The organism is Oceanibaculum sp., assembly GCF_022449305.1.
In the GTDB taxonomy this organism is placed as follows: Bacteria; Pseudomonadota; Alphaproteobacteria; order Oceanibaculales; family Oceanibaculaceae; genus Oceanibaculum; species Oceanibaculum indicum.
On sequence record NZ_JAKUSO010000003.1, the window covers coordinates 1 to 56956 of the forward strand.

Genomic DNA, 56956 nt, shown 5'->3' on the forward strand with positions numbered 1-56956 from the left:
GCCTTGGTCTTCAGATAGGCCTCGTTGTGGCTGTTTGACGGGAAGGCATGGGCAACGCGCTCCGTCACCTCGATGCCATGCCGCGACAGGCCCTCGACCTTCTCGGGATTGTTGGTCATCAGCCGCACCCGGGTTGCCCCCAGCTGATGCAGCATCTCCGCCGCCGGCGCGAAGGCGCGCTCATCAGCATCGAAGCCCAGATGCTCGTTCGCATCGACCGTATCCAGCCCGAGATCCTGCAGCTGATAGGCGCGCAGCTTGTTCACCAGGCCGATATCGCGGCCTTCCTGCGCCAGATAGAGCAGGATGCCCGCACCCTGTTCCGCGATCGCACGAATGGCGCCACGCAACTGATCGCCGCAATCGCAGCGCAGGCTGCCCAGCAGATCGCCAGTGAAGCATTGCGAATGCAGCCGGATCAGCACAGGCCGGCCGGCGGCAATCTCCGCCTCCGGTTGGCCGATCAGGATGGCGATATGCTCGACACCGCCATCCGGCGGCCGGAAGGCAACCAGCCGCGCATCCTCAATATCGGCCAGCGGCACCCGTGCCTCCGCGGCCAGTGTCAGCCGCGCGGCGGCAATCGCCGGATAGGCGGCGATTTCCTCTGCCTCGATCAGCACCAGGTCCGCGTCCCTTGCGACAGCGGCAACGCCTTCCGAATCGGTATGGGCCAGCCGCGCCAGCAGGGCGGCGGGGATAAGGCGCGCCTGTTTCACAAGCGCCAGCGCCGAGGCGGCGAGCCCATCCTCCGGTTCCGGCAGGATTGCCACCGCTTTCGACAGGGCTGGCGCCGCGCCGGCGGTCGGGTCGGCGAGCCGGCGCACGAAATCAGGGTCCGCCTTGGCCGGCAGCGCCAGCGATTCGACACTGCCGACAGGTTGGCCCGTTTTCAGGGCCGCCGCGCGGCGGGCGGTCAGCACCAGCGTGGGCCGGGACCCGGCGGCGCGGGTCAGGCCCGGCAGGCTGGCCGGCGTCACCATTTCGGCGGCCATCAGGATGCCGGCGCTTTCCCGCTCCCGGTTGCGGACCAGAACCTGGCCGCCGCGCCGCAGTTCCGCGATGGCGCGCTCGACACGTTTGACCGTGGCGGCGCGCAGGGCTGCCGGCGAGGCGGAATCGCTTTTGGCGGGCGGGGCGGCGGAAGACATGGACAGGCGCCTTGCGGATCGGGACATTGCAACTCTAGATACTCTGGCCAATCTAGGCACTGTGCCGGCCCATGAAAAGGCCGGCGGCCATATTGCCCGATAGGGGGCAGGGAGAGGGGGCTCTTGCGGTACCGCGATTACGATCAGGCCGGGCTGGACGCCCAGTACAACAACCGGGCGCTGGTGCCGGACCATCCGGCCTTCATCGAGGCCTGGGAAAAGCGCAGTATCGAGGCGCGTCGGCATCTCTCCGTCGATCTCGACCTCGCCTATGGTGACGATCCGCGGCAGCGGCTCGACTTCTTTCCGGCTCCGCAACGGGATGCACCGGTGCTTGCCTTTATCCATGGCGGCTACTGGCAGGCGCTGGACAAGGCGCATTTCAGCCATATCGCCCCGCTCTTCATTGCCGCAGGCATTGCGGTCGCGGTGCTGGGCTATCGGCTGGCGCCGGCGCAGCGGATGACAAGCATCGCGGCGGACGTCCGGGCGGGACTCGCCTGGCTGTATCGTGAATTGCCGGCGCTGGGCGGCGACCGGTCGCGGATTCATCTGGCCGGCCATTCGGCGGGCGGGCATCTGGTATCGTTGGCGGCAACGACCGACTGGCCCAGCATTGCCCCGGAGCTGCCGCCGGGTCTGGTGCGCGGCGTCTGTTCGATCAGCGGGCTATACGATCTGGAGCCGATCCGCCTTAGCTATCTGAACGCGGCGCTGGCGCTGGACGAACCGGAAGCTGCGGCACTCAGCCCAATGGCGACTCTCCCGGCCAAACCCAGCGGGCCGCAGCTTCTGGCCGTAGGCGGGCTGGAAAGCGCGGAATATCACCGCCAGCAGGCGGATTATGCTGCCCGGCTGCGCGCGGCGAGGCATCCGGTGCAGGCAATCGTTCTGGAAGGCCGCCATCATTTCAGCGCGGTCGATGCGCTGGCCGAACCGGATTCGTCCCTGTTCGAAGGGGTATTGCGGCAGATCCTGGCGCCGCGATTCTGACAATTTTCTGTGATCAACCGGCTTCGGCTTACCCGGTTCCGATGTTCTGCGATATGGTTACGTCACTGATGCAAAGCCGTGGAGAGGCGATGAGCAACGGCAAGAAGATTCTCCTGGTCGAGGACGAGGAATTGCTGCGCCAGTCCCTGGCCGAGCAACTCCAGCTCCACGAGGAGTTCACCACGGTGGAGGCGGCCGACGGGGCCGAGGCGCTGATCAAGGCGAAGGCCGAGCAGTTCGACCTCGTCCTGCTCGATGTCGGCCTGCCGGACATGGATGGGCGGGAAGTCTGCCGGCTGTTGCGGCGCGGCGGGCTGAAATCGCCGATCATCATGCTGACCGGCGCGGTATCGGATGCCGATACCATCCTCGGCCTCGATTCCGGCGCCAATGACTATGTGACCAAGCCGTTCCGGCTGAATGTGCTGCTGGCCCGAATCCGTGCGCAGCTGCGCCAGCACGAGCAGAGCGACGATGCGCTGTTCACCATCGGACCCTACAGCTTCACGCCCAGCCTGAAGCTGCTGGTCGATGGCGCGAAGAACCGCAAGATCCGCCTGACCGAGAAGGAAACGGCGATCCTGAAATATCTCTACCGCACCGGCAACCGCACGGTCAGCCGCGATGTGTTGCTGAACGAGGTCTGGGGTTATAACGCTGGCGTAACGACCCACACGCTGGAAACCCATGTCTATCGGCTGCGGCAGAAAATCGAGACCGATCCGGCCAATGCCGCGATCCTGGTGACGGAGCCGGGCGGCTATCGCCTGGTGCCCTGACCCTTGGCCGGGGCGGTGGCGGGCGCCGGCCTGACCGTCCGATTCTGGGGGGTGCGCGGCAGCATCGCCTGTGCCGATCCGGCAATGATGCGCTATGGCGGCAATACATCCTGCGTGGAGGTCCGCTGTGGCGGCCGGCTCATCATCCTTGATGCCGGTACCGGGCTGAAGCCGCTGGGCGAGGCGCTGACCGCCACGGGTGCGGCCTCCGGCAGGCCGGTCGAGGCCGATCTGCTGCTGAGCCATACCCATCACGACCATGTCACCGGCCTGCCCTTCTTCCGTCCGGCCTTCGATCCCGGCAACCGCCTCCGGCTGTGGGCCGGCCATCTCTATCCGACGCGGCGGCTGCGCGAGGTGCTGGCCGGGCTGATGGCGCCGCCTTTGTTCCCGGTGCCGCTGGATATCTTCCGCGCCATCATCGCCTATGAGGACTTTCGCGCCGGCGAGGAGGTGCCGCTGGGCGATGGGATTTCGGTGCGGACCACGCCGCTGAACCATCCGAACGGGGCTACCGGCTACCGTATCGCCTATGGCGGCCGGTCCGTCTGCTACATCACCGACACCGAGCATCGGGAAGGCCAGCGAGATCCCGCCATTCTGGGACTGGCGGCGGGTGCCGCTCTGATGATCTATGACAGCACCTATCCCGACGCGGAATATCCCCGTTATCGCGGCTGGGGCCATTCCACCTGGGAGGAAGGGGTGCGTCTGGCGGAGGCCGCGGGGGTCGGGCGGCTGGCGATCTTTCACCACGACCCGAATCACAATGATTATTTCATGGACGGCATCGCGGTGGCGGCGGAACAAGCGCGGCCGGGCACCATCGTGGCACGGGAAGGGCTGGAACTGGCGTTTTGACGCCGGCTTCACGATCTCCTGAATGCATGTGAGGGGCCGGCTGTGCCATGCTGCGCGTACCGCCATCTGGAGAGGTGAAGGGGCATGCGCGACCAGAAGGCTGACCTTATCACCCCGTTGCGCTGCTGGCTGACAGGGCTGCCGCGGCACCTGCCGGCCCTTCCGGCATCTGGGTCCAAGAGGCTTTTGCTGCCGGCGCGGCTGCGCGAGGCCATCGCGCGGCAGCAGGAAAACAGCGAGATCCTGATCGGCTGGATCCAGCTGGGCGTGGTGACCACCTTTGCCGTGCTCTATACGCTGGCGCCCAAGACCTTCCACCCGGACGTGATGTTCGAGCCGGTGCCGCTGGTACTGGCCGCCTATGCGGTCTTCACCCTGCTGCGGCTGGTGCTGGCGTACCGCAGGGCACTACCGGAATGGCTGCTCTACGTCTCCATCGTCGCCGACATGGCACTGCTGATGGTGGCAATCTGGAGCTTTCACCTGCAGTACCAGCAGCCGCCTTCCTTCTATCTGAAGGCGCCGACCCTGCTCTATGTGTTCATCTTCATCGCCCTTCGGGCGCTGCGCTTCGAGGCGCGCTTCGTGCTGCTGGCAGGCGCGACGGCGGCGCTGGGCTGGCTCGGCCTGGTCGGCTACGCCACCCTGTCCCGGCCGGACGACACCATGATCACCCGGAACTATGTCGAATATCTGACCTCCAACAGCGTGCTGCTGGGCGCGGAGTTCGACAAGATCATCTCCATCATTATGGTCACGGTGATTCTGGGGCTTGCCATCCTGCGGGCGCGGGGATTGCTGGTCCGTGCCGTGGTGGAGGGGCAGGCGGCGCGCGATCTGTCGCGCTTCTTCGCGCCGGAAGTCGCGGCGAAGATCACACGCACCGACCGCCAGATCCGCGCCGGCGAAGGGGAGGTGCGCCAGGCCGCCATCCTGACGCTGGATCTCCGTGGTTTCACCGCTTTGTCGATGGCGCTGCCGGCACCGCAGGTCCTGGCCTTGCTGGCGGAGTATCAGGCGCGGGTCGTGCCGGTAATCCAGGCGCATGGCGGCTCCATCGACAAGTTCCTGGGCGACGGCATCATGGCGACCTTCGGAGCCGCGCTGCCCAATGGCCGCCATGCCGCCGACGCCCTGCGCGCCGTGGCCGCGATTGCCGAGACGGTTGATGCCTGGAATGCCGAGCGTGCGGCGGCGGGTCAGTCGCCGATTCGTGTCGGCGCAGCGGTCAGCGCCGGGCCAGTGCTGTTCGGTGCGGTGGGTGACGAGACGCGGCTGGAATATACGGTGATCGGCGAGGCGGTGAATCTGGCCGCGAAGCTGGAGAAACACACCAAGGCGGAAGGGGTGCGGGCGCTTTCCACCCGGATGGCGCTGGAACTGGCCGAACAGCAGGGCTATCGCGCAGCGCAGCCACACCGACCGTTGGCCGGCTGCACCGTCGAGGGTGTCAGCGGTCCGCTCGATCTCGTTGTGCTGGTGGAATAGCCCGCCAGGGCCGCTCAGAAGCTGGCTGGGGCGCCAGGATTCGAACCTGGGATCACGAGACCAAAACCCGTTGCCTTACCGCTTGGCCACGCCCCAATGCCGCCTGCCCTGACCGGGCGGCGCGCAAGATAGGCGCAAATCCGGCGCCGCGCAACCTGTGGCGAGTCGCGGCGGCTTAACAGAACCGGCATTCTTTGTTATGGGTTGGTAGTGCCGCTTGTCGCGGCGCCCTCCAGTCGGGAGATCGGCTTGGCACAGGCAAAGCCCAAAGCGAAGACCGCCGAGAAGAAAGCCACATCCAGGCGCAACATGCCCTGGAGCATCAAGGGCGTTTCGCCGGAAGCGCGCGAGGCGGCCCGCAAGGCTGTCGAATCCGGCGACATGACGATGGGCGAATGGCTGAGCGAGGCGATCCGGGCCGTGGCGGCCGAGGAACGCGGCGTCGCTTCGGCACCGGAACCAGCTGCCGCACAGACTGAGGTCACCGAGGACAGGCTGGAACCGCTGGCCGAGCGCATCGCCGCCGCCGAGCGCCGCACTGCGCTTATGGTAGCGCCGCTGCACGAATTGCTGGAAACCATCGCGCGGCGGCTGGAGGGGCTGGAAAACCGCCTGCCTTCTGCGCCGGCACCGACCAGCGCTCCGCAGCCTGAGAGTCCCCCCGCCGCTGATATGGCTGACACAGGTAACACCGAGCCCACGCCGCCCGAGGGTCGGCCCTGACCGCCATCGCCGGGCGGGTTGGTATTCCGCTGTTTTTTCGGACATACTAACATACGTACGGTTTCTATTCGGGGGCAGGCATGGCGCAGATATCGCCCTGGAGTGTAAAGGGGGTTTCCCCCGAAGACCGCGAGGCGGCAAAGCGGGCCGCGCGCCAGGCCGGGCTGCCGGTGGGTGCCTGGCTCAGCCAAGCCATCCGCCATGCCGGCCAGGAGCCGCCCAGCAGAACGACTGGTGGGCCTGTGAGCGGAACATCCTCGTCTGACCCTGATCAGGCGGCGGAGATCATCGCATTGCACGGCGACGTCGCGATCCTGACCGCCCGGCTGGATGCGTTGAGTGATACCGTGGCCCGGCTGAAGGGCGATCTGGTGGCGCTGGCCGACGAAAGCAGCGCGCAGGCAGCGGCACAGAACAGCGCACCCGGCACGGAACCAGGAGAGATACCGCTGGATGTCCAGGCCGCGCAGGCGGCGCTGGAGCGGGCGGTTCTGCGCCTGTCCGACCGGCTGCGGGTGCTGGAGGAAGAAACCGAGCAGGTGCGGAGCCGAAAGTCAGCGGGGCTTCTGAGGCGGCTTTTCGGCGGTCGCTGACAGCATCGGTACTACCAGACTTAACAGGCAGCCCCTTCACGGTATAGGATGGTAGGGTCAGGACTACCAAGCGCCGACATGCCGGCCCGGAAAAGGCTATAGGATGCGAAAGGCTGGTTCCAAAGCCACCCCCTGGAGTGTGAAGGGCATTGATGACGCGACGCGGGACGTTGCGCGCGAAGCCGCGCAGGAAGCCGGCCTGACCCTTGGCGCCTGGATCGACCGGGCTATCCTGCGCCATGCCGGCATCACCCCGATTCCTGCCAATGACGCGTCTGACGGCGGTGCCGGCACCGAAGCCGACGCGGACCAACTGGAGACCGAGGTCGCTGCTGCCGAAGGGCGGATCGAAGGGCAGCTCCGCCCGGTCGGGCTGGCGGTAGCGCGTATCGCGCAGCGCATGGTGCAACTGGAGCGCGGCCTGAAATCCCTGCCGCCCGACTGGCCGTCCACCCTTACGGTCGCCCCGCCGGCAAGTGATTCCGTCACCGGCGAAGTTCCTACAGGTGAGGACCATGTTCCCGGCGGCATGGCTGAGGATGAGCCGGAAGACGAAATCGTCTTTCCGGCAACGGCAGACGAAGCGAAACCCGATCCGGCTGAGGAAGATTGGGATGCGCGCTGGAACCAGTTCAAGACGGAGCTGGCCGCCGAAACCACGGACGACGCACCATCGGCTGCAGACCCGACAGAGGAAAAGAAACCCGCGCCGACCCCGGCACCAACAGCTTCAGCACTGCCTCAGAGGCCCGTGCGCCGCCATGTCCAGGGAAAGTTGATCGTCGGTGGCATCGTCCTGGTCATTGGCGTGGGCAGCGGCATCGCCCTGATGAGCCAGAGCGAGCGGCTTGGCGTGAAGCCGGCCTTGCAACGCACGGCGGATGCGGTCATTGGGCTTGGCGAGGATATTCAGGCGGCGTTGCGGGACGGCACGCGCTGGGTTGAGGATCGCGCGTGGCAGCTGCGGGGTGGCCGCGAGGAAACCGACAGCAGCAGCGCGGCGCCGGCATCCCCGGAAGGGCCGACAGCATCCGCGCCGGCTGCGCTCGAAGCCGCTCCACCCGCTACGCCGCAACCTCCGATTCAGGGAATACCGCAGGAAGCAGCTAAGCCAAGCCCTTCATCTGCCGGCAGCCCCTCACCCGCAACGCCCGCTCCGAAGGCCCCCCTGCCCGTACCGCCGAAGGCGGCGCCGGAACCCACAGCGTCTGGCGATACCAGTGCGGCTGCGGGCCCATCAATTGCCGCCCTGCCGGACAGCAGCACCAAACCTGTTGAGACGAAACCAGCCGCCAGCGCGCCGAAGGCTGCTGCGCCGGGCTTCGCCGGCCTTGTGGAGCAGCGCGCGCGGCAGGGCGATCCGGAGGCACAGCACGATCTGGCGGTGCTCTATGCGACCGGCGATGGCCGTCCACAGGACATGCGGGAGGCTGCCTACTGGTTCCGTGAGGCGGCGATTCAGGGCGTGCCTGGGGCGCAGTACAATCTCGGTGTGCTCTACGAAAAGGGCACCGGCGTTCAGCAGGATGATGTCCGCGCCCTGCTCTGGTACCACAGCGCGGCCGAGCGCAATCACCCGCGGGCGCAATATAATCTGGGGCTGTTCTATGCGCAGGGGCGCGGCATACCGGTGAATTATGCCGAAGCCCGCAAATGGTTGCGCCGCGCCGGCGATCAGGGGATGACGCCGGCGCTGTTCGAGCTGGGACAGATGGAAGAACGCGGGCTGGGCGACGCACCGGACCGGAGCAAGGCCCGCGCGCTCTATGCCCAGGCGGCCGCGCTGGGCGATCAGGCGGCGGCGGAACGGCTTGTCGCCATGCCGCTCGACAACAGCCCGCCACCGGCCGCCAGCGCCGGTAGTGCCAGCAAGGGCGAGGCTGTTGCGGCGACGTCATCGCCGCTCTCGCCGGAGGCCGAGCGCGAGACGATCCGCGCGATCCAGCACATCCTGATCCGCCTTGGTTATGAAATCGGCGCCGCCGACGGGCTGCTGGGCGACCGCACGCGCGAGGGCATCCGCGATTATCAGCGGCGTCACGACCTGCCGGTGAATGGCACGCCTTCGGCGCTGCTGCTGCAGCATATGTTGCAGGTCATGAGCAAGGACCCTGCCGCCGGTGCCCCTCCGGCAAGTCCGACAGCCGCAAGGTCGAGCGTTCGCTAAGTCGGCGTCCGCTAGGCCGGGCGCAGCCTTGTCGCGCAGACCCACCAACCGGGTTCCGCCGCCCGCAGGATGCCGGCGCCGGCCTTTGCCGATTCTACGTCGCGCATAAGGGCAAAGCAGGTAGGACCGCTGCCCGACAGCCGTGCTAGCAAACAGCCTGGCAAGGCCTGAAGCCGGTCCAGCACCCTCCCGATCTGCGGCACGAGGGTGCGGGCTGCCTCCGTCAGATCGTTGCGTTGGGCACGCAGCACGTCCAGCAGCGCGGCTGGGTCCTCGGGGAGTATGACCGGTGCCGCCGCGCCAAAATCACCGGTCCGGGCGCGGAAGACATCCGGGGTGGAGAGTGGCACGCCGGGATTGACCAGCAGGACAGGTAGTGCCGGCAGCGCGGGCAGAGGATCGAGCTGTTCGCCGATACCCTTCAGCCGGCAGGGCCGGCCCAGCAGACAGGCCGGTACGTCAGCCCCCAATCTCAACCCCAGATCGGCCAGCCGGTCGGCTGGCATTTCCAGTCCCCACAGGCGGATGAGGGCGCGCAGCGTCGCGGCGGCGTCCGCCGATCCGCCGCCAATGCCGGCGGCGACCGGCAGGTTCTTCTCCAGCGTCAGGGCAACATCCGGCGCCCGGCCAGCTTCCTCGCTCAGCAGCCGGGCGGCGCGCAACACCAGATTATCGGCTTCGCCGCTCAGGGCTCCGGCAAAGGGGCCGGTGACTGAAAGGCGCAGGGAATCGGCGGGCTCCGCGATAATCCGGTCGCCGGTTTCGGTGAACGCGACCAGGCTGTCCAGCAGATGGTAGCCATCCGGGCGGCGACCCGTGACATGCAGGAACAGGTTCAGCTTGGCGGGGGCATCCGCCGAAACGGCGGCGGCGGTCATCCGTCGCGTTTCGCGGGGTCGGAAAGCCCGTCCTTCAGCTTCTTCTCGACCGACTCGATCAGGCTCTTGTCCTCGGGCTTCAGCGTCAGCACGCGCTGCCACTGGAACTGGGCCTCAAGCTTCCGGCCGACCTGCCAGTAGGCATCGCCCAGATGATCATTGATGACGGGATCGTTCGGCTGCAGCTCGATGGCGCGTTCCAGCTGGCGCACCGCATCCTCGAAACGCCCCTTGCGGTAGAGGATCCAGCCCAGGCTGTCGACAATGTAGCCATCCGTCGGCCGCTGCGCGACGGCGCGCTCGATCATCTCATGCGCCTCGTCCAGCCTTATGCCCTGGTCGGTCCAGGAATAGGCCAAGTAGTTCAGTACCAGCGGCTGTTCCGGCTGCAATTCCAGCGCCTTCTGGAAATCCTGTTCGGCCTTGTCCCACTGCTTGGCACGTTCATGGGCGATGCCCCGGACATAGTAGAGCGTCCAGTTCGCCCCTTCCGGGCTATCGATGCGCGCCATCGCCGCATCATAGGCCTCCGCCGCCTCTATATATTTCTCCGCGCCCCGCAGCAGGTCGCCGACCCGGACCAGCGCCTCGTGCCGGTCCTTGTTCTGGTCCGACAGGCTGCGGAAATGCGCGATGGCCTCGTCGCGCCGCTTCATCGCGTTCAGCGATTCGCCGATCGCCATGGCGGCATTCCAGCTATAGGGCGAGTCTTGCGGAACTTTCCAGAAGGCGGCGATGGCCTCGTCCCAGCGGCGCTGGTCCTGCAGCAGATCGCCGATCAGCAGAGCTTTGCTGGGATGGCCGGGGTCGAGATGGAACGCCAGCCGGGCATGGATGAGCGCGGCCTCAGTGGCGCGGTCGTTGCGCAGGCCCGTGGCAATGTCGTACAGCGCCTCGGCGAGGCCGTGCAGCACATCGGACGCCACCGGCTTCGGCGCCTGCCCCTGGTTCAGCCGGTCGATCCAGCGGTCGATGATCCGCCCGTCCGCCTGGTCGCCGCGCGCCGATGCGTACAGCGCCCGCGCCTTGTCCGCCTGGCCCTGGCTCTCATAGATCCAGCCCAGCGCCATGACCAGCCGCAGCGGCGGTGTCTCCAGGCCGTTCATCAGGGTTTCCAGGGTCGCGGCCGCTTCCTGCGGCTGACCGGCCACCATCTGCAGCAGGCCGCGATGGAAGTTGGCCAGCAGCGACAGCCCGTCTTCCTGCCGGATGTCGCCGAGCAGCTTCAGCGCGGCCTCGGTATCGCCCTTGCCCTGCAGCATCCAGGCCAGCAGCAGCGGCCGGGTCAGCTGCATCAGCCCGCGCGGCGGCTGGGCCTGCAACTGTGCGACGGCGCTCTGGAAATCACCCTTGCGGGCCATCTCCAGGGAAAGATAGAGGGCGGCAACCGGATCACCGGGCGCCAGATCGGCCACCCGCCGGGCCAGAGAGTCCAGCGAATCGAGCCGTCCCTCGGCAATCTGCAGCACCAGCACGCGGCGCAGCAGCGTCGGATTGTCGGGATCGGCGGCCAGGGCCTGGATCATATAGTCGGCGGCGGCGGCAAGGTCCGCCTCGCGATAGGCGTGCTGCCCCGCCAGATAGCTGCCATAGGCCGCGGACATGCTGTCGCCGGTCCGCGCGAGGGCCGGGTTCCCCAGAACGGTACCGCCGAGGAGCAGGACGCAGGCCAGACGCGCAAGACGAGCGGGCAGCAGCAGGCGTGTCATGATCTGTTCTCCACCCATCAGCAGGACCATTGGCCGGGCGGGAGTACCGCGCCGGCACGGCGTCCTGGGCAGGCTTCTACATGTTGGGATAATTGGGGCCGCCGCCACCTTCCGGAACGACCCAGTTGATATTCTGCGACGGGTCCTTGATGTCGCAGGTCTTGCAGTGCACGCAGTTCTGCGCGTTGATCTGCAGCCTGGGGTTCGATCCGTCGTCGTCGCGCACGATTTCGTAGACACCGGCCGGGCAGTAGCGCTGCTCCGGCGCGTCGTACAGCGCCAGATTCACCTCGATGGGCACGCTCTTGTCGCGCAGCGTCAGGTGGGCCGGCTGGTTCTCCTCGTGATTGGTGTTCGAGATGAACACCGAGGACAGCTTGTCGAAGGTGATCTTGCCGTCGGGCTTGGGATAGTCGATCGGCGTGCACTCGGACGCTTTCTTCAGCTGCGGATGGTCGGCATGGTTGCGGAAGGTCCACGGCGCCTTGCCACGAAACAGGTAAGTATCGAGCGCCGAATAGGCAAGGCCCGACCACATGCCGTAATGGAAGGCCGGCCTGATGTTGCGCACACCATGCAGCTCGCTCCAGACCCAGCTTGCCTTCAGCGCTTCCGGATAGGCGGTCAGCTCGATTCCGTTGCCCGCGCCTTCCTGGGTGAGAGCCTCGAAGGCGGCTTCGGCAGCCAGCATGCCGGACTTCATCGCGGTGTGCGTGCCCTTGATCTTCGGCACGTTCAGGAAGCCGGCCGTGCAGCCGATCAGCGCGCCGCCCGGGAAGGTCAGTTTCGGGATCGACTGGAAGCCGCCCTCGTTCAGCGCCCGTGCCCCGTAGGAGATGCGCCGCGCGCCCTCGAAGAAGGGCTTCACGGCAGGGTGCAGCTTGAAGCGCTGGAATTCGTCGAACGGGCTGAGATAGGGGTTCTGGTAGTCCAGCCCGATGACGAAGCCGACCGCCATCTGGTTGCCTTCCAGATGGTACAGGAAGGAGCCGCCATAGGTGTTGGTATCCATCGGCCAGCCGATGGAATGCCAGACCAGCCCCGGCTTGTGTTTCTCCGGGTCGATCTCCCACAGTTCCTTGATGCCGATGCCGAAGGTCTGCGGATCGCAGTCCTTGCGCAGCTCGAACTTCTGGAACAGGCCCTTGCTGAGCGAACCGCGGCAGCCCTCGGCGAACAGGGTGATCTTCGCATGCAGCTCGACGCCTGGCGTGTAGTTCGCGGTCTGCTCGCCATCCTTGCCGATGCCCATGTCGCCTGTGGCAACCCCGCGCACCGCGCCATTCTCGTCATACAGCACCTCGGCCGCGGCGAAGCCGGGATAGATCTCCACCCCCAGCGCCTCGGCCTGCTCGCCCAGCCAGCGGCAGACATTGCCCAGGCTGACGATGTAATTGCCATGATTGTTCATCTGCGGCGGGGTCGGCAGCTTGAAGGCCTTGGATTCCGTCAGGAACATGAAGCGATCGTCAGCTGCTGGCGTGTTCAGCGGCGCGCCCTTCTCCTTCCAGTCGGGAATCAGCTCGTTGAGCGCGCGCGGCTCCAGCACTGCACCGGACAGGATGTGCGCCCCGACCTCGGACCCCTTCTCGACGATGCAGACGCTGACATCCTTGCCGGTTTCGGCGCAGATCTGCTTCAGCCGTATCGCCGCGCTCAGGCCCGACGGGCCGGCGCCGACGATGACGACGTCATATTCCATGCTTTCGCGTTCCATTTACCCTGTCCTGCTGCGCTAGATCATGTCGTGGCGGACCGGAAATGCGGCTGGCGGTCGAACTTTCGCCCTCACGGCCCGCCGCTTCCTATATAGTTCGTCAAATCTGAGACCGCCTATCCCTTAGCGCAACGCGATGGCGATTGCCATGCCTGAACCGCAATTCTCCAACCCGATCCGGCTGTTGCAATGGTACGCCGAGGCCGGAATCGACGAGGCAATCGAGGATCAGCCGATTGACCGCTATGCGGTTGCGGCGCGTCAGCAGTCTGCCGCTGCCATGCCCGCACCGATGGCTGCGCGGACGCCGCCGATACCGCCCTCCCCCTCGCGACCGATTGCCGCGCCGGCTGCAGCGTCAGGTGCCGCTTTTACGGGTGCCGACGATGCGCGGCGCCAGGCCGCCGCTGCCGGGTCGCTGGAGGCGCTGCGTGATGCCCTTGCCGCGTTCGAGGGGTGTGCCCTGAAGCAGACGGCAATGAATCTGGTCTTTGCCGATGGCAATCCGTCAGCACCTGTCATGTTCATCGGCGAGGCGCCGGGCCGCGACGAGGACCGCAAGGGCCTGCCTTTCGTCGGCCGCTCCGGCCAGCTGCTGGACCGCATGCTGGCGGCCATCGGGCTGGACCGACATGCGGAAAGCGCCGACAAAGCCGCCTATATCGCCAATATCCTGCCTTGGCGACCGCCCGGCGACCGTACGCCGACCGCCGCTGAGATCGCCGCCTGCCTGCCCTTCATCGAGCGCCACATCGCCTTGGTGAAGCCGCGCTATGTCGTCCTGCTGGGCGGCACGGCGGCAAAATCCCTGCTGAATCGCAGTGAGGGCATAATGCGTCTGCGCGGGCGCTGGTATGAGCATCCCGTCGAGGGGCTGGATCAGCCGGTGTCGTGCCTCGCCACCTATCATCCGGCCTTCCTTCTGCGCAGCCCGAAGGAGAAGCGAAGCGCCTGGCGCGATTTTCTTGAGCTAAAGTCGAAATTAGGAACTTCTGTATAACTTATTGAGTTCACACCCGAAGCCAAATTTCCAGAAAGTCGACGTTGAATAACTGCAACACGCTGACACGATTCAACGTCTTGCCAGAGCGCTCCTCTTCTGTTTTACCTAACGCTATGAATGCGCGTGATACTAGAAAAATCATAGCGATTTCAAAGGCATCAATGCTCGCGGCAGTTTTTGCGGTCGGGTTGTCGATGCCGGCGAAGGCCCTGGATGGGCTGCCGATCGAAACCGCGCTGCTGTCGCCGGGCACTCTCGAGAAAGCTCTCGAGGGTCAGGCCTCCGGTCTGCCTGCCGTGCTGCGCCCTTCGGACGCCCAGCTCTACAAGCGTATCTTCTCGCTGCAGACGCTCGGGCGGTGGGAAGCCGCCGACCGGGAAATCGCCAAGCTGGGTGACCGCTCACTGATGGGGCATGTGCTCTATCAGCGCTATATGCATCCGACGGCCTACCGCTCTTCCTATGAGGAGCTGCGAAGCTGGCTGGAGAAGTATGCCGACCATCCGGAAGCCAGCCGGGTCCATAGCCTGGCCCGGAAGCGCAAGCCGGCCGGTGCCAAGGCGCCGCCGGGCCCGGTGCAGGGCTATCTGTACGGTAATGGCACCGAAGGCTCCGGCATGCCGGAGCGGATCAGCATCCGCAACCGGGCTGGCAAGCTGGTGCGGGATGCCGGCGCTGACCAGGTTCTGCGTCAGATCACGGCGCTGTCGCGCGACGGGTCGCCGAGCGCGGCGCTGAAACTTCTCGAAGGGCGGCTGAAGGGCCAGATCGACACCCTGCCGCTCGCCCTTGCCCGGGGCGAGATCGCCGCCGGCTACTATCTCGCCAATCGGGACGACTTGGCGCTGGAACAGGCCGCTCTGGCGGTGCGCCAGTCCGGCGACAGCGACAAGATGGCGGCCTGGGTCGCCGGCCTCGCTGCCTGGCGGCTTGGCAAGTTCGATACCGCCGGCCGCTATTTCGAGCTGGTGGCGCTGGATGATGATGTGTCCGGCTGGACTGCCGCTGCCGGCGCCTATTGGGCGTCGCGCGTGCACCTGAAGTTGCGCCGCCCGGCTGAGGCCACGCGCTGGCTGGCCCGCGCGGCAACCTTCCCGGCGAGCTTCTATGGCCTGCTGGCGCGCCGCGCGCTTGGCGTCGAGACGCCGGCGAACTGGAGCGAGCCGGCATTGGGCGAAGCCGATTTCCGCTATCTCATGGAACAGCCGGGTGGCAAGCGCAGCCTGGCGCTGATCCAGCTGGAGATGGTCGAGCTGGCGGAGATGGAGCTGCGCAAGCTCTACCCGCGGATCGAGCCGGAGCGTGCCACGGCCGTGCTTGCCGTCGCCAACCGCGCCAATATGGCCGGTCTGGCGCTGCGACTGGCCAGCCGGCTGCAGGTCGCGACCGGCGAGCGCTACAAGGTGGGCCTGTTCCCGATGCCGCAATGGGAGCCGCCGGGCGGCTTCATTGTCGACAAGGCGCTGCTGTTCAGCATTATCCGTCAGGAATCCGCCTTTGACGTCCGCGCCCAGAGCGGCAGCGGCGCACGCGGCCTGATGCAGCTGATGCCCAGCACTGCGCGTCTGATGGCGACCGACGAGGAATATGCCGGTAACCGGTCCGAGTTGTTCGATCCCGACCTGAATCTGACGCTGGGCCAGCGCTATCTGCAGCATCTGATCGGCCTGGAGCAGCTGGACGGAAACCTGTTCTGGGTGGTTGCCTCCTACAATGCAGGGCCGGGCAATCTCGGGCGCTGGCTGAAGCAGGTCGATTACCGCGATGATCCGCTGCTGTTCATCGAATCGATTCCGTCGCGAGAGACCCGGAATTTCGTGGAGCGGGTGGTGGCGAATTTCTGGACCTACCGGATGCGCATGGGCCAGCCCTCGCCATCGCTGGATCAGGTTGCGGCCGGCCAGTGGCCGAAATATGAATCGCTGGACGAGCAGGCCCGCGCTGCGGTTGCGCAGACCATTTCGGTGGGGCCCTAGTACCGGATCATGGTTGCCGATCATGGCGATTGACGAGCGTATTTCCTTCGTTGCGATCAACATCGCCGTTTTGACGGTGTCCGATACGCGTGGACTGGCGGAGGATCGCTCCGGCGACACGCTGGTTCAGCGCATCGAGGCTGCGGGCCACAAGGTGGCTGCCCGCGATATCGTGAAGGACGAGATTGCGGATATCGTCGCCCAGCTAAAGCGCTGGATTGACGATCCGGCAGTGGATTGCGTGATTTCCACCGGCGGGACCGGTGTGACCGGGCGCGATGTGACGCCGGAGGCCTTCGCCCAGGTCTTCGAAAAAGAAATACCCGGCTTCGGCGAGCTGTTCCGCTGGCAGAGCTACCAGAAGATCGGCAGCTCCACCATCCAGTCGCGCGCCGTCGCCGGAGTGGCCAAGGGGACCTACCTGTTTGCCCTGCCTGGCTCTACCGGGGCGGTGAAGGATGCCTGGGACGGAATCCTGCAGCAGCAGCTCGATATCCGCCATCAGCCCTGCAATTTCGTCGAGCTGATGCCGCGCCTGCGCGAGCATGAAGGCTGGGGCCGCAAATCCTGAGCTAGCGGGCCTTTCTCTGGCGTTCCCGCCAGCGCGCAATGTCGGCGCCGGTGTCGATATCCTCCAGCTCTGCGGCAAGCCCGACGGAAAGCCCGCCCATGGCGCTAATTGTATCGGCCAGCGCGTGCGGGCCGGACCAGCGGACCCTTGTGAGATCAAGGCGCTGGGGTTGCGCGTCCCGCCTCAGGCCGATCAGCCAGTAGCCGCCATCGCCCGCCGGGCCCAGCACCGCATCATGCCGTTGCAGCAGGCGGAAGCCATCGGCGATATGGCGGCAGGATATCTCCGGAATGTCGCTGCCGATCAGCAATGTCGGGTCCATCGGCATCCTGTCGAAGGCCCGCAGCATGCGTGTCCCCAGATCGCCCTGCCCTTGCGGTAATACCCGCCAACCAAGCGGCCAGCGGTGGCGGCGCACGGCGGCATCCGGCGTGACGGCCAGCCAGCAGCGCCAGCGCGGGTCCCGGCCCAGTCGGCGCAGCAGGCCGGACAGCTGGGCGCGGTAGAAGCGCCAGGCTGCGACGCGGCCGATATCGCGGGCCAGCCGGCTCTTCACCCGGCCGATTCGAGGTTGTTTGGCGAAGACAATCAGATTTCGCCGCGCCCTCACCGGTAGAACCTCGCAATCCGTTCGGGCGAGACACCGAGAAAGTAGGCGCCGAGGCAAATCCAGTTGCGGACTACCCGTCGCATCGTGCCGTTATAGCGGTAGCGCTCTGCCGAGGTGAGGGCAGTTACATCGGGCAGCTGTTGCAGATTGCGGCGGCCGATTCGGCGGACAAGCGCCACATCCTCCATCAGCGGCAGCGCCGGGTACTCCCCGATTGTGCGATAGTAGTCCCGGTGGATCAGCAGCGCCTGGTCGCCATAGGGCAGGCCGAACAGCCGGCTGCGCAGATTGGCCGCTGCCGCGATCAGCCGGTGGGCCGGCCGGTCATCGTCGAAGCCGAGGCGGCAATAGGCAGCGCGATAGCGATTTGCCGGCTCGGCGGCCAAGCGGGCGAAGGCACCCGGCCAGTCGCCGGCGAGAATCGTATCGGCGTGCAGAAACAGCAGCCAGTCGCCATTCGCCGCCTGCCCGCCTGCGCGAAGCTGAGTGCCCCGCCCTCGTTCTGCATCGACCTGCCTTGCCCCGGCCTGCCTGGCCAACGCCGCTGTGGCGTCACCGGACCCGCCATCCACGATGATGATCTCGTGCGTCAATCCCGTCCGTTCTGCCGGCCGCAGGGCTGCCAGGCAGGACGGCAGAGTGTCCGCTGCGTTCAGCGTCGGTATCACGATGGACAGGATCGGCTTTTCGGTCACGTTCTGGCGAGCGCTCGTTGCGGGAGATTGCGTGTGCCTCGTTCCTACCATAGACCGGAGGGTGAGGCTGTTAACGATGTGGTGAGGGAAGCGATGGGGCGTCTGGTCGATCTGCCAGCACTGCATCGGGCGCTGGTGCGCCTGCCGGGCTATGAGGATGTGCCCTTGTCCGCTCTGGCTCCCCTGCCCGAGAAGGGGCTGGCCCATGATCATGTGCGGATCGGCGGGAAGGGCGCGCTGCTGCGGGTGCCAAGGCAGAGCCAGTTCGGTTTCTCCGCGCGGGACAATCTGGCCTACCAGAAGGCTTGCTTCGAACGGTGCCAGCCCAGCGGTCATACCCCGGCACTGCTGGGCATTCTGGAGTCGTCACGGGATCTCCCGATGGGGGCTCTTCTGGTGGAGCGCATCGATGGCGTAGTGCTCTCCCTGCCGGATGATATGGCCGGTATTGCCGCCTGCCTCGCTGCCATTCACACCCTGCCCGTGCCGCCACCGGGGGGGAGCGCGCCGCTGCAGGAGCACCGGGAGGCCGTGGCTGGCGCACTGGCCATCGTCGGGCGCCAGGTACAGGGGCTGGGCGTGGCGGGTCTCGACAGGGAGGCGCAGGCGCAGATCGAGGCGGAACTGGCCTGGGCGCGGGGATTCGCGGCCGAGGCGGCCTCCCGGCCGCAGCCGCTGGCACTGGTGCTGAGTGACACCCACCCCGGCAATTACCTTCGCGAAGCATCGGGCCGGGTGGTCTGCGTCGATCTGGAAAAAGTGGTCTATGGCGCGCCGGCCATAGACCTCGCCCATGCCAGCCTGCACACATCCACCACCTGGGATATGGAAGCCGCCGCCAGCCTGCCGCGCGCCGCAATCGAAGCGTTCTACGCCGCCTATCTCGGCCTGCTGCAAGCTCCGAGCCGCGCGGCGCTGATGCCCTGGCTGCTGCCGTTGCGGCGGCTGACCTGGCTGCGCTCCGTCACCTGGTGCGTGCATTACCGGGTTGAATCGGCGAAGGCACGGCAGCGCGACAAGCATCTGGCGGCAGCGACCGAGGACTGGTCCAGCAAGGATGTCGATGCCGCGCTCACCGCTCATGTCGAAGGCCGCGTGGCGGATTATCTCGACCCCGCCACCATTGCCGCCATCCGCGCCGAATGGCTTGGCCCGGACCGGCTTTCCTTCTAGGATTCCCGTATGGGAGAGATCATCAATCTGCGGCAGGCCCGCAAGGAGCGCGACCGGCGCGAGAAGGAACGGAAGGCGGCGGAGAACCGCGCAGCCTTTGGCCGCACCAAGGCGGAGAAGCGCGGCACCGAAGCCGGGAAGAAGCTGGAAGACAGCAGGCTGGATGGCCACAAGCGCGATCCTGGGGAAGACTGATCTCGATTCTTGTTCTTGATTTGTTCCGTTTTCACGATCATGTTTTCAGGCATGGTCGAGGAAGCCCCCATTCTGGCCCGGAAGGGCCGTGGCGCCATCCGCAACGAGAGTGGCCGCTACGAGAAATTCACCCGTATCGCCGTCTCTGACGGCTGGGACCGCGTACCTGAGGATGAGTTCCCCGACGAGAACCGGCCGCGCACGGAGATCCGCACCGACAGCAGCCGCAGCATCGTCAGTCATAATGACTCGCCGGATATCCCCTTCAGCAGCTCGATCAACCCCTATAAGGGCTGCGAACATGGCTGCATCTACTGCTTCGCGCGGCCGACCCATGCCTATCTGGGCCTGTCGCCGGGGCTGGATTTCGAGACCAAGATCTTCGCCAAGCCGGATGCAGCATCGCTGCTCGACAAGACGTTCCGGGGCCGGAATTACAAACCCACCGTCATCGCCATGGGGGCGAATACCGACCCCTATCAGCCGGCGGAGCGGTCCTTGCGGATCACCCGCGCCGTGCTGGAGGTGCTGGAACGGTTCGGCCATCCGGTCGGCATCGTCACCAAATCGGCGCTGGTGACGCGCGACATCGATATTCTGGCGCGGCTGGCGAAACGCCGGCTGGTCGCCGTCAGCCTGTCGGTCACCACGCTGGACCGTGACCTCGCCCGGGTGATGGAGCCGCGCGCCTCTACCCCGCCGCTGCGGCTGGAGGCGATCCGCAAGCTGAGCGAGGCCGGCATCCCGACTGGGGTGATGGCGGCGCCGATGATCCCTGCACTCAACGATCACGAGCTGGAGGCGATCCTGCAGGCGGCGGCGGAGGCCGGCGCCAAATCCGCCGGCTATGTGCTGCTGCGTCTGCCGCTGGAGATCAAGGATTTGTTCGCCGACTGGCTGGAGGCGCACCGGCCCGACCGTGCCAGGCATGTGCTGTCGCTGGTGCGCGACACGCGTGGCGGGGCTCTCTATACGGCGGAATTCGGCAAGCGCATGCGCGGCGACGGCCCCTATGCCCAGCTGATTGCCCAGCGTTTCCGCGCCGCCGTAGCCCGGCTGGAGCTGAACCGCGACCGTTGGGCGCTGGACCTCAGCCAGTTCAAGGTGCCGCCGCCCGAGACCGGGCAACTCAGCCTGTTCTGATTGTCCGGGCCTTTGCCCTAGCCGCTGCTTTCGCTATGCTGGACATATCGTAACGAAGGCGGAATCAATGCCCGATCTGACGCTCGAACAGGCGCATGGCGGCCTTGTCGCCGGCATTGACGAGGCCGGGCGCGGCCCCTGGGCCGGGCCGGTGGTGGCCGCGGCGGTGATCTTCGATACCGCGCGCCTGCCGGTGGAACTGCTGTCCCTGATCGACGATTCCAAGAAGCTGAAGAAGGAACGGCGCGAGGCGCTGCTGCCGATGATCCGCGCCTGTGCCTGGATCGGTGTCGGGGCGGCCAGCGCCGCAGAGATCGACCGGCTGAACATCCTGCAGGCAACCTATCTTGCCATGCGCCGTGCGGTAGGCCGGCTGCCGGTACCGCTCGACCTTGCGCTGGTCGATGGCAACAGGCTGCCGCCCCTGCCCTGCCCGGCGCGCGCGCTGGTCGGCGGCGACGGGCTGTCGCTCTCCATCGCGGCGGCCTCCATCGTCGCCAAGGTGACGCGGGACCGGGCGATGGCGCGGCTGGATGCGCGCTATGGCCCCTATGGCTGGGCCAGCAATGCCGGCTATGGCACGGCGGCGCACCAGGCGGCGCTGCGCGACCTCGGCCCGACCCGGCACCACCGGCATTCCTTCCGCCCGATTCAGGCGCTTCTGCAGCAGCCCGAAGGAATCGGTTGAGGAGTCGTTTGTAGACTCCTGACTCTGAACCCTTTTTTGCTTGACGGCGAGTCGGGCCCGACTCACATTGGCCGGATGGTGCCTGACAAGACCCTCCCGCTCGACCAGATTTTGCTGGGCGACTGTATCGAGACGATGAACCGCCTGCCCGCGCGGTCGGTCGATCTCGTCTTTGCCGATCCGCCCTACAATCTGCAGCTGGGCGGCGACTTGCTGCGACCGAACAACAGCCGGGTCGATGGGGTGGATGATGACTGGGACCGGTTCGAGGATTTCTCGGCCTATGACGAGTTCACGCACGGCTGGCTGAAGGCGGCGCGGCGCATCCTGAAGGATGATGGCGCGCTCTGGGTCATCGGCAGTTATCACAATATCTTCCGGGTGGGCTCGATCCTGCAGGATCTGGGCTTCTGGATCATGAATGACGTGATCTGGCGCAAGACCAACCCGATGCCGAATTTCCGCGGCCGGCGCTTCACCAACGCGCATGAGACGCTGATCTGGTGCACCAAGGGCAAGGACCAGAAGAGCTACAGCTTCAATTACGACGCGCTGAAGAGCCTGAACGACGACCAGCAGATGCGCAGCGACTGGCTGCTGCCGCTGTGCACCGGGCCGGAGCGGCTGAAGGATGCGGAGGGCCGCAAGCTACATCCGACGCAGAAGCCGGAGGCCCTGCTCTACCGCGTGCTGATGGCAACCACCCAGCCGGGCGGCGTGGTGCTGGACCCGTTCTTCGGAAGCGGCACCACCGGCGCCGTCGCCCGCGCGCTGGGCCGGCACTATATCGGGCTGGAGCGCGACCCCGCTTATGCGGCGGCAGCCGAGGCGCGGATCGCCAAGGTTGCCCCGATGCGCGAACCCGATATCGTCGCTATCCGCTCCAAGCGCAGCGAGCCGCGTGTGCCGTTTGGCGCCATTGTGGAGCGCGGCATGCTGCGGCCGGGCGAGGTGCTGTTCGACGAGCGCAAGCGCTGGTCGGCGAAGATCCGCGCCGACGGCACGCTGATCGCCCCCAGCCGCGATGGCGGCATCCAGGGCTCCATCCACTCCGTGGGGGCCGCGGTCCAGGGCGCGCCGGCCTGCAATGGCTGGACCTTCTGGCATTGCACGCGCGATGGCATGGCGCTGCCCATCGACATCTTCCGCCAGCAGGTTCGCGCCGAACTGGCGGCCGGCTAGGCTAGTCCCGCCGCGCCGGCGGTTCCTTCAGCGGTAGCAGGATCAGCAGCCCCACGACAAAGAAGGCCAGGATGGTCGCCATGCCGGCGCGCTGGCTGTCGAAGGCGAAGGTCGCCCAGCCCAGCAGCATCGGTCCCGCCCAGGCGGTTGCCTTACCGGACAGGGCGAACAGGCCGAACATCTCCGCCTCCTTTCCCACCGGCGCCAGCCGCGCCATCAGGCTGCGCCCGGCAGCCTGCGCAGGCCCGACGAACAGGCCCAGCGTCAGCGCCAGAATCCAGAACCACAGCACGCTCTCGACCAGCAGCACGGCAAAGCCGAAGCCGATCAGGAAGACCAGGGTGATCAGGATGGTACGCTTCGGGCCGATCCAGTCATCCACCCAGGCGAAGAGGAAAGCCCCCAGCCCGGCGGTCACATTCATGGCGATGCCGAACTGGATGATTTCGGCGAAGCTCATGCCGAAAGTGCCGGCGGCATAGATGCCGCCAAAGGCGAACAGGGTCACCAGCCCATCGGTGTAGAACATGCGCGCCAGCAGGAAGCGCACGACCGTGCCGTACTGGCGGATATCGCGCAGCAGCCGGCGCAACTCTGCCAGCCCCTCGTGCGCCGCCTGCGCCATCGGCACCCCCGTGCGCGGCCGATCCGGCGTCCACAGGAAGAACGGCACCATGAAGACGAGGTACCATAAGGCGACCAGCAGCGCGGTGGCGCGCACCGGCTCGGCCTGCTCGGGGTCGAGGCCGAAGGGCGGCGGATCGGCCTGCACCAGCGCAAACAGCGCCACGACGAGGCACAGCAGCCCGCCACCATAGCCGGCAGCCCAGCCCCAGCCGGAAAGCCGTCCGGTGCGTCCGTTGCCGGCAAGGTCCGGCAGCATCGCATTGTAGAAGATGCCGGCATATTCGTAGCCCAGCGCCGCAATGGCGACCAGCAGCAGGGCGCGCGGGATATGGTCGCTGGTAGGCTCCACGAACCACAGCGCGGCGCTGGCCGCGATGCAGACCAGGCTGAACCAGAAAATCCAGGGCTTGCGGGCGCCGGCGCGGTCGGCGATGGCGCCCAGCACCGGCCCGGTCAGGGCGACGGCCAGCCCGGCCAGTCCGGTCGCCTGCCCCCACAGGAAGGTGCCCTGTTCCGGCGTCTCGGCGACGGCGCGGGTGAAATAGGCGGCGAAGACGAAGGTGGTGATAACCGTCGGGTAGCTGTTGTTCGCCCAGTCGAACAGGCACCAGGAGAAGACCGCCCGGCGGTCCGGCCGCCGGACGGGGGATGCGGTTTCGCTCATCCCCGGCGCGTCAGGCGGGTAGCAGCGCGCGCAGCTGCGCGTTCGCCACTGTCAGCATGGCGAGATCGACGCCGCCCGGCGTGTTGCGGAAGTCGGCCAGCAACTGGGCCGCCTTGTCCGCCGCTGCACGGTTTTCGGAGACCCAGCTTTCGATCTTGCCCTCTCCTTTGCCCTTAGCGGCTTTCCCGGTGGTGGCCAGCACGCTCTGGGTCAGCAGGGCCTGGTGGCTGTAGAGATCGCCGACAGCGCTGTCCACGGCGATCTTCTGCCAGTGATTGTCCAGCGTCAGCCCGTCGGCGGCATTGCGCAGCCAGTCGAGGCCAAAGCGGGTGCCGACGGCGAAATAGATGCGCGCGACATCGACAATGTCGGTCTTGCCGCCGGCCATTTCGGCGATCTTCACGATGTCCGGGGCGCTCAGCAGATAGTCGATGGCGACGATCTCGGAGGCCAGGGACGCCGAGACGCCGTGTTTTTGCAGTTCGGCCTTACGCAGTTTCAGACTGCCCATATCGGCTTCCGGTATCACCGTGTCGAGCGCCTTGCACAGCGTGGCGATGCCCGGGCCGAAACGGCCGATCTCGGCGGAGATGTCGAGCGGCCGGGTGGCGTTCGCCAGGAACCACAATGTGGCCCGCTCGACCAGCCTTCCATATTCCAGCAGCATCCCGACCTGCACATCCGCCGGGGCCTTGCCGTCCAGCGCCTCGATCTCGGCCCAGCGGTCGCGCAGGCTGAACGCCTCGCGGCTGATCGTATAGGCCCGCGCGATATCGACAGCGGACTGGCCGGTCTTCTCACGGATCGAATCGACAAAGGCGCTGCCGACCCGGTTCACCATGGAATTGGTGGTGACGGTGGTGACGATCTCCCGGCGCAGCCGGTGCCCGGTGATATAGTCCTTGAACGGCACGCGCAGCCGTTCCGGGAAATAGCGCTGTAGATCCTCGACCAGCAGCGGGTCGTCCGGCAAGTCGGAGGCCAGAAGATCGTTGTACAGCGCGATCTTGGAATAGGAGAGCAGAATCGCCAGTTCCGGCCGGGTCAGACCCGCATTGGCCGAAGCGCGGTCGGCGATGGTGTCGTCGTCGGGCAGGAATTCGATGGCCCGGTCCAGCTTGCCGGCGCGCTCCAGATGCCGCATCAGTCTGGCGTGCAGATCCAGCAGCTCGCCGCCGCGCGCCTCCTCCATGCTGATGGCCTGGGTCTGCAGGTAATTGTGCCGCAGCACATGCTCGCCCACATCGTCGGTCATCTGCTCCAGCAGCTTGTTGCGCTGCTTTTCGGTCATGTCGCCGGCCTGCACAACGCCGCCCAGCAGCACCTTGATATTGACCTCATGGTCGGAGCAATCGACACCGGCTGAATTGTCGATGAAGTCGGTGTTCAGCCGCCCGCCGGACAGGGCATATTCGATGCGCCCGCGCTGCGTCATGCCGAGATTGGCGCCCTCGCCCACCACCCGGGCGCGGATATCGTGTCCGTTGATGCGGATCGCGTCGTTGGCCCGGTCGCCAGCATCGGCATGGCTTTCGCTGCGCGCCTTCACATAGCTGCCGATGCCGCCGAACCACAGCAGATCGATCTCGGCCTTCAGGATCGCCGTCATCAGCGCGGTGGGGGTCAGCGTCTCCTCCGCGATGCCCAGCGCCTTGCGCGCCTCGGGCGATAGCTTCAGCGACTTCGCCTTGCGGTCGAATATCGCCCCGCCCTTCGACAGAACCTTGGTGTCGTAATCCGCCCAGCTGGAGCGCGGCAGATCGAACAGCCGCTTGCGTTCGGCAAAGCTGGTGGCCGGGTCGGGGTCCGGATCGATGAAGATGTGCAGATGGTTGAAGGCGGCGATCAGCCTTATATGCCTAGAGAGCAACATGCCGTTGCCGAACACGTCGCCCGACATGTCGCCGACACCGGCCACGGTGAAATTCTCGCTCTGAATATCATGGCCCAGCTCGCGGAAATGCCGTTTCACCCCTTCCCAGGCGCCGCGCGCGGTGATGCCCATCTTCTTATGGTCATAGCCGGCGGAACCACCCGAGGCGAAGGCATCGCCCAGCCAGAAGCCATAGTCGATGGAGACCGAGTTGGCGATGTCGGAGAAGGTGGCCGTGCCCTTGTCGGCGGCGACGACAAGGTAGGGATCATCCTCGTCATGCCGGACCACATCCGGCGGCGGTACGATGTCGGCGCCCGACACATTGTCGGTGATGTCTAGCATGCCGCACATGAACAGCTTGTAGCAGGTGATGACCTCTTCCATCAGCGCCTCGCGGCCGCCCTCGGCGGGCGGACGCTTCACCACGAAGCCGCCCTTTGAGCCGACCGGCACGATGACGGCGTTCTTCACCATCTGCGCCTTCATCAACCCCAGCACCTCGGTGCGGAAATCCTCCTTGCGGTCGGACCAGCGGATACCGCCGCGCGCCACCTTGCCACCGCGCAGATGCACCGCCTCGACACGCGGCGAATAGACCCAGATCTCGACCATCGGCCGGGGCAGCGGCAGCTCGTCGATGCGCTGGCTGTTCAGCTTGAAGGAGATATAGGGCTTGGGGCGCCCGTCCGGGCCTTTCTGGAAGGCGTTGGTGCGCAGGGTCGCCTGCACCAGATTCACGAAACGCCGCAGGATGCGGTCCTCGTCCAGGCTGGAAACCGCGTCCAGCGCATGTTCGATCTCGACCAGGATACCGCCCTCGCGGACATCGGCGTCCTTGCGGTTTGTCGGATCGAACCGGGCGGTGAACAGCGCTACCACCAGCCGCGCGATGTCGGCGTATTTCGCCAGCGTCTGCTCGATATAGTCCTGGCTGAAGGTAAAGCCGGTCTGGCGCAGATATTTCGCATAGGCGCGGATGATCGCCGCCTCGCGCGCGCTCAAGCCCCCGCGCAGCACCAACCGGTTGAAGGCATCATCCTCGGTCTCGCCGTCCCAGACAGCGGCGAAGGCATCCTGGAACTTCTGCTTGGCGCGGGCCAGGTCGATGGGCCCTGCATCGGCAGCATGCAGGCTGAAATCATGCACCCAGACGGAGGCGCCGAGGCCGGCCGGCTCGACCTCGAACGGCACCTCGCTGATGGCCCGCAGCCCCATATTCTCCAGCATCGGCAGGATGTCGGACAGCGGCACCGGCTGGCCCATCCGGTAGACCTTGAAATGCACCTCATGTTCCGCCGCCCCGATGGGCCGGTAGAGATTCATGACGAGCGGGCGGTTGGCGCTGAGCGCCTCAATCCGGTCGATGTCGAGCAGCGCGGACTGGGCGTTGAAATATTCCGTGTAGCTGACCGGGAAGGCGCGCCCGTAGGTCTTGAACAGCGCCATGCCGCGCTCTTCGCCCTTCGCCTCGATCAGCGCCTCGGACAGCCGGTCGGTCCAGGAGCGCCCGGCCTCGACGATGCGCGCCTCCAGCTCCTTCACATCATAGGGCGGGATCTCGCCCCGGGTCGTTTTGATAATGTAATGAACACGGGCCAGCACGGAATCGGAGAGCTGCGTGTAGAAGGCGGCGAGCGTGCCGTTGAAGCTCTTCTCCAGCAGCGCCTGGATCTTCAGCCTGAGGTCGGTGTTGAAATTGTCGCGCGGCACATAGACCAGGCAGGAGATGTGGCGCTCGAACGCGTCACGCCGGACGAACAGCGCGGTGCGCTGGCGTTCCTGCAGATGCAGGATGCCCAGCGCCATCTCGAACAGCTCGTCATCGTTGATCTGGAACAGCTCGTCGCGCGGGAAGGTCTCCAGGATATTGACCATCGCCTTGCCGTCATGGCTGGCTGGCGGGAACCCGGCGCGCGTCAGGATGCGGGCGACCTTCAGGCGCAGCAGCGGAATGCTGGTCGGCGACTGGTTATAGGCGACCGAGGTGAACAGGCCGACAAAACGCCGCTCCCCGATCACCGTGCCGGCATCGTCGAACCGCTTCACGGCGATCGAATCCATGTGCACGGGGCGGTGCACGGTGGCCAGCCGGTTGGTCTTCACCACATCCAGGATGGTGGGGGTCAGCAGATAGTCGCGCACATCGTCGGGCAGCTGGCCCAGTTCGCGCATGCCATCGAACACCTGCACCTCGGGATCGCGCAGAATGCCGAGGCCGGTGCCCGGCACGACCTCGCGCTTGGCCTGCTTGCCGCGGCCGGTATAGGCATATTCGCGGTATCCCAGGAAGGTGAAGTGATCCGCCTCCATCCAGCGCAGGAAGGCGCAGGCTTCTGCCAGCTCATCGGCGGCCAGATTGGCCGGCGGCGCCTTCTCGATGCTTTCGACTTCTCCCAGTACGGCGGCGCGCATCTTGCACCAGTCCTCGACCGCGGCGCGGACGTCCGACAGCACCTGGCCAAGCCGTTCCTGAATATGTTCGAGGGCCGCGAGGTCCGACTGCTCGGAGGCCTCGATGTGCATGATCGATTCCAGCTGCCCGTCTTTTGCCTCGGCCTCCGGCGGCAACAGCTCGATCAGCTTGCCCGTCTGGTCGCGGCGCACGCGGGCAATCGGATGGATGACGAGATGCACGGTCATGCCATGCCGGGCCAGTTCCGCCGTGACCGAATCGACGAGGAACGGCATGTCGTCATTCACGATCTCGATGGCGCTGTGCAGCGAATGCCAGCCATGGGCCTCGAAGGTGGGTGAAAAGGCGCGGACTTTCGGCGTGTTGGCGGGGCGCTGCGCGACGAAGCTCCAGGTCGAGAGGGCGGCGCCCAGCAAATCCTCGGTCTCGCGTTCCAGAATGTCGTCGGGGGGGACATGCCCATAGAACAGGCGGACGAACGGCTCCAGCGCCCGGCAATGATCCGGCGTCAGGCGCTGCCGGGCCAGATCGATAACGGCGTCGATCGCCTCCTGCTTACGGGTTTCGAGCTTGCCGAGCATGACCTTCTCCCCTTTAGCCCTGGATCACAGAGATGGCCCAGTGCGGTTTCAGGCCCTGCGCAATCCTTAGCCAGAAGCTAGCGCAATCCGTGGGCACAAAGAAGGGGCAGGGTAGAAAACGGAAACGGCCGGCGCTTCGCAGCGCCGGCCATTCCCTCCGCATGTAGGGGGATGCGGATCAGAAAGTGAGGAAAGTCCCGAAATAAACAGCAAAGGCCTTGTCGTCGGCGCCGCTTGCCGGGGCGGGGTCGAAGTCGCCCAGGATCACGCCGCTGGCGAGCTTGATGCCATCATTGACGGTGTAGGAGGCGGCAATGTCGAACAGCTTCGCCTCGGCGTTGCTGCCCTCATTCTCGCCGTTGAAGTAGGTCAGGCCGAAGCCCCAGGGGCCGGTTTCGTAGATGACGCCCAGATCCCAGGCCTTGCTGTCATTGTCGCCGGACAGGCCGTTGTTGAACTTGGCGTAGGAGCCGCCGACAGTGAAGCCGGCAAAGCCGACATTGGCGCCGAAGGAATAGCCCTTGAAGTCGTCGAAAGTGCCAGCACCATCGTTTCCGCCCAAGCTGGCGAACTCGTAGCCCGCCGACAGGCCAAGCTCCACCGCGCCAATTTCGCGGGTGTAGGCGGCCGCCAGGCTGACCCAGTCCTCCTGCTCGCCGATCCCGCCCTTGGGCAGAACGCCGAAGCCCTGGGTATTGCCGTCGGTGTTGGTGGTGTCCGGCACATAGGAGAAGCCGAGCTGGAAGCCGCTGAACTGCGGCGTGAAGTAGGTGATCTTGTTGGCATCGTTGGTCTGCACCAGATAGGTCGAGGTCGGCGCGCCGTTATTCTCGTAGGGTGCGAAGTCCGGCGTATTGATGCCGATGCCGACATAGGGCGCCTGATAATGCATCAGATAGGCAGCTGTCTCCTTGGAGCCGAGCTGCACCTTGCCGAAGCCACCCTCGAAATACATGAAGACTTCGTCGGTCGGACCGTTGGTCGAACCGGTATTCACGATTTCCAGATTGGCCAGGAAGCCGACGGTCAGGCCGTTGTCCAGCTTGGTTTCGCCATTGAACTGGACCTCGCCCTCGTGACGGAAGGCGACCTTCTTGAAGTCGGTCCCGCTGCCATCCTGGTCGGAATAGGTCACCACGTTATTGTAATAGCCGTTCACCGACAGCTTGATCGGATCGGATGCCAGGGCCGGCTGTGCCACTGCCCCCATCGTCACCCCCACCGCGACCAGCGCGGTGCTGCCCAATAGCATTTGCTTCATTTGCTATGCCCCTTGCTTCGTTACCCCTGTTCCCTGACCCGCAGGCCCGGTCTGTCGGGCAGGCCATCGGGTTTGACGCGTTGTGCGTCGTCTTATTTTAGCAATATACAGGCCAGTTCTTGTTTTCGACAAGTAGCCGGGAAAACAAGGGGTTTCGATTACAGAAAGGGGCCGATGGCTATTTGTGAAGCGGCGAAAAGTGCAAGAAATCGGCAAGTGGCGAAAAAACAGGCAATTGGATTTAGCGTGGTGGTGCCGGGTTTGACAGGGCCGTTTGTGGGGCAGGGCGAAACCGGGCATGAAAAAAGGCCGCTGGATCAGCGGCCTTTTCGTAGCGCTTTCGCGCCTGAACTGGAGCGGGCGATGAGATTCGAACTCACGACCCCAACCTTGGCAAGGTTGTGCTCTACCCCTGAGCTACGCCCGCATTGGGTACGCCCAAGCCGTCAGGCCGTGGCGAGGCCGCGATAATACCCATTGCGATTTCCTTTGCAAGCGGTGAATCGCGGAAAAATTTCAAACCCTCTCCAAGGCCGGTTTTGCCGGTCTTTCCGGTTGAGTTTCCGCCGTGTCAGCCGGTAGGCTGCCGGCCATGACCGAGCGATCTCAAGATGATAGGGCCCAGGATGACCGGCCCCAAAATGAGCAGCCCCTGCCGACGACCGCGGACGCGCTGCTGGCACGGCTGCAGGCGATGGGTGTCACCTATGTCGAACACCGGCATCCGCCGCTCTTCACGGTGGAGGATTCCAAACAGCTGCGCGGCGAACTGCCAGGCGGGCATTGCAAGAACCTGTTCCTGAAGGACAGGAAGGGCCAGTACTGGCTTGTCGTGGCGCTGGAGGACCGGCCGATCGACCTGAAGACGCTGGACAAGAAGATTGGCGCCGCGCGGCTGTCCTTCGGCAGCGCCGACCGGCTGTGGGAGGTGCTGGGCGTGCGTCCCGGCGCGGTGACGCCCTTCTCGCTCATCAACGATACGGCGCGTCAGGTGAAGCTGGTGCTCGACAAGGGCATGCTGGCGCACGACCCGCTTAACTATCATCCGCTGGTGAATGACCGGACCATCGCTGTCAGCCCGGAAGGGCTGCTGGCCTTCCTGCGCCAGACCGGCCACGATCCGATGATCCTCGATCTCCAGGAATAGCCGTCATGACCTGAGTGCGGGCCAGTCGCGCTGGGCTGTCGCGCGGGCTTGTATCCGGCGGATATTGCCGCCACATTTGCTGCACTCTGGAATCCGGCGGTTTGAAGCTCCCGAGGGGGTGTCTGTCCGCCACCACCACGGCAACACGAAATAAACGGTGAATACCGATGGATTTTCTGATCGGCGGCGGCGCCAAGCCCGCATCCGGCGGCACGAACAGCCCTTATATCAAGGATGCCACGACCGCGAGCTTCATGGCCGATGTCGTCGAGGCCTCGCAGCAGCAGCCGGTGATCGTCGATTTCTGGGCGCCGTGGTGCGGCCCCTGCCGTCAGCTTGGCCCGGCGCTGGAGAAGGCGGTGGCGGAGGCCAAGGGCGCGGTGCGCATGGTGAAGATCAATGTGGACGAGAATCAGGAGGTTGCCGCGCAGCTGCGGGTGCAGTCGATCCCGACCGTCTATGCCTTCTTCCAGGGCCGTCCGGTCGATGCGTTTCAGGGCGCGCTGCCGGAAAGCCAGGTGAAGGAGTTCGTGAAGCGCCTTGCCGCTGTCGCCGGCGGGGCTGGCGGCGATGAGGCCGAGGCAGTGCAGGCGGCGCTCGATCAGGCGGCCGAGCTGCTGGCCACCGGCGATTTCCAGAACGCAGCAGCATTCTATTCGCGCATCCTGCAGCATGATCCCGAAAGCCTGGCGGCGATTGCCGGCCTGCTGCGCGCTCTGATCGGCGCCGGCCAGATCGAGGAGGCAAAAGCGCTGCTGGCCGATCTGCCGGACGAAGTGACAAAGAGCGCCGAAGTGGAAAGCGCGCGGCAGGCGCTGGAGCTGGCCGAGGAAGCGGCTGCCGCCGCGGGCGAGCTGGCCCAGCTGCAGGCGCTGCTGGAGCGCAATCCGGCCGACCATGACAGCCGCTTCAAGCTGGCAATGGCGCACTATGCCACTGGCGACAAGGAGGCCGCCGCCGGGGCGCTGCTGGAGATCATCCGCCGTAACCGTTCCTGGAATGAGGACGCCGCGCGCACCCAGCTGCTGAAGTTTTTCGAGGCCTGGGGGCCGAAAGATGAGGTCACGCTCTCGTCGCGACGGGCCTTGTCCTCCATATTGTTTTCATGAGTGCATCAGTATTCGACCCGAGCTTCGACCAACTGCCGCAGACCCTGTCGGTTTTCCCGCTGCCGGGCGTGCTGCTGCTGCCGCGCGGTCGCCTGCCGCTGAACATCTTCGAGCCGCGCTATCTGGCGATGACCCGCGACGCGCTGGCGGGTGACCGGCTGATTGGTATGGTCCAGCCCAAGCCCGCCGCCGCAGGACAGTATGGTGGCGATGCCGGCTCGGCGGAAATCTACCCTGTCGGCTGCGCCGGGCGCCTGACGGCCTTCGCCGAGACCGACGATGGCCGCTATCTCATCACCCTGACCGGCCTGTGCCGGTTCCATGTGACGCAGGAATTGCAGACCATTCAGGGCTATCGCCGCGTGCAGGTCGACTGGAACGGCTATGAAGGCGATCTTGAGGCGTCAGACTGTTGCGGCCTGAAGCGCGAGAATTTCGAATCGGCGCTGGCGCATTATTTCCGCCTCTATGGCATCCAGGCCGACTGGGCGACCATCAAGGAGGCGCCGGACGAGCGGCTGATCACCTCGCTGGCGATGATCTGCCCCTTCGCACCGACCGAGAAGCAGGCGCTGCTGGAGGCGCCGACGCTGGCGGACCGGGCGCGCGTGATGCAGACTCTGATCGAGATGGCCGTCGCCGAGCGCGGCAGCGGCGACACCGCCCGGCATTGAAGCCGGTACTGACATAAGAGGGTGCAGGTGACGGAACAGGAAACCGGCCAGGATAAGGCCACAGGAAGCGTCGATCCGAAATTGCTGGAAATTCTGGTCTGCCCGCTGACCAAGGGGCCGCTGCGCTATGACGCGGAACGGCAGGAGCTGATCAGCGATCAGGCCCGGCTCGCCTATCCGATCCGCGATGGCATCCCGATCATGCTGGTCGATGAGGCACGGCAGCTCGATGACAGCGAGCTGAAACGCCGATGAGCGAGGAATTCGACACGCCGCACTGGCCGGTCGAGGTCAAGCTGAAGAAGGCGGAGAAGCTGCTGGAAATCAGCTATGACAATGGCCGCACCTTTCGCCTGCCGGCGGAATATCTGCGCGTCGAGAGCCCCTCGGCCGAGGTGCAGGGCCATGGCGCGGGCCAGAAGAAGATCGTCCATGGCCGGGCCCATGTCGGCATCATGGGGGTCGAGCCGGTCGGCAACTACGCGATCCGCATCAAGTTCGACGATCTGCACGACAGCGGCATCTTTTCCTGGCGCTATCTGTACGAACTGGGCGACCGCCAGGAAGAACTCTGGGCGAAATACCTGTCAGAACTGGAGGAACGCGGCCTATCGCGCGAGCCGAAGCGCCGCGCCTGAGCGGCCTTAGCCGCCGATCGTCCCCATCGCGTGGCGCATGAACAGCCGCTTCAGCGGCGGCACCTGGTTGACCGCCGCCAGGCCAAGCCGGCGGGCCAGCCGGACCGGGGCGATGTCGTTGGAGAACAGCCGGTTCAGCCCGTCCGTCGCGGCCACCAGCGTCATCGTATCGACGCGCCGGCTTCGCTCGTAATCGGCCAGCAGCGCCGCCGAGCCGAGATCGAGGCCCAGCCCGTGCGCCTCGGCCAGCAAATCGACGAGTGCTTCGACATCGCGCAGGCCGAGATTGAGGCCCTGCCCGGCAATCGGATGGATGCCATGGGCGGAATCGCCGACGAGCGCCAGCCGGCGGTCGGTCATGCGTTCCGCCAGCAGCAGCGACAGGAGGTAGGCCCAGCGCCGGCCCAGCAGCGTCAGCTGGCCGCAATAATCGCCAAAGCGCCGGTTCATCTCGGCGCTGAAGGCCTCGTCGCTCAGCCCCATCATGTGCGGCACCAGATCGTCACGCTCGGTCCAGACGATGGAGGCCCGGTGCGGATGGCCCGCAATGCCGCTCATCGGCAGCAGCGCGAAGGGACCCGCCGGCAGGAAGCGCTCATGCGCGATATTGCGATGGGGGCGCTCCAGCGATACCGAACAGACAATGCCGGTCTGGCCATAGCTCCAGCGCGTGACCTTGATGCCGGCCTCCTCGCGCAGGCGGGAGCCCCGGCCATCGGCGGCAATCGCCAGGCGGGCCGTGACAATCCGCCCGTCCGTCAGCTCCGCGGTGACGCCGTCAGGCCCGCGCTCCAGCCGTGCCACGCTGCACGGCGCCAGCAGGGTGAGGTCCGGCACCTCGGGCAGCCCGTCGAACAGGGCGCGGCGGGTAACGGTGTTCTCGACGATCCAACCCATCGGCTCGTCGCCGACTTCGCGGTGGTCGTAATGCAGGAACAGGCGGGAGTCGCCGTCCGAGACGCGGATGTCGAGAATGGGGCCGGCCTCCGGCTCGATGCGCGACCACAGCCCGATCCGATCCAGCAACTGCTTGGAGCCCAGCGCGATGGCCGACCCACGCCCGTCATAGGCGGCATCGGTCTGGATTTCCGCAGGCTCGCGGTCCACCGCCACGCTGCTTATGCCCTTCAGCGCCAGCGCACGGCCCAGCGTCAACCCGACCAGGCCGCCGCCGACGATCAGTATGTCGGTATCGAGTCGCTGTGCACCCATGCCCGATGCTCTTTCGATGCTTTCCGGTTCCTGCCCATCGACAGGATCGAAAAGGACTCTGGTCCGGGACCTTCATCCTGTCCAGTGGCGCGATGCCGCAGCGTGCGGCTAAATTTTGGTCACGCCCGGCTGATATTGTCTAAAAAATAGGCATAAAATGAAGCTTTTCTGACGGCCTTCTGAGCAAAGCGCCGCGAGTCGCCCAGATTCGCTGGCATCCGCCCGGACTCTCATAAACGGCATGCTTCTTGAGTTACCGCTCCCAGACCCGCGTCTGCGGGCTGTTGTTACACCGGAAGGAAGGGGAGCGGGCGACATGAAGCTGATTATGGCGATCATTAAGCCCTTCAAGCTCGACGAAGTGCGCGAAGCGCTGACCGAGCTGGGCATCCAGGGCCTCACAGTGAGTGAAGTGAAGGGCTTTGGCCGTCAGAAGGGACAGACCGAAATCTACCGCGGCGCCGAATATGCCGTGAATTTCCTGCCGAAGGTGAAGATCGAGTTGGTGGTTTCCGACGATCTCGCCGAATCCGTCGTCGAATCGATCCAGAAGGCGGCCAATACCGGCCGGATCGGCGATGGCAAGATTTTCGTGCTGGACGTGGCGCGGGCGATCCGCATCCGCACCGGCGAAACCGACGCGGACGCGCTCTAGGGATTGCGAGGAGGCAATGATGATGGGGTTCAACAAGCTCGCTGCAAAGCTGAGCAAGGGGGCCGGGCTGGCGGCCCTGGTCGCCATTCCGGTGGCGCTGACGGCAACACCCGCCGCCGCCGAGGTTTCGGCGGAAACGGCATTCGTCTTCAACACGTTTTCGTTCCTGATCTGCGGCGCGCTGGTCATGTGGATGGCCGCCGGCTTCGCGATGCTGGAATCGGGGCTGGTGCGGTCCAAGAACACGGCCGCGATCTGCCTTAAGAACATCACGCTCTATGCCATCGCCGGCATCATGTACTACCTGATCGGCTACAGCCTGATGTACACCGATGTCAGTGGCTGGATCGGTTCCTTCTCGCTGTTCTACAATACCTCCGAGGCGGAACTGGCCCTGCTGGGTGCCGACGAGGCGACGGCTGAGCAGATCGCCGCCGTGGTCGACAATGGCTATTCGGTCATGTCCGACTGGTTCTTCCAGATGGTGTTCGTCGCCACCGCGGCCTCGATCGTCTCGGGCACGCTGGCGGAGCGCATCAAGTTCTGGCCGTTCATCATCTTCACCACCGTGCTGACCGGCATCCTGTACCCGATCCAGGGGTCCTGGACCTGGGGCGGCGGCTGGCTGAGCGAGATGGGCTTCAGCGACTTCGCCGGCTCCACCATCGTGCATTCGGTGGGCGGCTGGGCGGCCCTGACCGGCGCCATCATCCTCGGCGCGCGCAAGGGCAAGTACACCGCTGACGGCCGGGTCAGCCCGCTGCCGGGCGCCAACCTGCCGCTGGCCACGCTGGGCACCTTCGTGCTGTGGCTGGGCTGGTTCGGCTTCAACGGCGGCTCGCAGCTGGCGCTGGGCTCGGCGCTGGATGCCTCGGCCATGGCCATCGTGTTCTCCAACACCAACCTCGCGGCCTGCGGCGGCGTGGTTGCGGCCTGCCTGCTGACGCAGATCCTGTATGGCAAGATCGACCTCACCATGGCGCTGAACGGTGCCATTGGCGGCCTGGTCTCGATCACCGCCGGCCCTGACCTGACGCATCACTTCCTGTCGATCATCATCGGCGCCATCGGCGGCATCCTCGTCGTCGTCACCGTGCCGCTGCTCGACAAGCTGAAGATCGACGACGTTGTCGGCGCGATCCCGGCCCACCTGGTGTGCGGCATCTGGGGCACGCTGGCGGTCGGCATCTTCGGTGGCGGCAGCCTGGTCACCCAGGTGATCGGCATCGTCGGCATCGGCGTGTTCATGGTCGTTACCAGCGCCATCCTCTGGCTGGTGCTGAAGGTCACCATGGGCATCCGGGTCAGCGAGGAAGAAGAGGCACTCGGCCTCGACAAGGCGGAGCTGGGCCTCGAAGCCTATCCGGAGTTCGGCCGGGGCTAAGGCCCGGTCAAGCCGAGAAGAAACTGGCCCGGACGGTTTGCCGTCCGGGCTTTTTCTTGGGTCGAGCCAGAAGCTAACATCAGGACTCAACGAACCGGCTTAGCCTTCTGTATTGTCTTTATTTTTTTCGCCGGTATAGTGCCCATGGAGGGATTGCCAGAACGGCGACCCCTTTTTGCCGTTTTATCAGGCAGTTTCAGTTTGGCACCGCATTACTGGGCACCGCGATGATCAATGACCGGTTGGACGCTCTCGCCGATTATCCGTTCCGCAAGCTGAGCGCGCTGCTCGACCCGATCAAGCCGGTCAGCAACGACGCGCCGCTGCTGCTGTCGGTCGGCGAGCCGCAGAACCAGCCGCCCGCCTTCATCAACGAGGTGATCCAGGAGAATGGCCACCTCTGGAACAAGTATCCGCCAGCACTGGGCACGCCGGCTTATCGCCAGGCCGTCGCCGACTGGCTGACCGCGCGCTACAAGCTGCCGGCGGGCTTCGTCGACCCCGACCGCAATGTCGTGCCGGTGCCGGGCTCGCGGGAGCCGCTGTTCATGCTGGCGCTGGTGACGATCCCGGCGGCCAAGGGTGGTGGCAAGCCGGTGGTGCTGGTGCCCAGCCCCTCCTATCACGTCTATCGCGGGGCAGCGCTGGCCGCCAATGCGGAGACGGTCTATCTGCCGGCGACCGCGGCCACCAACTTCCTGCCCGACCCGGAGAGCGTGTCCAGGGAGGTGCTCGAGCGCACGGCGCTGTGTTACCTGTGCACACCGTCCAACCCGCAGGGCACGGTGGGTGACGTCGCCTATCTGAAAAGCTGGATCAAGCTGGCGCGCGAGCATGATTTCGTGCTGGCGGTCGATGAGTGCTATGCGGAAATCTATGATGCGCTGCCGCCGGCCGGCGCGCTGGAGGCTTGCGCCGCGCTGGGCGACGGGCCGAACGGCACGCCGATGGACAATGTCGTGGTCTTCCATTCGCTGTCCAAGCGCTCCTCGGCGCCGGGCCTGCGCGCCGGGTTCATCGCCGGCGATGCCAAGGTGATGGCGCGCTATGGCGAGCTGATCGGCTATGCCTGCACGCCGATGCCGCTGCCGATCGTGGCCGCCGCCACGGCGCTGTGGCGCGACGAGGACCATGTCCGCGAGAATCAGGCGATGTACCGCCGCAACTTCGACATCGCGACCCGGCTGCTCGACGGCAAGGCGGGCTATTTCCGGCCGCAGGCGGGGTTCTTCCTGTGGCTTGATGTCGGCGATGGCGAGGCGGTCTGCGCGCGGCTGTGGAAGGAGGCGGCGATCCGCAGCCTGCCCGGCGGCTATATGGCGGTGCCGGACGCGAACGGGGTGAACCCAGGCGCGCCCTACCTGCGCATCGCGATGGTCTATGACAATGACACGATGGAGGATGCGCTCGGCCGTCTGGCGCGCGCGCTCTGATCCATCCCGGAGGGGCCGATGGCGACAACAAGCAACGCGACGACCCGCACCGCGCTTTTCCCGCCCGGTTTCGCGGCCTTTCTGAAGCGCCGCGCGCGTGAGGCCGCTGGCCTGGCGCTGATCGTGCTTGCCGTGGCCCTGGTGCTGGCGATGGCCAGTTACCATCCGCAGGACCCGTCGCTGAATACCGCCAATACCGGCCCCATTCGCAACTGGCTGGGCTATCCCGGCGCGCTGGCTGGCGATCTGCTGCTGCAGACACTGGGCCTGTCGGGCGGTCTGCTGGCGCTGGTGATCGCGGCCTGGGGCTATCGCATTCTGGCCCGGCTGGGCGTGGCGCGTGTGGTGCTGCGTGTGGCGCTGCTGCCGCTCGGGCTGCTGCTGGCGGCCATGGCGCTGGCCGTGGTGACGCCGCCGGCCGGCTGGCCGCTGGTCAGCGGTCTGGGCGGGTTTACCGGCACGCTGCTGCTGGCCAAGGCGGGCGGGCTGCTGCCGCTGCTGGGCGCTTCGGTGGAGCTGGCGCTGGTCGGCCTCGCGGCCGGGCTGCTGTCGGCCCTGCTGCTGCTCTATACGCTGGGCTTCTCGCTGCGCGAATGGTGGGCGCTGATGCGCCGCAGCGCGCGCATGGCCTGGGCCGGCGGGGCGCTGACCTATCGCGGGGCTGCCGCTAGCGGGCGCCTCGGCGGCCGTCTGGGTGGGGCCGCAGCCAAGGCGGGCTATGACCTGGCGCGCAAGGGCCTGCGGCAGGAGCCTTCCCTGAAGGGCAATGCGCTGTCACGGGACCGCGCCGCTGCGCGAGGGGGCGGGGATGAGGACGAGGCGGAGGACATGCCGCGCGCAGCCCGAAGCCCGCGCCTTGAGATGCCGCGTGAGCCGGCCGCCGCCACGCCGAAGGAAGCGCGGCTGGAGAAGCGCAGCCCGGCCAAGAGTGCCTCGAAGCAGAAGAGCCTCGACCTTGCCCCCAGCGGCGATTTCGAGCTGCCTGAAATGGAACTGCTGACACCGGCCCCCGCGCGCCGCAGCGGCCCGCAGCCGGAAGGGCTAGAGGCCAATGCCCGGCTGCTGGAAACCGTGCTGTCGGATTTCGGCGTGAAGGGCGAGATCGTGAAGATCAGGCCCGGCCCGGTGGTCACGCTGTATGAGCTGGAGCCCGCACCCGGCACCAAATCCTCGCGCGTCATCGGCCTGTCCGACGATATCGCCCGCTCGATGAGCGCGGTGTCGGTACGTGTCGCCGTGGTGCCCGGCCGCAGCGTCATCGGCATCGAGCTGCCCAACCAGAACCGTGAGACGGTGTTCCTGCGCGAGACCTTCGAATCAGATGCCTATGAGCGCAGCGCCGCCAAGCTGCCGCTGGCGCTGGGCCACGATATCGGCGGCGTTCCGGTCATTGCCGACCTGGCCCGCATGCCGCATCTGCTGGTTGCCGGTACCACCGGCTCCGGCAAGTCGGTGGCGGTGAACGCGATGATCCTGTCGCTGCTTTACAAGCTGCCGCCGGAGCGCTGCCGCTTCATCATGATTGACCCGAAGATGCTGGAACTGTCGATCTATGACGGCATCCCGCATCTGCTGGCGCCGGTCGTCACCGACCCGTCCAAGGCGGTGGTGGCGCTGAAATGGACGGTGCGGGAGATGGAGAACCGTTACCGCGCCATGTCCAAGCTCGGCGTGCGTAACATCGATGGCTACAACCTCCGCCTTGCCGAGGCACGCAAGAAGGGCGAGGTGCTGAAGCGCCGCGTGCAGACCGGTTTCGATGCCGATACCGGCAAGCCGGTGTTCGAGGACGAGACACTGGATCTGGAGCCGCTGCCCTACATCGTGGTGGTGGTGGACGAGATGGCGGACCTGATGCTGGTCGCCGGCAAGGATATCGAGGCGGCGATCCAGCGCCTGGCGCAGATGGCGCGCGCGGCGGGCATCCACATCATCATGGCGACGCAGCGCCCGTCGGTCGATGTCATCACCGGCACGATCAAGGCGAACTTCCCGACCCGGATCAGCTTCCAGGTCACCTCCAAGATCGACAGCCGCACCATCCTGGGCGAGGGCGGGGCGGAAACCCTGCTCGGCCAGGGCGACATGCTCTACATGGCCGGCGGCGGCCGTCTGACCCGCGTGCATGGGCCGTTCGTCAGCGATGGCGAGGTCGAGGATGTGGTGCGCCATCTGAAGGCGCAGGGCGTGCCCGACTATGTCGAGTCGGTCACCGAGGATGACGATCTGGGCGGCGACATTGCCGGCCTGTCGGGCGGCGATAGCGATGGCGAGCGTGACGACCTGTTCGACCGCGCGGTCGAGCTGGTGGCGCGCGAGGGCAAATGCTCGACCAGCTTCATCCAGCGCTATCTGCAGATCGGCTATAACCGGGCCGCCCGCATCGTCGAACGCATGGAGGCGGAGGGCATGGTTTCCAAGGCCAACCATGTCGGCAAGCGCGAGGTTCTGCTGCGCGACCCCGACGAGTAAGCTGTGACACCTTTGCGGCGGAATCGGCCCATCCGGGGCAATTTAGCGGCACGTCTTGCGTGCTTCATTACCGCAACCCATTTGGGTGTCATGCGATACTTCCCCCTACTCGCATCGCTGGTCGCCGGTCTCGTCGCCTTCTCCGCTCCCCCCTCCAATGGATGGGCGGCGGGGCCGGTGGACTCAGCCTCGACGAAGCCTCAGTCCGTGGCGGCCAGCCTCACCGCCGCGGATCGCGAGACGATCGAGCGGCTGGAAACTTATCTGAACAATATCAAGACGATGCAGGCGGATTTCCAGCAGATCGCCTCGACCGGACAGAGCGCCCGGGGGATCTTCTATCTATCCCGGCCCGGAAAGCTGCGCGTGCAGTACACCGAGCCGGAGCCCGCCTTCCTGCTCGCGAACCAGACCCTGCTGGTCTATGTCGATGAAAAGCTGGGCCAGGAAAGCTATGTCCCGACCGGCTCCACCCCGGTTTCCTTCCTGCTGGCCGACACCATCCGCCTCGATGGCGATGTCCGCATCGAGCGCGTGCAGGCGAAGGACAATGTGATCCGCGTGGCGCTGGTGCAGCGCGATGACCCTGACGCCGGCTCGCTGTCGCTGGTGTTCACCGACCTGCCGCTGGAGCTGCGGCAGTGGACCGTGACCGACGCGCAGGGGGTGAAGACCACCATCGCGTTGAACAATACGAGCTATGGCCGCAAGCTGGACCCGGATCTGTTCGAGCACAGGCAGAAGCCGGTGCAGTCGCCGCGCAACTGATCCAGCTTCGATACGATAACGTTACGATTTGCGGAACGGCCGGGCCAACAACTCGGCAAAGCCGCCGTCGCGCACTTCCCCTTCCAGGCCTATCTCCATATCCAGCCGCCGCAATTGCGGATTGCGCGACCCGAACAGCCTGTCCCACAGGCTAAGGATGGTGGCGTAGTTGGAATCCGTATCCCGGCGCACCGCGTGATGATGCATCCAGTGGATCGAGGGCGTGACCACGATACGCGCCAGCACCTTCTCCAGCCTCTCGGACAGGCGCAGGTTGGAGTGGTGGAAGATCGAGGCCATCAGCACCAGTGCCTCGAACACCAATACCGAGGCCAGCGGAATATCGAACAGCATGATGATGGCCGCCCGCGCCAGCGCCGACAGCAGCACCTCGCCGAAATGGAAGCGCACCGCCGAACTCGCATCAAGGAAGCGGTCGAGGTGATGCACCGCATGGAAGCGCCAGAGCAGCGGCAGCTCATGATTGGCGCGGTGCCACCAGTAGATCAGGAAATCCAGCAGCAGGATGTCGGCGAGCAGGGCCCAGCCGCCGCGCAGCGCCTCCGGCCGCCAGCCCAGCGTATGCTGGCTGGCCCACAGCGAAACCGGTATGACGATGAGCGGCGACAGGCCGGCATTCAGCAGCCACAGCCCGGCATTGCGGGCGAGGCGCGGCAGGCCGCGCGCTTCCACTGGCCGGTCGGCGGCGGGCAGCAGCCTTTCGCCGATCAGGAACAGCGCGATCCAGAGGCCGACGGCAATGCCTTTCCAGGCCAGCAGGGTCTCGATGGGCAAGGGCGGCTCCATACAGAAATATATGATCAGAGATAGTCCGCCCACCCGCCTGTGGCCACTCACGAGCGCGGGAGCGGTTAAAGACCGTGCCACCCCTTGCCCTGACGGGTCTGGAATGCTAGCTGAATCATCCATGACAAAGCGCGACATGCCACCGCTGATCGGCGTCTCCGCCTGCCGCAAGCAGCCGGGCGAGCTGCCCGTCCATACGGTGTCGGAGAAATACATCACCTGCGTCACCGATGCGGCCGGCGGGATGCCGCTGCTGATTCCGGCGCTGGCCGAACGGCTGGATTTGCCGGCTTTGGCGGAGCGGCTGGACGGCTTGCTGCTGACCGGCAGCCCGTCCAATGTGGAGCCGCATAATTACGGCCGGCCGGACCTCGACCCCGGCGATGCCTGCGACAGCGGGCGCGATGCCACGACGCTACCGCTGATCCGCGCGGCGATTGCCGCTGGCGTGCCGGTTCTGGCGATCTGCCGCGGCATCCAGGAGCTGAATGTGGCGCTGGGCGGCAGCCTGCACCAGCACATCCAGAACATGCCGGACAAGCTCGATCACCGGATGCGCCGCGATGTCGATTTCGACGCCAAGTACCGTCCGGCCCATCCCATCGACATCACCGAGGGCGGCGTGCTGCACAAGCTGCTGGGCACGCGCCGGGTGCTGGTGAATTCGCTGCATGCCCAGGGCATCGACCGGCTGGCCGAAGGGCTGGCGGTGGAGGCGGTGGCGCCGGACGGCATTGTCGAGGCGGTCAGCGTGACCGGCGCCAAGGCCTTCGCGCTGGGGGTGCAGTGGCACCCGGAATGGCCGGTGCCCTACAATGCGGTATCGCAGGCGCTGTTCGAGGCGTTCGGTGCGGCCTGCCGGGCGCGCGTCGCGGCCCGCTTCGGCACGCTGAGCGCGGCCTGACCGGTGGCGGGTGCAGCACAGCGGGAGCGGCTTTGCCGCGTGCTTGAGGTCACGCCGCTGGCGCGGGCGACCAGCCTGATCCGGCTGATGCCGCAGGACGAGGCGCCGTTCGATTTCCGACCCGGCCAGTATGCGTCCCTTGCCTTTCCCGGCCAGCCGCCGCGCGATTATTCGCTGGCCAGCCGGCCGGACGAACCGCATATCGACTTCCACATCCGGCAGGTCGGCGAGACCGGCCCCAGCGCCTATGCCCAGGCGGCGCTGCATGCCGGCGACCCGGTGCGGCTGGAAGGGCCATTCGGGCAGGCCTACTGGCGCGAGGAGCATGACGGGCCGATGCTGCTGATCGGCGGCGGCACCGGCCTTGCCCCGATGATCGCCATTGTGGAAACCGCGCTGGCGGCGGGCGTGGAGGCACCCGTCCATCTCTATGCCGGTTTCCAGGACGAGCCGGATATCTATTACGAAGACAGGCTGCGCGCGCTGGAAGCGCGGCACGGCAATTTCACCGCCACCTATGTGTTGTCCGCACCGGAAGAAACCACGAATCGCCGCACCGGCTTCGTGCATCTGGCGGTGGCCGAGGATCATGCGGATTTCGCTGGCTTCAAGGCCTATATGGCGGGCGCGCCGGTTATGGTGGAGGCGGCTGCCGCAATGCTGGTTGCGCGCGGCATGAAGCCGGCCGATATTCATGCCGATCCGTTTTACGGCGCATCCGATCCGGCCGCTGCCCGGCGTGCCTGACTGTCTTTCATCCAGCGAGGATTTCCGATGAGCTTCGTCATTCCCGCACCGGCCCAGACCATCCTTCCGGTCGAGGGCGAGCAGGGCGGCTTCCCGGTCCGCCGCATCTATTGCGTGGGCCGCAACTATGCCGCCCATGCCCGCGAGATGGGGCATGATCCCGACCGCGAGCCACCCTTCTTCTTCATGAAGCCGGCGGACGCCATCGTGCTGTGCCCGAAGGGCGCGGGCGCCCCGGTCGAGGCGCCTTTCCCGGTGGCGACCGAGGATCTGCACCACGAGATCGAGATGGTGGTGGCGCTCGGCAAGGGCGGCAAGGACATCCCCGCCGACAAGGCGCTGGAGCATGTCTATGGCTATGCCGTCGGCATCGACCTGACGCGCCGCGACATCCAGGCGGTGGCGAAGAAGATGGGCCGGCCCTGGGACATGGCGAAGGGCTTCGACCATTCCGCCCCCTGCGGTCCCATCCTGCCGGCGGCAAAGATCGGCCACCCGTCGAAGGGCCGCATCCAGATTGCCGTGAACGGTACGGTGAAACAGGATGCCGATATCGGCGACATGATCTGGAATGTGCCCGATACCATCGCCTACCTCTCCACCCTGGTGGAGCTCTTCCCCGGCGACCTGATCTATTCCGGTACGCCGGAGGGTGTGGCGCAGGTGAAGCGCGGCGAGGTCATGGAAGGTAGTGTCGAGGGCGTCGGCGCGATTGCCGTGAAGCTGGTGTAAGGAAGATGGCGCTCAGGATCGCGACCTGGAACATCAACTCCGTCCGGCTGCGGATGCCGCTGCTGCTGCGCCTGATGCAGGAACAGCAGCCCGACATCATCTGCCTGCAGGAAACCAAGGTCGAGGACGACAAGTTCCCCTTCGAGCCGATCCGCGCGGCGGGCTATGTCCATACCGCCATTGCCGGCATGAAGAGCTATAACGGCGTCGCGATCCTGTCGCGCCGACCCTTCGCCTTCGAGGGGCCGCGCCACTGGTGCGACAAGGAAGATTGCCGCCATGTCAGCGTCACGCTGGAGGACGGCACGGAGGTGAACAATTTCTACATCCCGGCCGGCGGTGACATCCCCGACCCGGAGAAGAACGACAAGTTCGCCCACAAGCTGCGCTTCCTGCGCGAGATCACCGGCTGGTTCGAGGGCTTGAAGGGCGACGGCAAGCGCCGCGTGCTGGTCGGCGACCTGAACATCGCGCCGCTGGAGCATGATGTCTGGTCGCACAAGCAGCTGCTCGACGTGGTCAGCCACACGCCCATTGAGGTCGATCTGCTGGGCAAGCTGCAATCGAGCCTCGGCTGGGTCGATGCGGTTCGCCATTTCGTTCCCGAAACGGAAAAGCTCTACAGCTGGTGGAGCTACCGCGCGAAGGATTGGGAGGCGTCCGACCGCGGCCGCCGGCTGGACCATGTCTGGGTCACGCCCGATCTGGCGCCGACCCTGGCCAGCCAGACAATCCTGAAGCCGGCGCGCGGCTGGGAGAAGGCATCGGACCATGTGCCGGTGCTGGTCGATCTGAACTAGCGGCGCGGGAACAGGGGCGATGGCGACGGAACTGCGCTATCAGGGCGAGGCGATCCGCGCGGACTATATCCGCGCCGCCATCGGCCTTGCCTTCGCCCTCCTGCCGTTGCTGCTGATCCCCGGCATCCACTGGATCTTCGCGCTGATCCTGGGGGCACTGGGGCTGCTGTTCCTGATCTTCGGGGTGCGCACTTACTTGCGCGGACGCACGCGCGTGCTCGCTGACGAGGACGGGCTGACGGTGGTGGATCACCGCCGCCGCCACCTGCCCTGGCAGGCGCTGGAAGAGGTGAAACTGGCCTATTTCTCCACCCGCCGCGACCGCTCGCAGGGCTGGATGCAGCTTACCCTCATCGGCAATGGCACGAAGATCAGCCTGGATTCGCCGCTGGAGCATTTTCACGAGATCGCGGAGGAGGCCGCCCGTCATGTCCGCGACCGGCACCTGCCGGTCAGCACCTCCACGGTGCTGAATTTCGAATCGCTGGGCATCCACGGGCTGAAGCCGGCCGACCCACTCGCCGGTCGAGGCGGCCCGAGCGGTCAGGGTGAGGGCTGAGCCGTCGCCCCATTTACAAGCTACCCTGCCTTGTGCTTGTTAAGCGCCCGATTGTATTCCCGTAACGCCGCAGGACGAATTCATGGCCCGTTTCAAGACAATCGACGACCTCGCTGTCGCCGGCAAGCGCGTGCTGGTGCGCGCCGATCTCAACGTGCCGATGCAGGACGGCAAGGTCAGCGACGCCACCCGCATCGAGCGGCTGGCCCCGACCTTGCTGGAGCTGGCGGACAAGGGAGCGAAGGTGATCGTGCTGTCGCATTTCGGCCGGCCCAAGGGCAAGCCGGACGCAGCCTATTCGCTGCAGCCGCTGGTCGCCCCGCTGTCGGCGGCGCTGGGCGGGCGCCCGGTCGCTTTCGCAGGGGACTGCGTGGGCGCGGCCGCGAAGGCCGTGGTGGACGGGCTGGCCGATGGCGGCATCGCGCTGCTGGAGAACACCCGCTTCCATGGGGGCGAGGAGAAGAATGATCCGGACCTCGCGAAGGCGATGGCGGAGCTGGGCGATCTCTATGTGAACGACGCCTTCTCGGCGGCGCACCGCGCGCACGCCTCGACCGAGGGCATCGCCCGCCTGCTGCCCAGCGCCGCCGGGCGGCTGATGCAGCAGGAGCTGGAGGCGCTGGAAAAGGCGCTGACCAGCCCGCAGCGCCCGGTCATGGCTGTGGTCGGCGGCGCCAAGGTCTCGACCAAGCTGGACCTGCTCGGCAACCTCGTCGCCAAAGTGGACAAGCTGGCGATCGGCGGCGGCATGGCCAACACCTTCCTGTTCGCCAAGGGGGTGGAGGTCGGCAAATCGCTGTGCGAGCGTGACCTTGCCGACACCGCACGCGAGATTCTGGCGAAGGCTGAGGCGGCCAACTGCACGATCCTGCTGCAGACCGATGCCGTGGTGGCCGATGCGCTGGCCGAGGGCGCGAAGACGGCAGTGGTCGGTGTCGATGCCGTGCCGGCTGACCGCATGATCCTCGATATCGGCCCGAAGACGGCGGAGGCCTGGCAGGCCGAGATGGCAGACTGCCGCACGCTGGTGTGGAACGGCCCGGTCGGCGCCTTCGAGACTGCGCCCTTCGACGCCGGCACGGTGGCGCTGGCCCGTGCGGCCGCGACGCTGACCAAGGCCGGCACGCTGCTCTCCGTCGCCGGCGGCGGCGATACGGTGGCCGCCCTCAACCATGCCGGGGTGGAGGAGAGCTTCTCCTACGTCTCCTCCGCCGGCGGCGCCTTCCTGGAATGGCTGGAAGGCAAGACCCTGCCGGGTGTCGCCGCGCTGATGCAGGGGTGAGCCGGCTCTACTCCGCCGCCCGCGTTTCGTCGGCACCCCCGGCATAGCGCCGTTCCATCGCCCGGCGGTAGGTGGTGGCCTCGTCCTCCTTGGCCTCGACATCGGCCCAGGTGACCGGCTGGCCGGCCTTTACCGGGCGGGTCAGCCTGATGCCGTGGGCGAGGCCGATGGGCACGCCACCCAGCTTCAGCGAGGTCTCGGCCGGCAGCAGCTTGCCCCAGACCGTGTAGCCGCCCTCGCCATCCAGCGTCTCGCCGGGGGCAAGGTCGCGCTTGGATGTGGCCACCACATCGCCACGGAAGGCGCGCGGCTGGCCGGTCGCTTCCTTGCGTAGCGCGGCGTTGGCGACCGAGATGCCGAGTTCCAGCCCGATCAGGTGGAAGGGCTTGTACATCGAGGTATAGACGCCGCTTTCATCGGTCAGCAGCCCGTACTGCGCGAAGCAGTCATGGACATACTGGTTGGCGCCCTTGAACACGACATAGACGCCCCAGCGCAGGTCGCGGAACACGTCGCTGCCGTCGCGGTTCAGGCTGGAGACGACCTCCACCATGCCTTCGCCCTCCAGCACGCCGCCCTTGGCCTTCGGCCGCAGAACGTCATGCAGCGCATCGACCCCGGCGGGCGGGAACAGCAGCCCGTCCGAGGGCGGAGTGAGGCCGCAGGCATTGGCGACGGCGGCCATCTCGATGCCCGACTTGGTGCCATCGACGAAGGAGTTGAACATCTGCGGGTTAAAGTCGCCCTTGGCCAGCTGCTCCTCGGTGAAGCCGAAATGCTCCCACACCGTCTGCGGCGTGGACTGGTGATAGGAAGGCAGGTATTTCGTCCCCTTGCCGGCGGCCACCACCTCGAAGCCGGAGGTCCGCGCCCAGTCCACCATCTCGGCGATCAGCGCCGGCTGGTCGCCATAGGCAAGGGAATAGACGATGCCGGCCTTGCGGGCTTCCTCCGCCAGCGCCGGGCCGGCCAGCGCGTCGGCCTCCACGTTCACCATGACGATATGCTTGCCCTGCCGGCAGCATTCCAGCACATGGCGGATGCCGGCGGCGGGGTGGCCGGTGGCATCGACGATCACCTCGATACCGGGGGAGGATATCATCGCCATGGTGTCGTCGGTGATGTGCGTCTTGCCGGTCTTCAGCGCCTCTTCGATGGAGCGTGCGCCGAACTGCGCCTCCGGCCAGAAGGTGCGCTTCAGCGAGGCGCGCGCCCGGTCGGGCGACAGGTCGGCAACGGCGGCGATCTGCATACCCGTCGTCAGCCGCGCCTGCGCTAGGAACATGGAGCCGAACTTGCCCGCCCCGATCAGCCCGACCGTGACCGGGCGGCCTTCGGCGGCGCGCTGTTGCAGCATGCTGTGGAGGTTCATGATCTTTCCCCTTACTCGGCGGCCGTGCGGCGGTGCGCCAGCAGGCAATCGTCGCTTTCCAGCTCAATCGGGGTGAAGTCGCGGTGCGCGATGTACTCCGGCCGCTTGAACTGGCGGATCGCATTGTCGGTGCGGTTGGCCGTCACATAGACCACCCAGCGGTCCCAGGGCGACATGTTGCTGGTCGAACCATGCACGATGCAGCCATGGAAGAACAGCGCGCTGCCCGGCCCGCCCTTCGGGGCGACGATGCCGCCCTCAGCCACCAGCTGGCGGATCGTGTCATTGTTGATGACCCAGAGCGGATAGGAGGTGGTGGACAGATCGTGCGCTGCCGGAATCGCTCCCTTGCGGTGGCTGCCGGGAATCAGCATCAGCGGGCCGTTATACTCGTTCACCTCGTCCAGATAGACGGCGAAATTCATCGCGCGCGGCTCCGGCATCTGGTCGTCGGCCTGCCAGGTGCCGTAATCCTGGTGCCACTGCCAGACATCGCCGTCGAAGGCCGCCTTGCCATTGATCTTGAACTGGTGGATATAGACCGGCCCGCCAAGCAGCTGCTGCGCTGGCCCGATCAGGCGGGGATGACGCGAAACCTTGCCATAGACATCATTGTAGGTGTGCGCGGCGAAATTGGTGCGCACCTTGCCGGAGCCGCGCTCGCGCACATTCTCCGGCCGGTCCTGGGCGAACAGTGCCGGCACCTCGCCCTTCATGACGGCGATTTCCTCGGCGCTGAACAGATCGGGGATGAAGACATAGCCGTCGCGCTCGAACTGGTCGAGCTGCTCCTGGGTCAGTTGCATGGCGTTTCCTCCTCTGTGATTGATGCGCGGTCTTACGCCGCGTCGGTCTGGCCGCCCTGTTTCAGGGCGGCGATAAGCTCTTCGGCGGCCCGGGCGGTATGGGCGCGGGCCAGCGCCTCGGCGCGGTCGCCATCGCCGGCGATCACCGCCTCCAGAATGGCGTCGTGTTCGTCCCAGACATCGCGGGCGCGGCTCTGGGCGCGCAGCACGCTGCCCATGATCCGGCGGCTGTGCTGCATATGGGTGGAGATCGCATCCTCGATCAGCGGATTGCCGCTCAGCGCATAGAGGAAGCGGTGGAAGGCCAGATCCTGCGCGGTGCGCTCGGCGACGCTGCCGGTCTCGGCTATGGTGCGCCCGGCGGCGATCAGCGCCGGGCCATCGGCGCGGGCACGCTCAGCGCTCCGTTCGGCAGCGGCGCGGGCCGCCAGCCCGTCCAGCGCGCCGCGAACCTCATAGACATGGGAGATCGCGGCCGCATCCAGCGGCACAACGCGCAAGCCACGCCGCCCGGCCTCTTCCAGGAAGCCCTGGCGCTTCAGCAGCATCAGCGCCTGGATCACCGGCTGGCGCGAGACATTCAGGCCGGCCGCCAGCTCCTCCTGCGTGACGCGCTGCCCGGCTTGCAGCTGGCCGTCGCAGATCGCGTCCAGAATCGCGTCATAGACGCGGTCGGCGAGCTGCGGCTGCAGGGCGATCGGCTTCATTTGCATACTGTATACAAACGAGCGTCACGCCGAGAGTCAAGCCATCTTATCGAACGCTGATGTAGGGGCGGGTCGTCTATCCTCGTCGGGGCATCAGCACCCAATAATCGAGATCAAGCACGATGGACGGAGCGTCGTCCTCGGCACCGGGAAAATCGCCGCAGGGGCGGTCCTTCGCGGCCACAGTGCGTAGCCGCAGCGCGCCGACATCTGTGCGCCCCGGGATCGGCTGGCGGTCCAGTACTTCGCTCCAGGCATAGATCGTGTCGCCGGCGAAGCTGGGCGCGGCATGCCGACCGCCATTGATGGCGGCGATGAAGGCGGCGTTGGCCAGCCCGTTGAAACTCAGCGCGCGGGCCAGCGACATCACATGCCCGCCATAGACCAGCGGCTGGCCAAACCGGCTGCCCTGCGCCAGATGCCGGTCGAGATGCACCCGCGCGGTATTCTGGTAGAGCCGGGTGCCCATCATATGCTCGGAGTCACCGATGCTCATGCCGTCGATATGGTCGATCCGTTCGCCCACCGCGTAATCCTCCCACAGATGGGGGGAGCCAGCGGCCTCCGTGTCGTAACCGCTGAAATCCGCACCCGCCGGCACGGTCAGTGCATCCACGGGGACCAGCGACGGCAGGTCGGGCACATCGGTTCCGGGCGTTGCCGCCTTTTCGTTCCGCTTACGGACCATTACCCAGCGGTTCCAGCTGACGACATTCTCGTCATACTGGTTGCGGGTGAGGGAACGCACATAGACAATGCCGGCCTTGCCATCGGAGGTCGGGCGCAGGCCGGTCACCTCGGAGACGGTGGACAGCGTGTCGCCCGGATAGGCGCGGGTCTCGAAACGCAGATCGGCATAGCCCAGATTGGCGATGGCGTTCACCGAGATGTCCGGCACCGTCTTGGCGATGGCGATGTGGAAGACCAGCAGATCGTCCAGCGGCGCACCCAGCAGGCCGATGGTGCCGGCGAAGCCGGCGGTGGACTGTACCGGGAAGCGGCTGCCGGTCAGTGCCAGGTTCAGCGCCACATCGCCGGTGGTCACGGTGCGCGGGGTGGCGTGGCGGAAGCTCTGGCCGAGGCGGAAATCCTCGAAGAAATTGCCGGCGCTGGATTTCGATTGGGCGGAAGTCATATCGGCTGTCCGGTTATGGGCGCTGTCGCGGGGGACTATTCATGAGGCGTGCCGGCATGGCAAGCTTGTGGCCCGCCTTCTCCGCTTTCCGGTCCCGCCGATGAATGTGCTCTCCATCCAGTCCGCCGTCGCCTATGGCCATGTCGGCAATGCCGCCGCCCAGCCGGCGCTTCACCGGCTGGGTCATACGGTCTGGCGGGTCGATACGGTCACCTTCTCCAACCATCCGGGGCACGGGAAGTTCGCCGGCCAGGTGCGCCCGGCGGCGGAGGTCGCGGCGGTGCTGCAGGGGCTGGCCGATCTGGGCGTTCAGGATCAGTGCGGCGCTATCCTGTCCGGCTATCTGGGGGAGGCCGCTACTGCCGAGGCCATCGCCAAGACCGTTACGCAGGTGAAACGGGCGAACCCGCAGTCTGTCTATCTGCTCGATCCGGTGATGGGCGATGCGGGCCGTGTCTATGTGCGCGACGGCGTGCCCGACGCGATGGCCAAAATGCTGCTGCCGCTGGCCGACATGATCGCGCCCAACGCGTTCGAGCTGTCGCTGCTGACGGACCAGCCGGTGACAGACAAAGACAGCGCCGTCGCGGCGGCGCGGCGGCTGATCGCGCGCGGGCCTTCTCTCGTGCTGGCGACCGGGCTGCGGCTGGAAGGCGGCAAGGTTGCGACGCTGGCGGTAACAGAGGCGGAAGCGCATGCCGTCACCGCGCCCTGGCTCGACCGGCCGGTGTTCGGCACGGGCGATTTGTTCGGCGCGTTGTTTCTCGGCCACTGGCTGGCAGCGCCGGGCGATGCGGTGCGCGCGCTGCGGCTGGCCGCCAGCGGCATGGCGGAGGCCATCGCGGCGACTGAGGCCGCCGGCAGCCTGGAGCTGGCGCTGATCCCCAATCTGGAGCGCATCTGTCACCCACCGGCGCTGCTGCCGGCGGAGCGTGTCTAGGTTTACTCTCTCGTCATCCTCGGGCTCGACCCGAGGATCCATGCAAACCTCACCGTTCGCTGGATGGTCGGGTCAAGCCCGACCATGACGATCATTGAGAATCCTCAGTGCCGGAAATGGCGCATACCGGTGAAGACCATGGCGATGCCGGCCTCGTCGGCGGCGGCAATCACCTCATTGTCGCGCATCGAGCCGCCCGGATGGATGACGGCGGTGGCCCCGGCCTCGACCGCGGCCAGCAGCCCGTCGGCGAAGGGGAAGAAGGCGTCGGACGCCACGACCGAACCGCGCGTCAGCGGCTCCGTCTCGCCGGCCGCTTCCGCCGCGTCCTGCGACTTGCGGGCGGCGATGCGGGAGGAATCGACGCGGCTCATCTGCCCGGCGCCGATGCCGACGGTGGCCCCGTCCTTCACATAGACGATGGCGTTCGACTTCACATGCTTGCAGACGGTGAAGGCGAACAGCAGGTCGGCGATTTCCTTCTCGGTCGGCTGGCGCTTGGTCACCACCTTCAGGTCGGAGGCCGTGATATGGCCATTGTCGCGGGTCTGCAGCAGGTAGCCGCCGGCCAGCGAGCGCAGCGTCATGCCGCCGGCGTGCGGATCGGGCATGCCGCCGGTCAGCAGTAGGCGGAGATTCTTCTTCTTCGCCAGCAGCTCCTTCGCCTCATCGTCGGCGTCCGGCGCGATGACAACCTCGGAGAAGATCGAGGAAATCTGCTCCGCCGTGGCGGCGTCCAGCGTGCGGTTCACCGCGATGATGCCGCCAAAGGCGCTGACCGGGTCGCAGCGCAGCGCGCGCGCATAGGCCTCGGCGACGTCCTTGCCCTGCGCCACGCCGCACGGGTTGGCATGCTTGATGATGGCGACGGCGGGCTCGGTGAACTCGGAGACCAGCTCGAAGGCGGCGTCGGTGTCGTTCAGATTGTTGAAGCTCAGCTCCTTGCCCTGCAGCTGCGTCGCCGTGGCGATGCCGATGCGCGGCGCGCCGCCGGTGTAGAAGGCAGCCTGCTGGTGCGGGTTCTCGCCATAGCGCAGCACCTGCTTCAGCTCGCCGCCGATGGCGATGCGGCGCGGGAAGGTGTCGCCAAGCTGGCCGGCGAACCAGGTGGAGATCGCCGCGTCATAGGCGCCGGTGCGGGCATAGGCGGCGGCGGCGAGCTTCTTGCGCAGCGCCAGCGAGATGGCACCCTTGTTCTCCGCCATTTCCTGCTTCAGCGGGGCATAATCGGCGGGATCGACCACCACGGCGACGAAACCGTGATTCTTCGCCGCCGCGCGGATCATCGCCGGGCCGCCGATATCGATATTCTCGATGGCCTCGTCGAAATCCGCACCCTTCGCGACCGTCGCCTCGAACGGATAGAGGTTGACCACCAGCAGATCGATCGGCGCGATGTCGTTGGCCTCCAAAGCCTGCACATGCTCGGGCAGGTCGCGGCGCGCCAGCAGCCCGCCATGGATGGTCGGGTGCAGCGTCTTCACGCGGCCGTCCATGATCTCTGGGAAGCCGGTATGGTCGGCGACCTCCGTCACCGGCACGCCGGCGGCGGCCAGCGCCTTGGCGGAGCCGCCGGTGGACAGGATCTCCACGCCATGGCCGGCCAGGAACTGCCCCAGCTCGACCAGCCCGGTCTTGTCGGAAACGGAAATCAGCGCGCGGCGGATGGTTACCAGATCGGCGTCGGCCATGGGTCGCTCCAGCGGTCGGGAATGTTGCGGCACCGTCTAGACCATGCGGGCGGGCGAGACAAGCGCCGGATCGCCGCAGCCGCTGATATACGGCGTCAATCCTGCGCTGTGTCTTTCTGCTTAAGGCGCGATTCGCGGATACCGATATAGGTCGCGGCGCCGAAAATCATCGCGCCGCCGACATAGGTCCAGGCATCCGGGATTTCCGCGAACAGCAGATAGCCCAGCGCCGTTGTCCAGATCAGCTTGGCGAAATCCACCGGCAGCACGGTGGAGGCATCGGCCTCATGCAGCGCCTGGTTCATGCAGGTCTGTGCGATGGTGCCCAGGAAGGCGATCAGCCCGAGCGCCGCATATTGATCCAGCGTCGGCCATTGCCAGAAGGGGATGGCGGCGACCAGCGTCATCGGCGCCATGAAGATCGCCATATAGGCGGTGATGGCGACGCTGGATTCGGTGGCCGACAGCTTCTTGATGCACAACAGCGCCAGCGCCCACATGGCGGAAGAGAAAAGCACCAGCATCGAGCCGGTGTCGATCTCGACGAGGCCTGGCCGCAGGATCACCAGCGTGCCGGCGAAGCCGACGATCATCGCCATCCAGCGCCGCATCCGCACCACCTCACCCAGGATCAGCGCGGCGCCCAGCGTGGCGAATAGCGGCGCGGAAAAGCCCAGTGCCGTCACCTGCACCAGTGGGGTGATCGACAAGGCGAAGAAGAAGCTGAGCATCGCCACCGTGTTCAGCGCGCCGCGCAGGGCGTAGAGCCCCAGCCGCTGGGTGCGCAACACGCTGAAGCCGACCCGTTGCAGCACCGGCAGCAGCAGGATCAGCATGAAGAAATTGCGGAAGAAGGCGATCTCGAACGGATGCAGCCCGGTCGAGGCGTGACGGATCGCGGCATGCATCGAGGCAAAGGCGGCTGTCGCCGCCAGCATCAGCAGAAGGCCCTTCAGGGCCGGCGGCAGACGATGATAGGCGTTCAGCAAGGCGAGGCCCCTTCACGGCTCCGATGAATGGGCCGGTTATTCTCCGGGTTCGACCTTGCGCAGGGCAAGCTGTTCGCCCTGATATTCCGGCACCAGCCGGCGCACCAGGGCCAGGGTCTGATCGGTGCGGCGGGTGCGCGCCGCCTCATTGAGTTCGTCCAGAGCGCGATTGAGCAGCGCATGGTCGGCGGTGCGTGGCGTGGCGATCTGCAGGCCGTTCAGGCTGGTCGGCAGCAGCGCCTCCTGGCCGTGAAACAGCTCCTCATGTAGCTTCTCGCCGGGGCGCGGACCGGTATAGACGATATCGATATCGACACCCGGCGTCAGGCCGGCCAGCCGGATCATCTGCTGCGCCAGGTCGAGGATGCGGATCGGCTCGCCCATGTCGAGCACGACAATGGCGCCGCCCTCCTCGACATGCGGGTCAGTTAGGGTGCAGGCCTGCAGCACCAGTTCCACCGCCTCGCGCACGGTGAGGAAATAGCGCTTCATCTCCGGGTCGGTCACGGTCAGCGGCCCACCGCGCGCCAGCTGGCGCTGGAACAGCGGTACGACTGAACCGGTGGAGCCCAGCACATTGCCGAACCGCACGGTGGTGAAGCGGGTGCGCGGCCCGCCGGCACGGCGGCGCTCCAGAATGTCCAGCGACTGGCAATAGGCTTCGGCCAGCCGCTTGGTGGCGCCCATCATGCTGGCCGGGTTGATTGCCTTGTCGGTGGAGATCAGCACCATGGTCGGCACGCCGGATTCGACGCAGGCATCAGCGATGTTGCGGGTGCCGATGACGTTGGTCAGCACGCCCTCGTTCGGGTTCGATTCGACCATCGGCACATGCTTCAGCGCGGCAGCATGAAACACCACATCCGGCCGCTCGCGGGCAAAGACGTCCGAGACCCGGGTGCGGTCGCGCACATCGCCCAGAATCGCCACGCGGGACAGGTCGGGATGGCGCTCCGAAACTTCGAGATCGATCTCGTAGAGCTGGAACTCCGAATTATCCATCAGGGTGAGGCGCGCCGGCCCCAGATCGCTGATCTGACGCACCAGCTCGCCGCCGATGGTGCCGCCAGCACCGGTCACCAGCACCCGCCGGCCGGCGATCAGCGCGCTCACCGCATCGCGGTTCAGCACAGTCTGCGGCCGGCCGAGCAGATCCTCGACATCAATCGGCTTGATTTCGATTTCGGTATCGAAACGGCCTTCCAGATTGGTCAGCCGTGGCAGGCGCGACAGCTTGATGCCCAGCTTGTCGCCAATCGCCAGCAGCTCGCGGACATCGGTGCCCTCGACGCGCTTGGGCGTGATGATCATGCGTTCTGGACGCTGGCCGCGCCGGTCCAGTTCCTCGACGATGCGGGGCAGGTCCTCGAAGGTGCCCATCACCGCGATCTCGCGGATTTTGCGGCCGACCCGGCCCGCCTTGTGGTCGATGGCGCCGACCACCCGGTAAGGGGCAGGGCGCAGGCGGCTCATCTCGCGGATGAACAGGTCCGCCTCGTCGCCAGCACCGACCAGCAGGACCGGAACGCGGCGCTGGCTGTCACTTTCCAGAAGGCCCAGCAGGGCATGGTCCTTCAGCACCCGGTACAGCAGGCGCGGCCCCGACAGCAGGGCGGTCATCACGAACAGGTTGATGATGACCAGCGACCGGGGAATATCCTCCAGGCGGGTGATCAGGAACAGGGCGGCCAGGAAGATCAGGTTGGTCAGCAACACCGCGCGCAGAATCTGCACGGCGTCGCCGACCGAGGCATAGCGCCAGATGCTGCGGTCCAGCCGCACCGTCGCCAGCACGGCAATCGCGGTCGCCATGAAGACGCCGAAGGCTAGCAGGACGGTCCGGCGGTCCAGCGTCACCACCGCATCGCCGAACCGCAGATACAGCGACAGCAGAAAGGACACCGCCGCCATGACGATGTCGTGCAGGTAGGTGACAATAATCCGCTGTACTTGGCGGTTCGTCACTGCCGTGCCCCGATTTGCATGACGGGCGAGACCCTCAGCTGTCAATCCAGAACCGAAACTAGCACGCTCTCGGATGGTATCCTACAAGCCGTTCAGAGTGTTGGCTTGCACGGTCCGGAGGAGGGCCTGCTCCATGTCAAACGGGTGACACCAGGACAGGGTTGCCGAAAACCGTGACGCATCGACCGAAAAACTGCCGACCAGCCTTCGGCCGGCCTCCGGTCCGAGGGCCAGCCGCAGCAGCCCGGCGGGGCCGGGGACCAGCAGTGGCCGCCGTCCGGCGGAGATGCGTAGCCGTCCGATCAGCTGCG

General features: G+C 66.2%; 52 protein-coding genes and 2 tRNA genes (1 of these 54 cut by a window edge). 32 read left to right on the forward strand and 22 right to left on the reverse strand.

The genetic code is table 11. The features are described 5' to 3' along the window. Window positions 1–1151: GTP cyclohydrolase II (locus MK313_RS01510; protein ID WP_287779831.1), on the reverse strand; the 1151-nt coding region annotated here is incomplete at its 3' end. 123 nt (window positions 1152–1274) lie between these two features. On the opposite strand from MK313_RS01510, the gene MK313_RS01515 reads away from it, so the two are divergent. The 4 genes from MK313_RS01515 to MK313_RS01530 all read left to right on the forward strand — a co-directional run bounded on the left by MK313_RS01515 (window position 1275) and on the right by MK313_RS01530 (window position 5272). After that, window positions 1275–2144: an alpha/beta hydrolase gene (locus MK313_RS01515; protein ID WP_287779834.1), complete on the forward strand. Its 870-nt coding sequence runs from the start codon at window positions 1275–1277 to the stop codon at window positions 2142–2144. Window positions 2145–2233: 89 nt separating this feature from the next. Beyond that, the gene (locus MK313_RS01520) at window positions 2234–2923 is read left to right on the forward strand and encodes a response regulator transcription factor (protein WP_121221324.1); all 690 of its coding nucleotides are present in this window, start codon (window positions 2234–2236) and stop codon (window positions 2921–2923) included. Window positions 2924–2926: 3 nt separating this feature from the next. Next, on the forward strand, window positions 2927–3784 hold the full coding sequence (locus tag MK313_RS01525; protein WP_287779843.1) for an MBL fold metallo-hydrolase: 858 nt from the start codon (window positions 2927–2929) through the stop codon (window positions 3782–3784). A gap of 84 nt (window positions 3785–3868) precedes the next feature. Then, window positions 3869–5272 carry an adenylate/guanylate cyclase domain-containing protein gene (locus MK313_RS01530; RefSeq protein ID WP_121221320.1) on the forward strand — a complete coding sequence of 468 codons (1404 nt, stop codon included), beginning with the start codon at window positions 3869–3871 and terminating at the stop codon, window positions 5270–5272. 22 nt (window positions 5273–5294) lie between these two features. Here MK313_RS01530 and MK313_RS01535 read toward each other — a convergent pair. Then, a tRNA-Gln gene (locus tag MK313_RS01535) sits at window positions 5295–5368 on the reverse strand. 153 nt (window positions 5369–5521) lie between these two features. Between MK313_RS01535 and MK313_RS01540 the strand changes: the two genes are divergently transcribed. The 3 genes from MK313_RS01540 (at window position 5522) to MK313_RS01550 (ending at window position 8755) form a co-directional block, all read left to right on the forward strand. After that, window positions 5522–5995: a hypothetical protein gene (locus MK313_RS01540; protein WP_008943249.1), complete on the forward strand. Its 474-nt coding sequence runs from the start codon at window positions 5522–5524 to the stop codon at window positions 5993–5995. 80 nt (window positions 5996–6075) lie between these two features. Beyond that, window positions 6076–6588, forward strand: coding sequence for a hypothetical protein (locus MK313_RS01545; RefSeq protein WP_147431090.1), 513 nt, complete (start codon window positions 6076–6078; stop codon window positions 6586–6588). Window positions 6589–6691: 103 nt separating this feature from the next. Continuing rightward, on the forward strand, window positions 6692–8755 hold the full coding sequence (locus tag MK313_RS01550; protein ID WP_121221314.1) for an SEL1-like repeat protein: 2064 nt from the start codon (window positions 6692–6694) through the stop codon (window positions 8753–8755). Between the two features lie 11 nt (window positions 8756–8766). Here MK313_RS01550 and MK313_RS01555 read toward each other — a convergent pair whose 3' ends face one another. The 3 genes from MK313_RS01555 to MK313_RS01565 all read right to left on the reverse strand — a co-directional run bounded on the left by MK313_RS01555 (window position 8767) and on the right by MK313_RS01565 (window position 13059). Beyond that, window positions 8767–9633 (reverse strand): 4-(cytidine 5'-diphospho)-2-C-methyl-D-erythritol kinase, encoded by an 867-nt coding sequence (locus MK313_RS01555; RefSeq protein WP_287779858.1) that lies wholly within the window; start codon window positions 9631–9633, stop codon window positions 8767–8769. Further along, complete coding sequence (locus MK313_RS01560) at window positions 9630–11342, reverse strand: tetratricopeptide repeat protein (protein WP_287779860.1); 1713 nt, start codon at window positions 11340–11342, stop codon at window positions 9630–9632. Before MK313_RS01560 ends, MK313_RS01555 begins: the two co-directional genes overlap by 4 nt. Before the next feature lie 76 nt (window positions 11343–11418). After that, complete coding sequence (locus tag MK313_RS01565; RefSeq protein ID WP_287779862.1) at window positions 11419–13059, reverse strand: electron transfer flavoprotein-ubiquinone oxidoreductase; 1641 nt, start codon at window positions 13057–13059, stop codon at window positions 11419–11421. Window positions 13060–13207: 148 nt separating this feature from the next. Here MK313_RS01565 and MK313_RS01570 point away from each other — a divergent pair, with 148 nt between their 5' ends. Beyond that, window positions 13208–14059, forward strand: a complete 852-nt coding sequence (locus MK313_RS01570; RefSeq protein WP_244922295.1) for a uracil-DNA glycosylase — start codon at window positions 13208–13210, stop codon at window positions 14057–14059. Window positions 14060–14069: 10 nt separating this feature from the next. Here the strand turns inward: MK313_RS01570 and MK313_RS01575 are convergent, their stop codons facing one another. Beyond that, a complete protein-coding gene (locus MK313_RS01575) occupies window positions 14070–14315 on the reverse strand; it encodes a hypothetical protein (RefSeq protein WP_287779864.1) in 246 nt (81 codons plus the stop codon). 43 nt (window positions 14316–14358) lie between these two features. Between MK313_RS01575 and MK313_RS01580 the strand changes: the two genes are divergently transcribed. Beyond that, the gene (locus MK313_RS01580) at window positions 14359–16038 is read left to right on the forward strand and encodes a lytic transglycosylase domain-containing protein (RefSeq protein WP_287779866.1); all 1680 of its coding nucleotides are present in this window, start codon (window positions 14359–14361) and stop codon (window positions 16036–16038) included. Between the two features lie 22 nt (window positions 16039–16060). Further along, window positions 16061–16609 carry a molybdenum cofactor biosynthesis protein B gene (gene moaB / locus MK313_RS01585; protein WP_416054100.1) on the forward strand — a complete coding sequence of 183 codons (549 nt, stop codon included), beginning with the start codon at window positions 16061–16063 and terminating at the stop codon, window positions 16607–16609. Between the two features lies 1 nt (window position 16610). Here moaB and MK313_RS01590 read toward each other — a convergent pair whose 3' ends face one another. Then, window positions 16611–17219: a TIGR04282 family arsenosugar biosynthesis glycosyltransferase gene (locus tag MK313_RS01590; RefSeq protein ID WP_287779868.1), complete on the reverse strand. Its 609-nt coding sequence runs from the start codon at window positions 17217–17219 to the stop codon at window positions 16611–16613. Further along, window positions 17216–17914, reverse strand: a complete 699-nt coding sequence (locus MK313_RS01595) for a TIGR04283 family arsenosugar biosynthesis glycosyltransferase (protein WP_287779869.1) — start codon at window positions 17912–17914, stop codon at window positions 17216–17218. The genes MK313_RS01590 and MK313_RS01595 overlap by 4 nt, the downstream gene beginning before the upstream one ends. A 33-nt stretch (window positions 17915–17947) precedes the next feature. On the opposite strand from MK313_RS01595, the gene MK313_RS01600 reads away from it, so the two are divergent. The 5 genes from MK313_RS01600 (at window position 17948) to MK313_RS01620 (ending at window position 22295) form a co-directional block, all read left to right on the forward strand. Next, complete coding sequence (locus tag MK313_RS01600; protein ID WP_287779870.1) at window positions 17948–19087, forward strand: aminoglycoside phosphotransferase family protein; 1140 nt, start codon at window positions 17948–17950, stop codon at window positions 19085–19087. Window positions 19088–19096: 9 nt separating this feature from the next. Continuing rightward, on the forward strand, window positions 19097–19282 hold the full coding sequence (locus tag MK313_RS01605; RefSeq protein ID WP_287779871.1) for a DUF4169 family protein: 186 nt from the start codon (window positions 19097–19099) through the stop codon (window positions 19280–19282). A gap of 51 nt (window positions 19283–19333) precedes the next feature. Next, window positions 19334–20425, forward strand: coding sequence for a PA0069 family radical SAM protein (locus MK313_RS01610; protein ID WP_287779872.1), 1092 nt, complete (start codon window positions 19334–19336; stop codon window positions 20423–20425). 67 nt (window positions 20426–20492) lie between these two features. Continuing rightward, complete coding sequence (locus MK313_RS01615; protein WP_287779873.1) at window positions 20493–21113, forward strand: ribonuclease HII; 621 nt, start codon at window positions 20493–20495, stop codon at window positions 21111–21113. 75 nt (window positions 21114–21188) lie between these two features. Beyond that, entirely contained in the window at window positions 21189–22295 is a 1107-nt protein-coding gene (locus tag MK313_RS01620; RefSeq protein WP_287779874.1) for a site-specific DNA-methyltransferase, read from the forward strand. A 1-nt stretch (window position 22296) separates the two neighbouring features. On the opposite strand, the gene MK313_RS01625 is transcribed toward MK313_RS01620, so the two are convergent. The 4 genes from MK313_RS01625 to MK313_RS01640 all read right to left on the reverse strand — a co-directional run bounded on the left by MK313_RS01625 (window position 22297) and on the right by MK313_RS01640 (window position 30144). Next, entirely contained in the window at window positions 22297–23586 is a 1290-nt protein-coding gene (locus MK313_RS01625) for an MFS transporter (RefSeq protein WP_287779875.1), read from the reverse strand. Window positions 23587–23596: 10 nt separating this feature from the next. Further along, window positions 23597–28456: an NAD-glutamate dehydrogenase gene (locus MK313_RS01630; protein WP_287779876.1), complete on the reverse strand. Its 4860-nt coding sequence runs from the start codon at window positions 28454–28456 to the stop codon at window positions 23597–23599. A gap of 178 nt (window positions 28457–28634) precedes the next feature. Continuing rightward, window positions 28635–29717 carry a porin gene (locus tag MK313_RS01635; RefSeq protein ID WP_287779877.1) on the reverse strand — a complete coding sequence of 361 codons (1083 nt, stop codon included), beginning with the start codon at window positions 29715–29717 and terminating at the stop codon, window positions 28635–28637. Between the two features lie 352 nt (window positions 29718–30069). Next, a tRNA-Gly gene (locus MK313_RS01640) sits at window positions 30070–30144 on the reverse strand. Between the two features lie 165 nt (window positions 30145–30309). Here MK313_RS01640 and MK313_RS01645 point away from each other — a divergent pair. The 5 genes from MK313_RS01645 (at window position 30310) to MK313_RS01665 (ending at window position 33285) form a co-directional block, all read left to right on the forward strand. Then, entirely contained in the window at window positions 30310–30864 is a 555-nt protein-coding gene (locus MK313_RS01645; protein WP_008943268.1) for a prolyl-tRNA synthetase associated domain-containing protein, read from the forward strand. Between the two features lie 167 nt (window positions 30865–31031). Further along, window positions 31032–31973 (forward strand): thioredoxin, encoded by a 942-nt coding sequence (gene trxA, locus MK313_RS01650; protein WP_287779878.1) that lies wholly within the window; start codon window positions 31032–31034, stop codon window positions 31971–31973. After that, window positions 31970–32647: an LON peptidase substrate-binding domain-containing protein gene (locus MK313_RS01655; protein WP_287779879.1), complete on the forward strand. Its 678-nt coding sequence runs from the start codon at window positions 31970–31972 to the stop codon at window positions 32645–32647. The genes trxA and MK313_RS01655 overlap by 4 nt, the downstream gene beginning before the upstream one ends. A gap of 21 nt (window positions 32648–32668) precedes the next feature. After that, the gene (locus tag MK313_RS01660; RefSeq protein WP_287779880.1) at window positions 32669–32902 is read left to right on the forward strand and encodes a Trm112 family protein; all 234 of its coding nucleotides are present in this window, start codon (window positions 32669–32671) and stop codon (window positions 32900–32902) included. Beyond that, window positions 32899–33285, forward strand: coding sequence for a gamma-butyrobetaine hydroxylase-like domain-containing protein (locus MK313_RS01665; protein ID WP_008943272.1), 387 nt, complete (start codon window positions 32899–32901; stop codon window positions 33283–33285). The genes MK313_RS01660 and MK313_RS01665 overlap by 4 nt, the downstream gene beginning before the upstream one ends. Before the next feature lie 6 nt (window positions 33286–33291). On the opposite strand, the gene MK313_RS01670 is transcribed toward MK313_RS01665, so the two are convergent. Next, window positions 33292–34497 carry a UbiH/UbiF/VisC/COQ6 family ubiquinone biosynthesis hydroxylase gene (locus tag MK313_RS01670; RefSeq protein ID WP_287779881.1) on the reverse strand — a complete coding sequence of 402 codons (1206 nt, stop codon included), beginning with the start codon at window positions 34495–34497 and terminating at the stop codon, window positions 33292–33294. A 316-nt stretch (window positions 34498–34813) separates the two neighbouring features. On the opposite strand from MK313_RS01670, the gene MK313_RS01675 reads away from it, so the two are divergent. The 5 genes from MK313_RS01675 to MK313_RS01695 all read left to right on the forward strand — a co-directional run bounded on the left by MK313_RS01675 (window position 34814) and on the right by MK313_RS01695 (window position 41209). Further along, the gene (locus MK313_RS01675) at window positions 34814–35152 is read left to right on the forward strand and encodes a P-II family nitrogen regulator (protein WP_008943274.1); all 339 of its coding nucleotides are present in this window, start codon (window positions 34814–34816) and stop codon (window positions 35150–35152) included. Window positions 35153–35168: 16 nt separating this feature from the next. Continuing rightward, window positions 35169–36536, forward strand: coding sequence for an ammonium transporter (gene amt, locus MK313_RS01680; RefSeq protein ID WP_008943275.1), 1368 nt, complete (start codon window positions 35169–35171; stop codon window positions 36534–36536). A 242-nt stretch (window positions 36537–36778) separates the two neighbouring features. Then, window positions 36779–37969: an aminotransferase class I/II-fold pyridoxal phosphate-dependent enzyme gene (locus MK313_RS01685; protein ID WP_287779882.1), complete on the forward strand. Its 1191-nt coding sequence runs from the start codon at window positions 36779–36781 to the stop codon at window positions 37967–37969. Window positions 37970–37987: 18 nt separating this feature from the next. After that, entirely contained in the window at window positions 37988–40441 is a 2454-nt protein-coding gene (locus MK313_RS01690) for an FtsK/SpoIIIE family DNA translocase (RefSeq protein ID WP_287779883.1), read from the forward strand. A gap of 207 nt (window positions 40442–40648) precedes the next feature. Further along, the gene (locus MK313_RS01695) at window positions 40649–41209 is read left to right on the forward strand and encodes a LolA family protein (protein ID WP_008943278.1); all 561 of its coding nucleotides are present in this window, start codon (window positions 40649–40651) and stop codon (window positions 41207–41209) included. Between the two features lie 21 nt (window positions 41210–41230). Here MK313_RS01695 and MK313_RS01700 read toward each other — a convergent pair whose 3' ends face one another. Beyond that, a complete protein-coding gene (locus tag MK313_RS01700) occupies window positions 41231–42004 on the reverse strand; it encodes a sterol desaturase family protein (RefSeq protein WP_287779884.1) in 774 nt (257 codons plus the stop codon). Between the two features lie 133 nt (window positions 42005–42137). Between MK313_RS01700 and MK313_RS01705 the strand changes: the two genes are divergently transcribed. The 6 genes from MK313_RS01705 (at window position 42138) to MK313_RS01730 (ending at window position 47040) form a co-directional block, all read left to right on the forward strand. Next, a complete protein-coding gene (locus tag MK313_RS01705) occupies window positions 42138–42920 on the forward strand; it encodes a gamma-glutamyl-gamma-aminobutyrate hydrolase family protein (RefSeq protein ID WP_287779885.1) in 783 nt (260 codons plus the stop codon). Window positions 42921–42959: 39 nt separating this feature from the next. Beyond that, window positions 42960–43667, forward strand: a complete 708-nt coding sequence (locus MK313_RS01710) for an FAD-binding oxidoreductase (protein ID WP_287779886.1) — start codon at window positions 42960–42962, stop codon at window positions 43665–43667. Between the two features lie 27 nt (window positions 43668–43694). After that, a complete protein-coding gene (locus tag MK313_RS01715) occupies window positions 43695–44399 on the forward strand; it encodes a fumarylacetoacetate hydrolase family protein (protein ID WP_287779887.1) in 705 nt (234 codons plus the stop codon). Between the two features lie 5 nt (window positions 44400–44404). Then, window positions 44405–45199 carry an exodeoxyribonuclease III gene (xth, locus tag MK313_RS01720; protein WP_287779888.1) on the forward strand — a complete coding sequence of 265 codons (795 nt, stop codon included), beginning with the start codon at window positions 44405–44407 and terminating at the stop codon, window positions 45197–45199. Between the two features lie 19 nt (window positions 45200–45218). Continuing rightward, entirely contained in the window at window positions 45219–45758 is a 540-nt protein-coding gene (locus MK313_RS01725; protein WP_287779889.1) for a hypothetical protein, read from the forward strand. A gap of 82 nt (window positions 45759–45840) precedes the next feature. After that, window positions 45841–47040, forward strand: a complete 1200-nt coding sequence (locus tag MK313_RS01730) for a phosphoglycerate kinase (RefSeq protein WP_287779890.1) — start codon at window positions 45841–45843, stop codon at window positions 47038–47040. A 7-nt stretch (window positions 47041–47047) separates the two neighbouring features. Here MK313_RS01730 and MK313_RS01735 read toward each other — a convergent pair whose 3' ends face one another. The 4 genes from MK313_RS01735 to MK313_RS01750 all read right to left on the reverse strand — a co-directional run bounded on the left by MK313_RS01735 (window position 47048) and on the right by MK313_RS01750 (window position 51060). Continuing rightward, complete coding sequence (locus MK313_RS01735; RefSeq protein ID WP_287779891.1) at window positions 47048–48412, reverse strand: NAD(P)H-dependent oxidoreductase; 1365 nt, start codon at window positions 48410–48412, stop codon at window positions 47048–47050. Window positions 48413–48423: 11 nt separating this feature from the next. Then, a complete protein-coding gene (locus tag MK313_RS01740; RefSeq protein ID WP_287779892.1) occupies window positions 48424–49218 on the reverse strand; it encodes a phytanoyl-CoA dioxygenase family protein in 795 nt (264 codons plus the stop codon). 32 nt (window positions 49219–49250) lie between these two features. Continuing rightward, window positions 49251–49925, reverse strand: coding sequence for a GntR family transcriptional regulator (locus tag MK313_RS01745; RefSeq protein ID WP_287779893.1), 675 nt, complete (start codon window positions 49923–49925; stop codon window positions 49251–49253). A gap of 76 nt (window positions 49926–50001) precedes the next feature. Continuing rightward, window positions 50002–51060 (reverse strand): MaoC family dehydratase, encoded by a 1059-nt coding sequence (locus MK313_RS01750; protein ID WP_287779894.1) that lies wholly within the window; start codon window positions 51058–51060, stop codon window positions 50002–50004. A 67-nt stretch (window positions 51061–51127) separates the two neighbouring features. On the opposite strand from MK313_RS01750, the gene pdxY reads away from it, so the two are divergent. Then, window positions 51128–52000, forward strand: a complete 873-nt coding sequence (pdxY, locus tag MK313_RS01755) for a pyridoxal kinase (protein ID WP_287779895.1) — start codon at window positions 51128–51130, stop codon at window positions 51998–52000. 104 nt (window positions 52001–52104) lie between these two features. Here pdxY and purH read toward each other — a convergent pair whose 3' ends face one another. The 4 genes from purH to MK313_RS01775 form a co-directional block, all read right to left on the reverse strand. Continuing rightward, a complete protein-coding gene (purH, locus tag MK313_RS01760; RefSeq protein WP_287779896.1) occupies window positions 52105–53691 on the reverse strand; it encodes a bifunctional phosphoribosylaminoimidazolecarboxamide formyltransferase/IMP cyclohydrolase in 1587 nt (528 codons plus the stop codon). A 95-nt stretch (window positions 53692–53786) separates the two neighbouring features. Beyond that, window positions 53787–54680, reverse strand: coding sequence for a DMT family transporter (locus MK313_RS01765; protein ID WP_287779897.1), 894 nt, complete (start codon window positions 54678–54680; stop codon window positions 53787–53789). Between the two features lie 36 nt (window positions 54681–54716). Beyond that, window positions 54717–56645 (reverse strand): polysaccharide biosynthesis protein, encoded by a 1929-nt coding sequence (locus tag MK313_RS01770; protein ID WP_287779898.1) that lies wholly within the window; start codon window positions 56643–56645, stop codon window positions 54717–54719. Between the two features lie 81 nt (window positions 56646–56726). Continuing rightward, window positions 56727–56956: the end of an NAD-dependent epimerase/dehydratase family protein gene (locus tag MK313_RS01775; protein WP_287779899.1), read on the reverse strand. The gene runs 703 nt beyond the window's last position; the window shows 230 of its 933 coding nt (coding positions 704–933); its start codon lies beyond the right edge, outside the window — the gene reads right to left on this strand; the stop codon is at window positions 56727–56729.

What these genes read in the sequence shown, in the direction of transcription:
- MK313_RS01715 (WP_287779887.1), top strand. Translation starts at nt 43,695, where the DNA reads ATGAGCTTCGTCATTCCCGCACCGGCCCAGACCATCCTTCCGGTCGAG.
- xth (WP_287779888.1), top strand. Translation starts at nt 44,405, where the DNA reads ATGGCGCTCAGGATCGCGACCTGGAACATCAACTCCGTCCGGCTGCGG.
- MK313_RS01565 (WP_287779862.1), bottom strand. Translation starts at nt 13,059, where the DNA reads ATGGAACGCGAAAGCATGGAATATGACGTCGTCATCGTCGGCGCCGGC.
- MK313_RS01655 (WP_287779879.1), top strand. Translation starts at nt 31,970, where the DNA reads ATGAGTGCATCAGTATTCGACCCGAGCTTCGACCAACTGCCGCAGACC.
- MK313_RS01625 (WP_287779875.1), bottom strand. Translation starts at nt 23,586, where the DNA reads ATGAGCGAAACCGCATCCCCCGTCCGGCGGCCGGACCGCCGGGCGGTC.
- MK313_RS01635 (WP_287779877.1), bottom strand. Translation starts at nt 29,717, where the DNA reads ATGAAGCAAATGCTATTGGGCAGCACCGCGCTGGTCGCGGTGGGGGTG.
- MK313_RS01605 (WP_287779871.1), top strand. Translation starts at nt 19,097, where the DNA reads ATGGGAGAGATCATCAATCTGCGGCAGGCCCGCAAGGAGCGCGACCGG.
- MK313_RS01615 (WP_287779873.1), top strand. Translation starts at nt 20,493, where the DNA reads ATGCCCGATCTGACGCTCGAACAGGCGCATGGCGGCCTTGTCGCCGGC.
- MK313_RS01670 (WP_287779881.1), bottom strand. Translation starts at nt 34,497, where the DNA reads ATGGGTGCACAGCGACTCGATACCGACATACTGATCGTCGGCGGCGGC.
- MK313_RS01740 (WP_287779892.1), bottom strand. Translation starts at nt 49,218, where the DNA reads ATGCAACTGACCCAGGAGCAGCTCGACCAGTTCGAGCGCGACGGCTAT.
- trxA (WP_287779878.1), top strand. Translation starts at nt 31,032, where the DNA reads ATGGATTTTCTGATCGGCGGCGGCGCCAAGCCCGCATCCGGCGGCACG.
- MK313_RS01745 (WP_287779893.1), bottom strand. Translation starts at nt 49,925, where the DNA reads ATGAAGCCGATCGCCCTGCAGCCGCAGCTCGCCGACCGCGTCTATGAC.
- MK313_RS01665 (WP_008943272.1), top strand. Translation starts at nt 32,899, where the DNA reads ATGAGCGAGGAATTCGACACGCCGCACTGGCCGGTCGAGGTCAAGCTG.
- MK313_RS01735 (WP_287779891.1), bottom strand. Translation starts at nt 48,412, where the DNA reads ATGAACCTCCACAGCATGCTGCAACAGCGCGCCGCCGAAGGCCGCCCG.
- MK313_RS01630 (WP_287779876.1), bottom strand. Translation starts at nt 28,456, where the DNA reads ATGCTCGGCAAGCTCGAAACCCGTAAGCAGGAGGCGATCGACGCCGTT.
- MK313_RS01520 (WP_121221324.1), top strand. Translation starts at nt 2,234, where the DNA reads ATGAGCAACGGCAAGAAGATTCTCCTGGTCGAGGACGAGGAATTGCTG.
- MK313_RS01570 (WP_244922295.1), top strand. Translation starts at nt 13,208, where the DNA reads ATGCCTGAACCGCAATTCTCCAACCCGATCCGGCTGTTGCAATGGTAC.
- MK313_RS01675 (WP_008943274.1), top strand. Translation starts at nt 34,814, where the DNA reads ATGAAGCTGATTATGGCGATCATTAAGCCCTTCAAGCTCGACGAAGTG.
- purH (WP_287779896.1), bottom strand. Translation starts at nt 53,691, where the DNA reads ATGGCCGACGCCGATCTGGTAACCATCCGCCGCGCGCTGATTTCCGTT.
- MK313_RS01645 (WP_008943268.1), top strand. Translation starts at nt 30,310, where the DNA reads ATGACCGAGCGATCTCAAGATGATAGGGCCCAGGATGACCGGCCCCAA.
- MK313_RS01555 (WP_287779858.1), bottom strand. Translation starts at nt 9,633, where the DNA reads ATGACCGCCGCCGCCGTTTCGGCGGATGCCCCCGCCAAGCTGAACCTG.
- MK313_RS01725 (WP_287779889.1), top strand. Translation starts at nt 45,219, where the DNA reads ATGGCGACGGAACTGCGCTATCAGGGCGAGGCGATCCGCGCGGACTAT.
- amt (WP_008943275.1), top strand. Translation starts at nt 35,169, where the DNA reads ATGATGATGGGGTTCAACAAGCTCGCTGCAAAGCTGAGCAAGGGGGCC.
- moaB (WP_416054100.1), top strand. Translation starts at nt 16,061, where the DNA reads ATGGCGATTGACGAGCGTATTTCCTTCGTTGCGATCAACATCGCCGTT.
- MK313_RS01610 (WP_287779872.1), top strand. Translation starts at nt 19,334, where the DNA reads ATGGTCGAGGAAGCCCCCATTCTGGCCCGGAAGGGCCGTGGCGCCATC.
- MK313_RS01705 (WP_287779885.1), top strand. Translation starts at nt 42,138, where the DNA reads ATGACAAAGCGCGACATGCCACCGCTGATCGGCGTCTCCGCCTGCCGC.
- MK313_RS01690 (WP_287779883.1), top strand. Translation starts at nt 37,988, where the DNA reads ATGGCGACAACAAGCAACGCGACGACCCGCACCGCGCTTTTCCCGCCC.
- MK313_RS01750 (WP_287779894.1), bottom strand. Translation starts at nt 51,060, where the DNA reads ATGACTTCCGCCCAATCGAAATCCAGCGCCGGCAATTTCTTCGAGGAT.
- MK313_RS01560 (WP_287779860.1), bottom strand. Translation starts at nt 11,342, where the DNA reads ATGACACGCCTGCTGCTGCCCGCTCGTCTTGCGCGTCTGGCCTGCGTC.
- MK313_RS01620 (WP_287779874.1), top strand. Translation starts at nt 21,189, where the DNA reads ATGGTGCCTGACAAGACCCTCCCGCTCGACCAGATTTTGCTGGGCGAC.
- MK313_RS01550 (WP_121221314.1), top strand. Translation starts at nt 6,692, where the DNA reads ATGCGAAAGGCTGGTTCCAAAGCCACCCCCTGGAGTGTGAAGGGCATT.
- MK313_RS01730 (WP_287779890.1), top strand. Translation starts at nt 45,841, where the DNA reads ATGGCCCGTTTCAAGACAATCGACGACCTCGCTGTCGCCGGCAAGCGC.
- MK313_RS01545 (WP_147431090.1), top strand. Translation starts at nt 6,076, where the DNA reads ATGGCGCAGATATCGCCCTGGAGTGTAAAGGGGGTTTCCCCCGAAGAC.
- MK313_RS01530 (WP_121221320.1), top strand. Translation starts at nt 3,869, where the DNA reads ATGCGCGACCAGAAGGCTGACCTTATCACCCCGTTGCGCTGCTGGCTG.